Source organism: Methylobacterium jeotgali (genome assembly GCF_022179345.1).
GTDB lineage: Bacteria > Pseudomonadota > Alphaproteobacteria > Rhizobiales > Beijerinckiaceae > Methylobacterium > Methylobacterium jeotgali.
The window spans coordinates 1-43,983 of record NZ_BPQR01000053.1; the positions used below are offsets into that span (position 1 = coordinate 1).

40 protein-coding genes and 1 pseudogene are annotated in these 43,983 nt (G+C 71.1%); 23 read left to right on the forward strand and 18 right to left on the reverse strand.

Annotated features, from left to right (window positions below; all coding sequences use genetic code 11):
• Positions 1-125: pseudogene (locus tag MFF04_RS15505) on the forward strand (porin family protein); the annotation flags it as partial.
• 124 nt (positions 126-249) lie between these two features.
• On the opposite strand, the gene parE reads toward MFF04_RS15505, so the two are convergent.
• Positions 250-2,277: a DNA topoisomerase IV subunit B gene (gene parE, locus MFF04_RS15510; RefSeq protein ID WP_238277082.1), complete on the reverse strand. Its 2,028-nt coding sequence runs from the start codon at positions 2,275-2,277 to the stop codon at positions 250-252.
• A gap of 302 nt (positions 2,278-2,579) precedes the next feature.
• Between parE and MFF04_RS15515 the strand changes: the two genes are divergently transcribed.
• On the forward strand, positions 2,580-2,777 hold the full coding sequence (locus tag MFF04_RS15515) for a hypothetical protein (protein WP_238277083.1): 198 nt from the start codon (positions 2,580-2,582) through the stop codon (positions 2,775-2,777).
• 6 nt (positions 2,778-2,783) lie between these two features.
• On the opposite strand, the gene topA is transcribed toward MFF04_RS15515, so the two are convergent.
• The 3 genes from topA to MFF04_RS15530 form a co-directional block, all read right to left on the reverse strand.
• On the reverse strand, positions 2,784-5,549 hold the full coding sequence (gene topA, locus MFF04_RS15520; RefSeq protein WP_238277084.1) for a type I DNA topoisomerase: 2,766 nt from the start codon (positions 5,547-5,549) through the stop codon (positions 2,784-2,786).
• Positions 5,550-5,728: 179 nt separating this feature from the next.
• Positions 5,729-6,547: a molybdopterin-binding protein gene (locus MFF04_RS15525; protein ID WP_238277085.1), complete on the reverse strand. Its 819-nt coding sequence runs from the start codon at positions 6,545-6,547 to the stop codon at positions 5,729-5,731.
• Positions 6,544-7,398, reverse strand: a complete 855-nt coding sequence (locus tag MFF04_RS15530) for a cytochrome b/b6 domain-containing protein (protein ID WP_238277086.1) — start codon at positions 7,396-7,398, stop codon at positions 6,544-6,546. The genes MFF04_RS15525 and MFF04_RS15530 overlap by 4 nt, the downstream gene beginning before the upstream one ends.
• A 164-nt stretch (positions 7,399-7,562) precedes the next feature.
• Here MFF04_RS15530 and MFF04_RS15535 point away from each other — a divergent pair, with 164 nt between their 5' ends.
• From MFF04_RS15535 to dprA, 4 genes are read left to right on the forward strand one after another with little or no spacing between them, the layout of a single operon-like run.
• Positions 7,563-8,525: an aspartate carbamoyltransferase catalytic subunit gene (locus MFF04_RS15535; RefSeq protein WP_238277087.1), complete on the forward strand. Its 963-nt coding sequence runs from the start codon at positions 7,563-7,565 to the stop codon at positions 8,523-8,525.
• Positions 8,526-8,530: 5 nt separating this feature from the next.
• A complete protein-coding gene (locus tag MFF04_RS15540) occupies positions 8,531-9,853 on the forward strand; it encodes a dihydroorotase (protein WP_238277089.1) in 1,323 nt (440 codons plus the stop codon).
• A complete protein-coding gene (plsY, locus tag MFF04_RS15545; RefSeq protein ID WP_238277090.1) occupies positions 9,853-10,446 on the forward strand; it encodes a glycerol-3-phosphate 1-O-acyltransferase PlsY in 594 nt (197 codons plus the stop codon). The genes MFF04_RS15540 and plsY overlap by 1 nt, the downstream gene beginning before the upstream one ends.
• A 14-nt stretch (positions 10,447-10,460) precedes the next feature.
• Positions 10,461-11,624 (forward strand): DNA-processing protein DprA, encoded by a 1,164-nt coding sequence (dprA, locus tag MFF04_RS15550; protein ID WP_238277093.1) that lies wholly within the window; start codon positions 10,461-10,463, stop codon positions 11,622-11,624.
• Between the two features lie 4 nt (positions 11,625-11,628).
• Here the strand turns inward: dprA and ruvX are convergent, their stop codons facing one another.
• Positions 11,629-12,159: a Holliday junction resolvase RuvX gene (gene ruvX, locus MFF04_RS15555; protein ID WP_238277095.1), complete on the reverse strand. Its 531-nt coding sequence runs from the start codon at positions 12,157-12,159 to the stop codon at positions 11,629-11,631.
• 105 nt (positions 12,160-12,264) lie between these two features.
• Here ruvX and MFF04_RS15560 point away from each other — a divergent pair, with 105 nt between their 5' ends.
• The 5 genes from MFF04_RS15560 to gatB all read left to right on the forward strand — a co-directional run bounded on the left by MFF04_RS15560 (position 12,265) and on the right by gatB (position 16,602).
• On the forward strand, positions 12,265-12,441 hold the full coding sequence (locus MFF04_RS15560; RefSeq protein ID WP_238277097.1) for a hypothetical protein: 177 nt from the start codon (positions 12,265-12,267) through the stop codon (positions 12,439-12,441).
• Between the two features lie 113 nt (positions 12,442-12,554).
• Positions 12,555-12,842: an Asp-tRNA(Asn)/Glu-tRNA(Gln) amidotransferase subunit GatC gene (gene gatC, locus MFF04_RS15565; protein WP_238277099.1), complete on the forward strand. Its 288-nt coding sequence runs from the start codon at positions 12,555-12,557 to the stop codon at positions 12,840-12,842.
• Between the two features lie 59 nt (positions 12,843-12,901).
• A complete protein-coding gene (gene gatA / locus MFF04_RS15570) occupies positions 12,902-14,383 on the forward strand; it encodes an Asp-tRNA(Asn)/Glu-tRNA(Gln) amidotransferase subunit GatA (RefSeq protein WP_238277100.1) in 1,482 nt (493 codons plus the stop codon).
• Between the two features lie 377 nt (positions 14,384-14,760).
• Positions 14,761-15,060 (forward strand): hypothetical protein, encoded by a 300-nt coding sequence (locus MFF04_RS15575; protein WP_238277101.1) that lies wholly within the window; start codon positions 14,761-14,763, stop codon positions 15,058-15,060.
• A 69-nt stretch (positions 15,061-15,129) separates the two neighbouring features.
• Complete coding sequence (gene gatB / locus MFF04_RS15580; RefSeq protein WP_238277102.1) at positions 15,130-16,602, forward strand: Asp-tRNA(Asn)/Glu-tRNA(Gln) amidotransferase subunit GatB; 1,473 nt, start codon at positions 15,130-15,132, stop codon at positions 16,600-16,602.
• 825 nt (positions 16,603-17,427) lie between these two features.
• Here the strand turns inward: gatB and MFF04_RS15585 are convergent.
• Genes MFF04_RS15585 through MFF04_RS15605 form a run of 5 tightly spaced genes read right to left on the reverse strand, consistent with a single transcriptional unit; the run spans position 17,428 to position 21,297 of the window.
• Complete coding sequence (locus tag MFF04_RS15585) at positions 17,428-18,393, reverse strand: efflux RND transporter periplasmic adaptor subunit (RefSeq protein ID WP_238277103.1); 966 nt, start codon at positions 18,391-18,393, stop codon at positions 17,428-17,430.
• Positions 18,393-18,587, reverse strand: coding sequence for a DUF1656 domain-containing protein (locus tag MFF04_RS15590; protein WP_238277104.1), 195 nt, complete (start codon positions 18,585-18,587; stop codon positions 18,393-18,395). Before MFF04_RS15590 ends, MFF04_RS15585 begins: the two co-directional genes overlap by 1 nt.
• Positions 18,588-18,591: 4 nt before the next feature.
• The gene (locus tag MFF04_RS15595) at positions 18,592-20,598 is read right to left on the reverse strand and encodes an FUSC family protein (protein ID WP_238277105.1); all 2,007 of its coding nucleotides are present in this window, start codon (positions 20,596-20,598) and stop codon (positions 18,592-18,594) included.
• Complete coding sequence (locus MFF04_RS15600) at positions 20,591-21,028, reverse strand: DUF4345 domain-containing protein (protein WP_238277106.1); 438 nt, start codon at positions 21,026-21,028, stop codon at positions 20,591-20,593. Before MFF04_RS15600 ends, MFF04_RS15595 begins: the two co-directional genes overlap by 8 nt.
• Before the next feature lie 14 nt (positions 21,029-21,042).
• Positions 21,043-21,297: a hypothetical protein gene (locus MFF04_RS15605; protein WP_238277107.1), complete on the reverse strand. Its 255-nt coding sequence runs from the start codon at positions 21,295-21,297 to the stop codon at positions 21,043-21,045.
• A gap of 242 nt (positions 21,298-21,539) precedes the next feature.
• Between MFF04_RS15605 and MFF04_RS15610 the strand changes: the two genes are divergently transcribed.
• Positions 21,540-22,175, forward strand: coding sequence for a glutathione S-transferase N-terminal domain-containing protein (locus MFF04_RS15610; protein WP_238277109.1), 636 nt, complete (start codon positions 21,540-21,542; stop codon positions 22,173-22,175).
• 19 nt (positions 22,176-22,194) lie between these two features.
• On the opposite strand, the gene MFF04_RS15615 is transcribed toward MFF04_RS15610, so the two are convergent.
• The gene (locus MFF04_RS15615) at positions 22,195-22,746 is read right to left on the reverse strand and encodes a DUF2147 domain-containing protein (RefSeq protein ID WP_238277110.1); all 552 of its coding nucleotides are present in this window, start codon (positions 22,744-22,746) and stop codon (positions 22,195-22,197) included.
• 215 nt (positions 22,747-22,961) lie between these two features.
• Between MFF04_RS15615 and ndk the strand changes: the two genes are divergently transcribed.
• Together ndk and MFF04_RS15625 are read left to right on the forward strand one after the other, a co-directional pair.
• On the forward strand, positions 22,962-23,384 hold the full coding sequence (gene ndk / locus MFF04_RS15620; protein ID WP_238277111.1) for a nucleoside-diphosphate kinase: 423 nt from the start codon (positions 22,962-22,964) through the stop codon (positions 23,382-23,384).
• 160 nt (positions 23,385-23,544) lie between these two features.
• Positions 23,545-23,910: a hypothetical protein gene (locus tag MFF04_RS15625; protein ID WP_238277112.1), complete on the forward strand. Its 366-nt coding sequence runs from the start codon at positions 23,545-23,547 to the stop codon at positions 23,908-23,910.
• 240 nt (positions 23,911-24,150) lie between these two features.
• Here MFF04_RS15625 and purN read toward each other — a convergent pair whose 3' ends face one another.
• The gene (purN, locus tag MFF04_RS15630) at positions 24,151-24,798 is read right to left on the reverse strand and encodes a phosphoribosylglycinamide formyltransferase (protein ID WP_238277113.1); all 648 of its coding nucleotides are present in this window, start codon (positions 24,796-24,798) and stop codon (positions 24,151-24,153) included.
• Positions 24,795-25,865, reverse strand: a complete 1,071-nt coding sequence (gene purM / locus MFF04_RS15635) for a phosphoribosylformylglycinamidine cyclo-ligase (protein WP_238277114.1) — start codon at positions 25,863-25,865, stop codon at positions 24,795-24,797. The genes purN and purM overlap by 4 nt, the downstream gene beginning before the upstream one ends.
• A gap of 141 nt (positions 25,866-26,006) precedes the next feature.
• Between purM and MFF04_RS15640 the strand changes: the two genes are divergently transcribed.
• The 4 genes from MFF04_RS15640 (at position 26,007) to ppx (ending at position 32,089) form a co-directional block, all read left to right on the forward strand.
• Positions 26,007-27,110, forward strand: coding sequence for an AI-2E family transporter (locus MFF04_RS15640; RefSeq protein ID WP_238277115.1), 1,104 nt, complete (start codon positions 26,007-26,009; stop codon positions 27,108-27,110).
• Between the two features lie 60 nt (positions 27,111-27,170).
• Entirely contained in the window at positions 27,171-27,908 is a 738-nt protein-coding gene (locus MFF04_RS15645; RefSeq protein WP_238277116.1) for a P-loop NTPase family protein, read from the forward strand.
• Positions 27,909-28,015: 107 nt separating this feature from the next.
• A complete protein-coding gene (locus MFF04_RS15650) occupies positions 28,016-30,457 on the forward strand; it encodes an RNA degradosome polyphosphate kinase (protein WP_238277134.1) in 2,442 nt (813 codons plus the stop codon).
• A 111-nt stretch (positions 30,458-30,568) separates the two neighbouring features.
• Positions 30,569-32,089 carry an exopolyphosphatase gene (ppx, locus tag MFF04_RS15655; RefSeq protein WP_238277136.1) on the forward strand — a complete coding sequence of 507 codons (1,521 nt, stop codon included), beginning with the start codon at positions 30,569-30,571 and terminating at the stop codon, positions 32,087-32,089.
• An 89-nt stretch (positions 32,090-32,178) separates the two neighbouring features.
• Here ppx and MFF04_RS15660 read toward each other — a convergent pair whose 3' ends face one another.
• Positions 32,179-34,485 (reverse strand): NADP-dependent malic enzyme, encoded by a 2,307-nt coding sequence (locus MFF04_RS15660; protein WP_238277117.1) that lies wholly within the window; start codon positions 34,483-34,485, stop codon positions 32,179-32,181.
• Positions 34,486-34,566: 81 nt separating this feature from the next.
• Here MFF04_RS15660 and MFF04_RS15665 point away from each other — a divergent pair, with 81 nt between their 5' ends.
• A complete protein-coding gene (locus MFF04_RS15665) occupies positions 34,567-35,181 on the forward strand; it encodes a CatB-related O-acetyltransferase (protein ID WP_238277119.1) in 615 nt (204 codons plus the stop codon).
• 39 nt (positions 35,182-35,220) lie between these two features.
• Positions 35,221-35,493 carry a DUF3297 family protein gene (locus MFF04_RS15670; RefSeq protein ID WP_238277121.1) on the forward strand — a complete coding sequence of 91 codons (273 nt, stop codon included), beginning with the start codon at positions 35,221-35,223 and terminating at the stop codon, positions 35,491-35,493.
• On the opposite strand, the gene MFF04_RS15675 is transcribed toward MFF04_RS15670, so the two are convergent.
• From MFF04_RS15675 to aspS, 4 genes are all read right to left on the reverse strand, one after another.
• Positions 35,466-35,801, reverse strand: coding sequence for a hypothetical protein (locus tag MFF04_RS15675; protein ID WP_238277123.1), 336 nt, complete (start codon positions 35,799-35,801; stop codon positions 35,466-35,468). The genes MFF04_RS15670 and MFF04_RS15675 overlap by 28 nt on opposite strands.
• Entirely contained in the window at positions 35,798-36,847 is a 1,050-nt protein-coding gene (locus MFF04_RS15680) for an acyltransferase family protein (RefSeq protein WP_238277138.1), read from the reverse strand. The genes MFF04_RS15675 and MFF04_RS15680 overlap by 4 nt, the downstream gene beginning before the upstream one ends.
• Positions 36,848-36,891: 44 nt before the next feature.
• Positions 36,892-37,785, reverse strand: a complete 894-nt coding sequence (locus MFF04_RS15685) for a glycosyltransferase family 2 protein (RefSeq protein WP_238277125.1) — start codon at positions 37,783-37,785, stop codon at positions 36,892-36,894.
• 162 nt (positions 37,786-37,947) lie between these two features.
• A complete protein-coding gene (gene aspS / locus MFF04_RS15690; protein WP_238277126.1) occupies positions 37,948-39,804 on the reverse strand; it encodes an aspartate--tRNA ligase in 1,857 nt (618 codons plus the stop codon).
• Positions 39,805-39,964: 160 nt separating this feature from the next.
• Here aspS and rnd point away from each other — a divergent pair, with 160 nt between their 5' ends.
• The 3 genes from rnd (at position 39,965) to xoxF1 (ending at position 43,926) form a co-directional block, all read left to right on the forward strand.
• Positions 39,965-41,119 (forward strand): ribonuclease D, encoded by a 1,155-nt coding sequence (gene rnd / locus MFF04_RS15695; RefSeq protein ID WP_238277128.1) that lies wholly within the window; start codon positions 39,965-39,967, stop codon positions 41,117-41,119.
• 105 nt (positions 41,120-41,224) lie between these two features.
• The gene (locus tag MFF04_RS15700; RefSeq protein ID WP_238277130.1) at positions 41,225-41,509 is read left to right on the forward strand and encodes a hypothetical protein; all 285 of its coding nucleotides are present in this window, start codon (positions 41,225-41,227) and stop codon (positions 41,507-41,509) included.
• A 614-nt stretch (positions 41,510-42,123) separates the two neighbouring features.
• On the forward strand, positions 42,124-43,926 hold the full coding sequence (gene xoxF1 / locus MFF04_RS15705; RefSeq protein ID WP_238277133.1) for a lanthanide-dependent methanol dehydrogenase XoxF1: 1,803 nt from the start codon (positions 42,124-42,126) through the stop codon (positions 43,924-43,926).
• Positions 43,927-43,983: the final 57 nt, after the last annotated feature.

The following is a 43,983-nucleotide window of genomic DNA, read 5'->3' on the forward strand; positions in this document are numbered from 1 at the left end:
CCGGTGGGGCCGTCGCGCTCGGCCAGCCCGGCGTCGTCCAGATCGCCGGTCCCGCCAACCGCCGCAACGAGACCGAGTTCGCCGTCGTCCGCGCCGGCATCAACTACAAGTTCGGATCCTACTAAGAACGGACCCTAGGATCGAGCGCAGACCAGCGCGCTCGATCCAAAGCTGAAGAAGACCCGGCCCGCTTCACGGCGGGCCGGGTCTTCTTGCTCTCCGTACAGCACAAGACGGGCGCGACCGCCCTCAGATGTCGAGATCGGCCTCGTGGGCGAAGGCCGCGCGCTCGGAGATGAAGGCGAAGCGCGCCTCGGGCTTGTTGCCCATCAGGCGCTCCACGGTGTCGCCGGTCGATTCCCGCGCCTCGTCGAGGACCGCGACCCGCAGGAGCGTGCGCTTCCTCGGATCCATGGTGGTCTCCTTGAGCTGGGCCGGCATCATCTCACCGAGGCCCTTGAAGCGGCCGATCTCGACCTTGCCGCTCTTGAACACGGTCCGGATGATCCGGTCCTTGTCGGCGTCGTCGCGGGCGTAGGCGGTCTTGGTGCCCTGCTGGAGCCGGTAGAGGGGCGGGATCGCGAGATAAAGGTGGCCCTTGTCCACGAGGCGGGGCATCTGCCGGTAGAAGAAGGTGATCAGCAGCGAGGCGATGTGGGCGCCGTCGACGTCGGCGTCCGTCATAATGATGACCTTCTCGTAGCGAAGGTCCTCCTCGCGATAGTGGCTGCCGGTGCCGCAGCCGAGGGCCTGGGTCAGGTCGGCGATGAGCTGGTTGGCACCGAGCTTGTCGCGACTGGCGGACGCGACGTTGAGGATCTTGCCCCTGAGCGGCAGGATCGCCTGGGTCGCGCGATCCCGCGCCTGCTTGGCGGAGCCGCCGGCGGAATCGCCCTCGACGATGAAGATCTCCGAGCCCGCGGTGCCGGCCGCCGAGCAGTCGGCGAGCTTGCCCGGCAGGCGCAGCTTTCGCGTCGCGGTCTTGCGGGCGACCTCCTTCTCCTGACGCCGGCGCAGGCGCTCCTCGGCCCGGTCGATGACCCAGTCGAGGAGCTTGGCGGCTTGGGCCGGCGAGGCGGCGAGCCAGTGGTCGAAGGCGTCGCGGATCGCCGTCTCGACGATGCGGGAGGCCTCGACCGTGGCGAGCTTGTCCTTGGTCTGGCCCTGGAACTCGGGCTCGCGGATGAAGACCGAGAGCATGGAGGCGCAGGTCGCCATGACGTCGTCGGTGGTGACGGCGCCCATGCGCTTTCCCTGGTTCACCCGTTCGGCGTGCTCGCGCAGGCCCCGGAGCAGGGCGACCCGAAGGCCCGCCTCGTGGGTGCCGCCCTCCGGCGTCGGGATCGTGTTGCAGTAGGACGAGGACACGCCGTCGTCCTGCACCATCCAGGCGACGGCCCATTCCAGCGAGCCGTGAGAGCCGGGCTTCGTGATCTTGCCGGAAAAGATCGCCTCGGTGACGAGCTCCTTGCCCTCGATGTCGCGGGCGAGATAGTCGCGCAGGCCCGCGGGGAAGCGGTGGACGGCCTCGGCCGGCACGTCCGTGCCCTCGATCAGCGCGGGCGCGCAACGCCAGCGGATCTCGACGCCGCCGAACAGGTAGGCCTTCGAGCGGGCCATCTTGAACAGGCGGCGCGGATCGAACTTCAGCGACCCGAAGATCTCCGCGTCCGGATGGAAGCGCGTGCGCGTGCCGCGCCGGTTCTGGACGCGGCCGACCTCGGCGAGGGGATCCTGCGCGTGGCCGCGGGAAAAGGTCTGCCGGTAGAGGGTCTGGTTGCGGGCGACCTCGACCTCGAGGAGGTCGGAGAGCGCGTTCACCACGGAGATGCCCACGCCGTGCAGGCCGCCGGAGGTCTCGTAGACCTTCGAGTCGAACTTTCCGCCCGCATGGAGCGTGGTCATGATCACTTCGAGGGCGGACTTGCCCGGAAACTTCGGGTGCGGGTCGACGGGGATGCCGCGGCCGTTGTCGGTGACGACGAGGGTGCCGGATTCCTCCAGCTCCACCTCGATGAAGGTGGCGTGCCCCGCCACCGCCTCGTCCATGGAGTTGTCGATCACCTCCGCGAAGAGGTGGTGGAGCGCCCGCTCGTCGGTGCCCCCGATATACATGCCGGGCCGGCGCCGCACGGGCTCCAGCCCCTCAAGCACCTCGATGGCCGAGGCGTCGTAGCCGGCCTCGGCCGGGGCCACGGGGGCGAGAGCGGGGGCATGGGTCATACGCCGCCGCTCGGGCTTGCCTCCGGCGAAGAGGTCGCGCGCGGGGTCGCTCACCGGACCGGCTCCGTGATGGGGGGCGCGTCGCGCAGCAGCATTCCGTCTCATCCCGGCAGGGTACACGAACAAAACACGAACGGACAGGGAGTCGTCGGCCCGTCCGCCGTGTCCGAGCATCGCATGCGAAACCGTGACCAAGCCAGCGCGACGGCATAGGCGCGCACGATGGCGGACTCGTGCCGTGGCGCGTGGGGCACAGGGGCGCCTCCGTCAAGCGCGGCGGGAACCGTTCGCCGGATCGCGCGGTTCAGCCTCCGACGACGCCCCGTCGCGGATCGCGAGACCCGGAGACAGACGCCATGACCCGAGCCGTCCTCAACGCGCTTCCCGAGGAGCGCAGCCTGATCCTGGCGCGGATCGAGCGGGCGGCGGGCGAGGCGTTCGGGCACGCCGACGAGACGGTCTCGACCCGCGCCGCCGCCTTCGTGAACGGCGCGGCGCTCGCTGCCGCCGGTTTCGCCACGGCGGCCGCCGCGACGATCACCTACCTGATCTGACCCGGCTCAGCGCGCGGCCTTCTTCGCCGCAGCCTTCTTCGCCGTAGCCGCCTCGGGTGCCGCAGACTTCGCGGGCGCCTTCGCCGCCGTCGACTTGGCGGCAGCCGACTTGGCCGGGGCCTTGCGCGCCGCGGTCTTCGCAGGTCCCGCCTCGCCGTCCGCGGCCTTGGCCGTGCGGGGCTTCAGCACCTTCTTCGGTCCCTTGCGGGACGCGGACTTTCCGCCCCCGGAGGCGCGCTTGGCATTCACGAGGCCGATGGCCTCCTCGAGCGTCAGCGCGTCGGCGCTCATCGACTTCGGCAGGGTCGCGTTGACCTCGCCGTCGGTGACGTAGGGCCCGAAGCGGCCCGCCTTGACCACGAGATCGCGGCCGGAGGCCTCGTCCTTGCCGATGGCGCGGCCGGGATCGGAGGCCGGGCGGCCGGGGCGGCCGCCACCCTGTTCCTTGGCGACGATCAGGTCGATCGCCCGATTGCCGCCGATCTCCAGCACGTCGTCCTCGTTGCCGAGATTGGCGTAGGTCCGCCCGTGCTGGACGTAGGGCCCGTAGCGTCCGATGCCCGCGAGGATCGGATCGCCTGAGACCGGGTGCCGGGCGACCTCGCGGGGCAGGGACAGCAGGCGCAAGGCCAGCGCCAGGTCGACGGAGCCCGGCGTCACGCCCTTCGGCAGCGAGGAGCGCTTCGGCTTCTCCGCGCCCTTCTCGGAGGACGCCTCGCCGAGCTGGATGAAGGGGCCGAAGCGGCCGTCCCGCACGGTCACGGACTGGCCCGTCTCCGGGTCCTCGCCGAGCACCCGGGTGCCGGGCTGGCCACCGTCAGCCGAGGAGCCGTCGCCCTCGCCCTCGACGCCGGTGGCGGCGAGCTGGCGGGTGTACTTGCACTCGGGATAGTTCGAGCAGCCGACGAAGGCGCCGAACTTGCCGAGCTTCAGCGAGAGGCGGCCCGAGCCGCAGGTCGGACAGGCGCGGGGGTCGGCGCCGTCCGCCCGCGCCGGGAAGATGTGGGCGCCGAGCAATTCGTTCAGCGCGTCGAGCACGTCGGCGACGCGCAGCTCCTTGGTGCCGCCGACCGCGGCGGAGAAGTCGCGCCAGAAGTCGCGCAGCACCTGCCGCCAGTCGATCTCGGCGTTGGAGACCCGGTCGAGCTGGCCCTCCAGCGCGGCGGTGAAGTCGTACTCGACGTAGCGCTTGAAGAAGCTCTCCAGGAAGCCGGTGACGAGCCGGCCCTTGTCCTCGGGCACGAGGCGCTTCTTCTCGATCTTCACGTATTCGCGGTCGCGCAGCGTCTGGAGGATCGCCGCGTAGGTCGAGGGCCGGCCGATGCCGAGCTCCTCCATGCGCTTGACGAGGCTCGCCTCCGAGTAGCGCGGCGGCGGCTCGGTGAAGTGCTGGGTCGAGGCGATGCGCTCGCGGGTGAGCGGATCGCCCGCCCGCATCGGCGGCAGGCGGCGGCTCTCCTCGTCCTCCTCGTCGTCCTTGCCCTCCTGGTAGAGGGCGAGGAAGCCGTCGAAGGTCACGACCTGACCGGTGGCGCGCAGCTCCAGGCGGCGGGGGCCGACCTGGGCGGTGACGTCGACGGTGGTGCGCTCGAACTCGGCCGATTCCATCTGGCTCGCCAGGGTGCGCGTCCAGATCAGCTCGTAGAGGCGGGCGTGCTCGGGATCGAGGACGCGGGCGACCTGCTTGGGCAGCAGGCCCATGTCGGTGGGTCGCACGGCCTCGTGGGCTTCCTGGGCGTTCTTGGCCTTGACCTGGTACTTGCGCGGCGCTCCGGGCACGTAGCGGTCGCCGTACTCGCGGCCGATCACCCGGCGGGCGTCGGCCACGGCCTCGGGCGCCATGTCGACGCCGTCGGTCCGCATGTAGGTGATGATGCCGAGGGTCTCGCCGCCGATGTCGACACCCTCGTAGAGGCGCTGGGCGACGCGCATGGTCTGGGCCGGGGCCATCCCGAGCTTGCGCGAGGCTTCCTGCTGGAGCGTCGAGGTCGTGAAGGGCGGCTGCGGATGTCGCTTGGCGGGCTTCGCCTCGACGGAGCCGACCGTGAAGGTGGCGAGCTCCAGGTCCCGCTTGAAGGCCGCCGCCTCCTCGCCGGAGCCGACGTCGAGGCGCTGGATGCGCTTGCCGTCGGCGCCCGAGAGTCGCGCCTCGAAGGTCGCGCCGGTCTCGGTGGCGAGGGTCGCGACGATCGACCAGTACTCGCGCGGCTTGAAGGTCTCGATCTCGTACTCGCGCTCGGTGACGAGGCGGAGCGCCACCGACTGCACGCGGCCCGCCGAGCGCGCCCCGGGGAGCTTGCGCCACAGCACCGGCGAGAGATTGAAGCCGACGAGGTAGTCGAGCGCCCGGCGGGCGAGATAGGCGTCCACCAGCGCCTGATCGATCTGGCGCGGCTGGCGCATCGCCGTCTCGACGGAGGCCTTGGTGATGGCGTTGAAGGTCACCCGCTCGACCGGGATGCCCTTGAGCGCCTTGCGGGCGGTCAACGCCTCCAGGACGTGCCAGGAGATCGCCTCGCCCTCCCGGTCCGGGTCGGTGGCGAGGATCAGCTTCTCGGCGCCCTTGACCGCACGCGCGATCTCCGAGACCCGCTTGGAGCCGCGGTCCTCCAGCTCCCAGACCATCTCGAAGTCCCGCTCCGGATCGACGGAGCCGTCCTTGGCGGGCAGGTCGCGGATATGGCCGAAGGAGGCGATGACCTCGTAGTCGCGGCCGAGATACTTGTTGATCGTCTTGGCTTTGGCCGGCGACTCGACGACGACGACTTTCATGAAAGGGTCAGCCTCTCGCGGGGGGCCACCGGTGCGGCCTCGCCCTGAGAACGCGCGGCGAGGCCCGGCAATCCCGGCTTTCGGGCCCGTGAAGGGCGCCCGGCCGAGTCCCGATGGTCGAGCCCAAGTGGTTCATGGCCCCGGCGATGTCAAATGCCGACGGCGCGGGGGGAGGGGCGTCAGATGCCCGCGTACCACTCGTAGCCCCGGTCCTCCCAGTAGCCGCCCTTGCCCTCGCCGAGGTGGCCCAGCCCGTCCACGACCTCGACCCGGCGGATGTATTTCGCCTGCTTGTAGCCGAGCTGGCGCTCGACCCGCAGGCGCAGCGGCGCGCCGTGGGCGACGGGCAGCGCCTGGCCGTTCATGGCGTAGGCGAGGATCGTCTGCGGGTGGAAGGCGTCCACGAGATCGATGCTCTCGTAGTAGCGGATCGGCCGTCCCTGCGGAGCCTCGCCGGCCGCGTCGCCGCCCTCCAGGCCGCCGCCGGCGAACTCCATCGTGTCGAAGCAGTGGAACACGACGTAGCGCGCCTCCGGTCTCATCCGGGCCTTCTTGAGGAGGTCGGCAAGCGGCACGCCGGTCCACTGGCCGATGGAGCTCCAGCCCTCGACGCAATCGTGGCGGGTGATCTGGGTGCGCGACGGCATCGCGCGGAGCGCATCGAGCGAGAGGCGCTGCGGCGCCTCCACGAGCCCGTCGAGGGTGAGCGCGAAGCCGGAGAACGCCTGACCGGCGAGGCTCAGGTAGTCGGTGTCCTGCGGGGCGATGGTGCCGTTGGGGCGAAAGTCCGGCGAGATCGCCGAGGCCGGGAACTCCCTCGCCAGGGAGGCCGGCGTCAGCAGCAGCCGCTGCACGAACAGGTTGGCGTCCTCGCCGAGTTGCAGGGTGCGGCGTCCGAAGGCGGTCCCGGCGAGCCGGTCGCAGCCGCCGAGCGCTGCGGCCGTGGCGAGCCCGGCGCCCGAGAGCAGCAGCCGGCGGCGATCGAGTCCTCGCGTCATCGGACGGTCTCCCCAGGATGCCGGTCGTCGCGGATGGCGAACCAGCCGGTCAGCATGCCGCGCAGGTTGTTGGCGACGCCGGAAACCAGAACCAGCACGACGTGGACGAGCGTGAACAGCACCAGGAGGTTCGCCACGATGAAGTGGATGCTGCGGGCCGACTGGCGCCCGCCGAAGGCGTCGGCGAGCCAGGGCACCATGGCGTCGATGCCCGGCGACATGGCGAGCCCCGCGAGCACCATGATCGGCAGCAGCACGGCCACCACGATCAGGTAGGTGAGCTTCTGGATGACGTTGTAGCGGCGCGCCTCCTCGCCTTCGGGAAAGCGCAGCATCAGGTGCTCGCGCACCGAGCCGCCGAAGTCGCGGATCTGGTCGCCGTCGGGGACGAGGCGTCGCCGGAGCTGGCCGCTGCCGATCCCGTAGATCAGGTAGACGAGCCCGTTGAGGACGAAGGCCCAGGCGAACAGGAAGTGCCAGCGCCGGCCGGTGGCGAGGTCCTGGCCCGCCGGCAGGGTCGCCCAGGCGGGGAAGGCGCGCTCGACGCTCTGTCCGTCGAGATTCGAGACGCCGAGGATTCCGGTGGTGTCGAGGCGGCGCCCGCCGACCTGGACGAGGCCCCGCACGCGCCCCTCCGCGGTGTCCTCGCTGGTGATGGCGAAGGCGGGATCGGCGAAGGTCGAGACATGGCCCCAGTACAGCGCCGGATGGGCGTTGAAGATCTGCAAACCGCTCATCAGCAGGACGAGCAGGCAGGCGACGTTCACCCAGTGGGCGAGCCGGATCGTCAGCGGGTGCCGGTAGATGAGGCGCCATCCGCGCGCCGAGGATGCAGGCTGCTTTCCGGCCAAGATCGAACGCTCCGCCCCTGATTCCGGTCTGTCTTCGCCCGGCCGGGCGGCACTGTTACTCCAGCATATCGCATTGCGCGCGATTTGGTTTCACGATCGCGTTCGGGAGCCTTCGCAGACCGCCTTGCCCGCCTCGCGGGCGCGACCTATAGCCGGGCCCCAGCATGAGCGAGCCCGCCCCCCCGCCCGCCCCGGCGTCGAGCTTCCCGCACCGGCACCTGCTCGGCATCGAAGGGCTGTCGCGGCCGGAGATCGAGCACCTGCTCGACCGGGCGGACGCCGCCGTCGACATCTCCCGGCAGGTCGAGAAGAAGCGCTCGACGCTGCGCGGGCGCACGCAGATCAACCTGTTCTTCGAGCCCTCGACGCGCACGCAATCCTCGTTCGAGCTCGCCGGCAAGCGGCTCGGCGCCGACGTGATGAACATGTCGGTCGCCTCCTCCTCGGTGAAGAAGGGCGAGACCCTCATCGACACCGCGGCGACGCTGAACGCCATGCGTCCCGACATCATCGTCGTGCGCCACCATGCGGCGGGCGCCGTCCATCTCCTCGCCCGCAAGGTCGACTGCGCCGTCGTCAACGCGGGCGACGGCGCCCACGAGCACCCGACCCAGGCGCTCCTCGACGCGCTCACCATCCGCCGCAACAAGGGCCGCATCGAGGGCCTGCGGGTGGCGATCTGCGGAGACGTGCTTCACTCCCGCGTCGCCCGCTCGAACATCATCCTGCTCCAGGCGCTCGGCGCCCGGGTCCGGGTGATCGGCCCCTCGACGCTGATCCCCGCCGGGATCGCCCGCTTCGGCGTCGAGGTCTTCACCGACATGCGCGCGGGACTCGACGGCTGCGACATCGTGATGATGCTGCGCCTCCAGCGCGAGCGCATGAACGGCTCCTTCGTGCCCTCGGTGAAGGAGTATTTCCGCTACTTCGGCCTCGACGGCGACAAGCTCGCCCGCGCCGCCCCTGACGCCCTGGTGATGCATCCCGGCCCCATGAACCGGGGCGTCGAGATCGCCTCGGACGTGGCCGACGGCGCGCAGTCCCTCATCCGCGAGCAGGTCGAGATGGGCGTCGCCGTGCGCATGGCGGTCCTCGACGTCCTCGCCTCGCACCTGCCGAACGCGTGACCGCCATGGGTGAGCCACTCCTCCTTGCCGACGCCCATCTCGTCGACCCCGCTACGGGCCGCGAGGGCCGGGGCTCCGTTCTGGTCCGCGACGGCCGCATCGCCGATGTCGCCTGGGGCGCCACGCCCGGCACGCCCGAGGGCGCGCGGCGGATCGATTGCGCCGGGCTCACTCTGGCGCCGGGGCTCGTCGACCTGCGCGCCTTCGTCGGCGAGCCCGGTGCCGAGCACCGGGAGACCCTGGCCTCGGCGAGCGCCGCCGCGGCGGCGGGGGGCGTCACCACGCTGGTCTGCATGCCCGACACCAACCCCGTCATCGACGGGGCGCCGATCGTGGACTTCGTGCTGCGCCGCGCCCGCGACACGGCCTGCGTCAACGTGCTGCCGGCCGCCGCCATCACCAAGGGCCTGGAAGGCCGGGAGATGACCGAGTTCGGGCTCCTCCAGGAGGCCGGTGCCGTCGCCTTCACGGATGGCTTGAAGGCGGTGACGAACGCCCAGGTGATGCGCCGGGCGCTCACCTACGCCCGCGACTTCGGCGCGCTCCTCATGCAGCATGTCGAGGAGCCGGATCTCGTCGGCGAAGGTGTCATGAACGAGGGCGAGATGGCCTCGCGGCTCGGGCTCGCCGGCATCCCGCGCGAGGCCGAGACAGTGATGCTGGAGCGCGACATCCGACTCGTGCGCCTCACCCGCGCCCGCTACCACGCGGCGATGATCTCCTGCCCGGATTCCATCGAGATCGTGCGGCAGGCCAAGCACGACGGCCTGCCCGTGACCTGCGGGATCTCGATCAACAACCTCATCCTGAACGAGGGCGACATCGGCGGGTACCGGACCTTCTGCAAGCTGTCGCCGCCGCTGCGCACCGAGGAGGACCGCCTCGCCATGGTCCAGGCGCTGGCGGACGGCGTCATCGACGTGATCGTCTCCGACCACAACCCGCAGGACGTGGAGACGAAGCGCCTGCCCTTCGCCGAGGCCGCCGACGGGGCGCTCGGCATCGAGACCCTGCTCGGCGCGGGGCTCCGGCTCGTCCATGACGGATCGCTGACGCTGCCCCGGCTGCTCGCGGCGCTGACCTCGGGCCCCGCCGGGCTGCTCCGCCGCGAGGCCGGGCGGCTGGCGCCGGGCGCGCCGGCCGACCTCATCCTGATCGATCCCGAGTTGCCCTACGTCCTCGACAAGACGAAGCTGAAGTCCCGCTCCAAGAACTCGCCCTTCGACGAGGCCCGCCTCCAGGGCGCGGCGGTGCTGACGCTGGTGGCCGGCCGCGAGGTCTTCCGGCACGACGCCTTCACACAAGATGCCTCGGCGGGGACCGCCTGATGGACGCCCTCGTCCTCACCCTGGCGCTGGCCGGCGGCTACCTCGCCGGCTCGATCCCCTTCGGCCTGATCCTGACGCGATACGCCGGCCTCGGCGACGTGCGCGCGATCGGCTCGGGCAACATCGGCGCGACGAACGTGCTGCGCACCGGCCGCAAGGGCCTCGCCGCCGCGACGCTCCTCGGGGACGCGCTGAAAGGCACCGCCGCGGTGCTCGTCGCCGGACGGCTCGGGGGTGAGGATGCGGCGCTCGCCGCCGGCCTCGGCGCCTTCCTGGGGCATCTCTTCCCGGTCTGGCTCGGCTTCAAGGGCGGCAAGGGCGTCGCGACCTTCATCGGCGTGCTCCTCGCCCTGAGCCCCCTTGCGACCCTCGTCTTCGCCGCGATCTGGATCGGGCTCGCCTTCGCGATGCGCTACTCCTCGCTCTCGGCGCTCTCGGCCTCGGCGGCGACGCCGCCGGTGCTGTGGGCGCTCGGACAGCCCCGGGCGGCCGTGCTCTTCCTCGTGCTCGGGCTGCTGCTCTGGTGGAAGCACGCTCCCAACATCCGCCGCCTCCTGGCGGGCACCGAGGGCCGCATCGGCCAGAAGGGCTGAGCGGGGCCGAGACCATGCGCCTCAGCGACGGCCAGAGGATCGAGTGGCTGCGGCTGATCCGCTGCGAGGGCGTCGGCCCGCGCACCTTCCGCAGCCTCGTCAACCGCTTCGGGGGTGCCGGCGCCGCGCTCGCCGCGCTTCCGGCCCTCTCGAAGGCGCGGGGCCGCCCGATCGTCCCGCCGAGCCGGGCGCAGGCCGAGGACGAGATCGCCGCCGCCGCCCGCATCGGCGCCCGCTACGTCGCCACGGGCGAGCCCGATTATCCCGCCTGCCTCCAGGCGGCCGACGCCGCCCCGCCGCTCCTCGCCATCCGGGGCGGATGCGAGGTGCTGCGGCGGCCGGCGGTGGCGATGGTCGGCTCCCGCAACGCCTCCGCCGCCGGGCTCGCCTTCACGGCCCGCCTCGCGGAGGGTTTCGGGCAGGCCGGGCTCGTGGTCGTCTCGGGGCTGGCGCGCGGCATCGACGCCCGCGCCCACAAGAGCGCGCTCGGCACCGGCACGATCGCGGTGCTCGCCGGCGGCCACGACCGGGTCTATCCGGCGAACCACCTACCCCTCGTGGACGCGATCCTGGAGGCCGGCGGAGCCGTCGTCGCCGAGATGCCCATGGGCTGGGAGCCGCGGGGCCGCGACTTCCCGAGACGCAACCGCATCATCTCGGGGCTGTCGCTCGGAACCGTCGTGGTCGAGGCGGCGCGGCGCTCCGGCTCGCTCATCACCGCCCGCTACGCCCTGGAGCAGGGCCGGGACGTCTTCGCCGTGCCGGGCTCGCCCCTCGATCCCCGTGCCGAGGGCACCAACGACCTGATCCGCCAGGGCGCGACGCTGGTGGCCGAGGCCGACCACGTGATCGACGCCCTGGCGCCGCTGATCGAGCGCGGGCCCTCCGCGCTACCGGTCGCCGCGCCGGCGGGGCAGGGCGCCTTCTGGGACGAGACCGATCTCGACGCGCCCGAGCCGCCTCCGACGGACGATGCCGAGCCCTTGCCCGAGCCGGAGGAGCCGGCCGACGAGCGTGCCCGCCTCGTCGCGGCGCTGAGCCCGACCCCGGTGAGCACCGACGCCCTGGCCCGCGCCGCGGGCTTGAGCGCCCGCGTCGTCCAGACGTTGCTTCTCGAGCTGGAGCTCGACGGCCGCATCGAGCGCCACGGCAGCGGCGCCGTCTCGCTGATCCGCTGAGGGCTCACGAGAACGGGAAGCGGTCGCCCTTCGGGACCTCGTCCGGGGCGTCCCCGGAAAGCTCCGCCATCACGTCGAGGCAGCCCTGCAGGATGTAGGTGGCGGCGAGCTTGTCCACGAGCTCGCCCCGGCGCGCCCGGGAGGCGTCGGCCTCGATCAGCGCCCGCGTGACCACCGCCGTCGAGAGCCGCTCGTCGAAGAACACCGAGGGCAAGTCGAGGAGCCCCTTGAGGTTCCTCATGAAGGCGCGGCTCGACTGGGCGCGGGGCCCCTCGCTGCCGTCCATGTTGAGCGGCAGGCCCATGACGAGGCCGCCGACCCCGTGCTGCTCGCACAGGGCCTTCAGCCGCTGCGCATCCGGCGTGAACTTCACCCGGCGGATGGTCTCGAGCGGCGAGGCGATGCTGCGGCCGACATCGGAGAGGGCGAGCCCGATGGTCTTAGTGCCGAGATCGATGCCGATCAGCCGCGGCAGGCCACGGGCGGCTTGAGCGGAAACGGTCTCGGCGAAGGCGCGCAGGGCGTCGTGATCCACGGGGTTGTCCACCGGCGTTAACCATGCCGCGCGATGGCGCTCGCGCGGCGGCAGCGTTCGGCCATACATCACGTTAACGCTTCGTTAACCCTGCCCGAGCCGCCCGTGCCCGCAGCCGACCCCGCCCGCTCCATGCCGAGGCCCATGCCGCGCCGGCACAAGCTGATGCTGCTCGCCGCCTTCGAGCTTCTGGTGATCGGCTTCTGCCAGGCGAGCGAGCATCCCAACAGGCGGGGCGTCGCCGTGGAGCTGCCGGCGAACCCTCGCCACGTCGTGACCTGACGCGCGCCCGCGTTGCGGCTTCGGAAGACCGGGTGCTATAGCCCCGGCGACGGCCGGCGGACCGGCAGCGATGCCGGCGCCGGCGATCTTCGAAGCCGTGGATCCGGGGCCCCATGTCCGTCGACGCACAGACCGTGAGGCGCATCGCCCACCTCGCCCGCATCGCGGTGAGCGAGGAGGAGGTGGCGCCGCTCCAGGGCGAGCTCAACGCCATCCTCGCCTTCGTCGAGCAGCTCGGCGCCGTGGACGTGACCGGGGTCGAGCCGATGACCTCCGTGACGCCGATGCGGATGAAGCGCCGCGAGGACGCCATCACCGAGGGCGACCGGGCGGCCGACATCGTCGCCAACGCGCCGGAGACCGAGGACGGCTACTTCCTCGTCCCGAAGGTGGTCGAGTAACGCTCGCCGGCTCGGCCGACGCTTCGACTGACTTGGGACCACGAGAGACGACGGGACACGTGAGCGCACTCAACGAACTCACCCTCGCCGAGGCCCGCGACGGCCTCAAGGCGCGCAGCTTCTCCGCCCGCGAGCTGACGCAGGCCCATGTCGACGCGATCGCCGAGGCGCGGGCGCTGAACGCCTACCTCGTCGAGACGCCCGAGCGGGCGCTGGCGATGGCCGACGCCTCCGACGCCAGGCTCGCCGCCGGCGAGGGCGGCCCGCTGGAGGGCCTGCCGCTCGGCATCAAGGACCTGTTCTGCACCGAGGGCGTCGCCACCACCGCGGCCTCGAGGATCCTCGAGGGCTTCACGCCGCACTACGAGTCTCGCGTCTCGGAAAACCTCTGGCGCGACGGCGCCGTGATGCTCGGCAAGCTCAACCTCGACGAGTTCGCCATGGGCTCCTCGAACGAGACCAGCGCCTACGGCGACGTCATCTCGCCCTGGCGCCGCAACGGTTCCGACGCGGCGATCGTGCCCGGCGGCTCCTCGGGCGGCTCGGCGGCGGCGGTGGCCGCCCGCCTCTGCCTCGGCGCGACCGCCACCGACACCGGCGGCTCGATCCGCCAGCCCGCCGCCTTCACCGGCACGGTCGGCATCAAGCCGACCTACGGGCGCTGCTCCCGCTGGGGGATCGTGGCCTTCGCCTCCTCCCTCGACCAGGCGGGGCCGATCGCCCGCACCGTGCGCGACTCGGCGATCCTGCTCGGCTCCATGGCCGGCCACGACCCCCGCGACACCACGAGCGTCGACATCGCCGTGCCGGACTTCGAGGCCGCCGTCTCGCGGGGCGTGAAGGGGCTGACCATCGGCATCCCGCGCGAGTACCGGGTCGAGGGCATGCCTGCCGAGATCCAGGCCCTCTGGGACCGGGGCGCGGAGTGGCTGAAGGCGGCCGGCGCGACGATCCGGGAGATCTCGCTGCCGCACACCAAGCTCGCGCTGCCGGCCTACTACATCGTCGCCCCGGCCGAGGCCTCCTCGAACCTCGCCCGCTACGACGGCGTCCGCTACGGGCTGCGCGTGCCGGGTAAGGACATCGTCTCGATGTACGAGAACACCCGCGCCGCCGGCTTCGGCCGCGAGGTGAAGCGGCGCATCATGATCGGCACCTACGTGCTCTCAGCGGGCTACTACGACGCCTACTACGTGCGCGCGCAGAAGATCCGCACGCTGATCAAGCGCGACTTCGAGACCGCCTATGCCGAGGGCGTCGATGCGATCCTGACCCCCGCCACCCCGTCCGCCGCCTTCGGGATCGGCGAGAAGGCGAGCGCGGACCCCGTGGAGATGTACCTCAACGACGTCTTCACGGTGACGGTGAACATGGCGGGCCTGCCCGGCATCGCGATGCCCGCGGGGCTCGACGCGCAAGGGCTGCCGCTCGGCCTCCAGCTCATCGGCCGGCCCTTCGACGAGGAGACGCTCTTCGCCGCCGGCCAGGTCATCGAGGAGGCCGCCGGGGTGCTCGCGCGGCCGAAGGTGTGGTGGGCGTGAAGCCGTGATACCCCAGAACACGTCGGAATGGCTTGCTTGGGGAGGGGTAGCAGTTCCCCTCATAACTCTCGCCTTGTCCGCAATTGTATTTGTAGCGGGCTACTGGCGAAAAGGCTCTATATCAGAGCACGCGAGATTCTTTGAATTAATGACATATTTGGATGATCCGCACAGACCAATCGCAAGCAAGATGGCTGCCCTATACGAGTTACGCCGCTTCAAAAAGAAATCTGATTTCATTGTTCGATTCTGCGACCTCTTTCCTACACTCGTGAGCGGGACTTCAGCGACTCCTCTAATCAATGAGGCCCGCCACACAGCAGATCATCTCCGAAAGCACGCTCGATGAAGCGGTGGGTAGATAAGGCCGAAATTTAGTGACCGTTCCCGTCTACCCCTGGACCGTCTGGATCGTCGCCGCCCTCGATCCGATCCTGATCGGGCTCGCCCTCTACCTCGGCTACACGGCGAGCCAGTTCGGCAAGGTCTTCATCGCCGCGATCATCGCGCTCGCCGTCTCGGTGCTGGCCTCCTGGGCGATCACGGCGGTGGGCATCCCCTGGCCCGCCCCGATCAGCCACGACGGGCCGACCTTCTTCCCCGTCCGGCTCGTCGGCGCCTTTCTCTGGGCGCTCGTCGGCTACGGCGCCCGGCGGGTCCTCGCCCGCCGCGCTTGACCCTCGCTCCGGTCCCCACCTAACTCGGTCCGGACAACCGGCCGGACTCCAGGCGATCCCCAGGCGACCATGACCGCACCCGTGAACCCCAAGAAGCTCATCAAGGGCGGCCTGCACGACTGGGAGGTCGTGATCGGCATGGAGATCCACGCCCAGGTCACGAGCCGATCGAAGCTGTTCTCCGGCGCCGCCACCGCCTTCGGGGCCGAGCCCAACGCCCACGTCTCCCTCGTCGACGCGGCGATGCCCGGCATGCTGCCGGTCATCAACGAGGAGTGCGTCGCCCAGGCCGTGCGCACCGGCCTCGGGCTGAAGGCGCGGATCAACCTGCGCTCGGTGTTCGACCGGAAGAACTACTTCTACCCGGACCTGCCCCAGGGCTACCAGATCAGCCAGTACAAGGACCCGATCGTCGGCGAGGGCGAGGTGCTGGTCGACCTCCCCGAGGGCGAGAGCATCACGGTCGGCATCGAGCGCCTGCACCTCGAGCAGGACGCCGGCAAGTCGCTCCACGACCAGAGCCCGACCCAGAGCTTCGTCGACCTCAACCGCTCGGGCGTCGCGCTGATGGAGATCGTCTCGCGGCCGGATCTCCGCTCCTCGGAGGAGGCGCGGGCCTACGTGACGAAGCTGCGCACCATCCTGCGCTACCTCGGCACCTGCGACGGCGACATGGAGAAGGGGAACCTGCGCGCCGACGTCAACGTCTCCGTGCGCCGCCCGGGCGAACCGCTCGGCACCCGCTGCGAGATCAAGAACGTCAACTCGATCCGCTTCATCGGCCAGGCCATCGAGACCGAGGCGCGCCGCCAGATCGCGATCCTCGAGGATGGCGGCCGGATCGGCCAGGAGACGCGCCTGTTCGATCCGGGCAAGGGCGAGACCCGCTCCATGCGCTCCAAGGAGGAGGCGCACGACTACCGCTACTTCCCCGATCCGGACCTGCTGCCGCTGGAGTTCGATCAGGCCTTCGTGGACGGCCTCGCCGCCGGCCTGCCGGAGCTGCCCGACGCCAAGAAGGCCCGCTTCGTTTCCGATTTCGGCCTCTCGCCCTACGACGCGGGCGTGCTCGTCGCCGAGCGCGCCTCCGCCGACTACTACGAGGCGGTGGCCAAGGGACGCGACGGCAAGCTCGCCGCGAACTGGGTGATCAACGAGCTGTTCGGCCGCCTCAACAAGGAGGGCAAGGGCATCGAGGAGACCCCGGTCTCCGCGGCCCAGCTCGGCGCCATCGTCGACCTCATCGTCGAGGGCACCATCTCCGGCAAGATCGCCAAGGACCTCTTCGAGATCGTCTGGAGCGAAGGCGGCGACCCACGCGCCGTCGTCGAAGAGCGGGGGATGAAGCAGGTCACCGACACCGGCGCCATCGAGGCCGCCGTGGACGCGATCATCGCCGGCAATCCGGACAAGGTCGCCCAGGCGAAGGAGAAGCCGACCCTGCTCGGCTGGTTCGTCGGCCAGACCATGAAAGCCACCGGCGGCAAGGCCAACCCGGCCGCCGTCAACGCGCTCCTGAAGGCCAAGCTCGGCATCGAGTGAGGCCGGGCTCAGAGTCTCTCTATACCGGCTGATCCCCGTCGGCGCGGGCGGGAACCTCTCTCCTCGCTTGCGGGAGAGGGCCGCGCCTTCTCCCTCACCGCCGCTGCGGCTTCGCCTCCGCTTCCATAGGCACGATGAGGTGAAGTCAGGCCTCTCCCCGTGCGACGGGGAGAGGAGATCGCGCCGCGCGGCCCGATCCGATCAGCCGAAGACCGTGTGTGATGGCTGCACCGGCAAGCGTGCATGCGAGAGGGGCGCCCCCGGCCTCGAGCCGTGCACCTGCGGGTGAGGATCGCGATGTCTCGAGCCTCGCCAGGGCTTCTTCGCCCCGGCGGGACCGGGTTCGGACGCGGTTGAGGTGGGGCCTTCAGCGTGTTCGAAGGCGTGCCGTGTGATCGGCCGCTTCTGCGCCCCTGGAGCCGCTTCCGTCCGGTCGTCCGTCTGTGCGCCGCTGGGATCCGGGCCGAACCGTGCCGGGTCCGTCTATGCGGCCTTCCGCTCCGGTGGAGTCATTCCTGTCTCCTCCTGATGCATCGACGTGATGGGCGACAGCATTCGCTCTCGTCCTGCCGTTCTGTGCTTGCTCTCGCGAAGCACACCGAGAGACTGCGACCGTATTCGCGAGCCGTCAACAGGAAATTTTCCGTCTCGCTTGCCGAACGATGATTTCGAGCGCCCTTGGCGCGGCGCAAAACAATCATTCCAACGAGTTGGCGGCCCTTTCGCCGCGCCGCGAGATTTTCGCGGCGGCCTTTCAGGGGGCTTCCCGCTCCAGGATCTCGGTCTTCCCGAGGGGGCAGATGCCGTAACCGAACGGCTCGCCCCTTAACGAGCCGCGGACGCTCCCGCGAGTCGCTCGCGGAGCGAGGCGAGCCAGCCGCGGCCGCCCGCGCCCGAGGCGCCGACCGAGACCGTGCAGGTCATGCCCGCCACCAGGGTGACGCCCTCGGGCACCCGCTCGATGCGCACCCGCACCGGCACCCGCTGGGCGAGGCGCACCCAGGTGTAGACGGGATCGACCGAGGGCAGGCCCTGGGTGCTCGGGGTCGCGTTGGCGGTGGAGATGCCGAGCGTGATGCTCTCGACCCGGCCGCGAAGGGGGGCGGAGTAGCCCATCAGCGCCGCCTCGACCTCGGCGCCGACCTGAACATGGCCGAGCTTCGTCTCCTCGAAGTAGCCATCGATCCAGAAGGAATCCGTGTCGATGATCGCGATGTTGACGCTGCCCTTCGCGGCGTAGTCGCCGACCCGCAGGAGCAGATTCGTGACCCGTCCGTTCACGGGCGCCCGCACGGTCGCCCGGTCGAGATCGACCCTGGCCTGGCGCAGCCGCGCCTGGGCACTCTCCAGCGCGGCCTCGGCGATCCTGGCGGTGCCGGCGAACTGCTGCTTCTCCTCGATCGAGGTCGAGAGGGTGGTGAGCTGCTCGCGCCGCGCGGCCTGCGCCTGCTTCACCTGGAGATCGGCCTCGCGGTTCTTCACCTCCGCCTCGGCCAGGGCGACGGCGACCTCGTAGTCGACCGGATCGATCGCGTAGAGCAGATCGCCCTTCGCGACCTGCTGGTTGTCGCGCACGTTGAGCGTGACGATGCGGCCGGAGACCTCCGGGGCGATGCCCGCGACCTGCGCCCGCACCCGCCCGTCCCGCGTCCAGGGGGCGTGCACGTAGAAATCCCAGACGAAGGCCGCCGCCGCGAAGGCGAGCACGAGGATCGCCAGCGTCGCGAGGAGCCGGAGCAGGCGGCCGGCGCGGCGCTTGGCGCGAGGGTCGTTCGCAGTCTCGGAGGGCATCAGGTGAGGGCGATCACGAGGGCGAGGAGGCAGACGAACAGGCTCGCCTCGACGAGCGGCGGGTTCGCCACGTAGCGGGCGAGCGGCATCCGCGCGAACAGCATCCGCAGCAGCACCAGCCCCGCGAAGGCGAGGGCGGCGTAGGCCACGAAGGGCGAGAGCAGGACGCCGTCGATGTCGATGTCGCGGTGCATGTCCTCAGGCCGGCCTCGCGGCGAAGCGGCGCAGGAAGCGCCCGTGACGGCTGATAACACGCCCGGCGGCCGCGAGATCGGTCGCCGCCGTCGCGAGATCGAGGGCAGGGCCGGGCTCCGCCTCCCGCGCCCGGCGCAGGAGGCCGGCGGAGGCCTCGGCCATCGCCCCGGGGGAGGCCACGGCGAGGGCGGCCCGCGCCCGGTCCGCGGCGTCGCCGAAGCCGGCGGGGAGGCGGTCGAGGGCGGCATGGGTCCGGGTGGCGCAGGCTTCGAGATGCGCGAGCGCGAAGGCGAGCTCCAGGCGCCGGGCCTGCGCCGGGGCGCGGCCGGTGTTCCACTGGGCGAACTGGGCGAGACGGTCGCTGTTGAGGCTGGTGCGCGTCGTCGCGTCGCCGCCCTCCCCGGCGAGCGCCGAGCGCAGCGAGCCCCGCGCCGAGCCGAAGGCGAAGGCCCGCGCCTGGTGCGGCGTCACCGGCAGGACGAGGCGCACGGTGATCGCCAGGATCAGCGCCGCCACGATCACGAGCAGCGCGTTCGAGAGGAAGGCCTGAAGGTCGTAGCTCTGCGGGTTCGAGGGCCCGAGCAGCACGGGGAAGAACACGAGCAGGATGAACCCGACCCCGAAGGTCGGCGGGTGCAGGCTCAGGAAGCAGGCCAGGAACACCACCGGCGCGATGGCGATGGCGAGCAGCGGAAAGCCCTGCGCGCCGGCGAGCACCACGAACAGCACGAACCCGGCGCAGGCGGCGGAAAGGCTCATGCCGATGAGCACGCCGACGGCGAAGCGCTTCGGATCGGGGTTCAGGGCGGAGAGGGCGCCGGTCGCCGCCACCTGCACCAGGGCGAAGGTCGTCGCCGGCCAGCCCGTCGCCACGAAGAACGCGGCGCTGAGGCCGAAGGCGAGGGCGATCCGCGCGGCGGCCCGCAGCGCCACGGGGAAGTCGCGGTGCGTCGGGAGCCGGGCATCGCGGACCGGACGACGCCCGGTGGCCAGCGCGCGGGCCCCGTCCCGCACGTGGAAGGCGGCTGTCGCGAGGTCGAGGGCGCGGCGCAGGGCGAGCACCTCCGCGGGGTCGGGATCGGAGGCGTGGGTGGCGGCGTCGAAGAGCACACGCAGGCGGGCGAGACCGGGCTCGAACGCCTCCGGCTCGGCCGTGGGCACGAGGCGTGCGCAGATCGCGCGGGCCTCGGCGACCCGCTCGGAGCCGGGGGGCACGGCGGCGGCCGCGGCCGGAAAGGTCCGTGCCGCCGCGATCATCGCGTAGAGCCCGGCGAGGGCGCTGCGGGCGCCGGCCGCCCGCTGCGGCCCATCGTCGAGCTCCCCGGCGATGGCGGAGGCGTCCGCGCGCATCGGCGCGACGAGGCGGATCATGGCGAGCGCCCGGACCGGGCCGGGATCGCCCCGCTCCACCGCCTCGACGGCGAAGGCGGAGACCGTCGCGACCGCCTCGTCGAGCGTCCGCCGCAGGGCCTGCCAGGTGCTCGGCGAGGCGAGCGCGTCGTTGATGAAGGTGATCGCCGCGATGCCGACCGTGATCGCCGCGACGCGGGCGAGCGCGGCGTCGAAGGCCTGCTGCGGCGCGTCGAGATGGGCGATGGCAATGATCGCGACCGTGTAGCCCGAGAGCATCGCGCCATAGGCGCGGGTGTCCTGAAGGTAGTTCGCGGCGAACACGCACAGGCTCAGCCAGGCGGTGAAGCCGACGAGCATCAGCACCCGGTCCTGCCCGAAGGCCGCCACGAGGACGATCGAGACGGCGCCGCCGATCAGCGTGCCGAGGAAGCGGTAGAGCGCCTTCGAGAGCGCCTGCCCGCGCTTGGGCTGGGCGAGGATCGCCACGCAGACCATCGCCGAGCCGGCGCTGTCGAGCTGGAGCCAGAACGCCGCGTAGAGGGCCAGCACCATCGCGAGCCAGATGCGCGCCGCGAAGGCCCAGGCCGAGGGCGGCGGCACCACCCGCTCGGCGAGGTCGAGGGCGCGGTCGAGCCGCGTCCCGACGGCCTCAGACATCGCCGGTGGGACGGGTGGCCGGATCGAGGGCCTGCGCCGCGTCGCGCGCCCTGCCGGCGACCCGCGCCTGCCAGAGGCAGAGCAGGGGCGTGACCACGAGCTCCATGCCGAGGGCGGCAAGCATCGTCGCGGAGGGCAGGCCCGTCAGCCACAGGCCGAGGAGCCGGGCGAGGCCGCCGAGCACCACGACGAGGGTGAGGAACCGGAACAGGCGCGCCTTGGTCTCAATCCCCGGCACGCAGGACCAGAACAACAGGCCGATGCCGGTGAGCAGCCCCGAGAGGTAGCGGAAATGGCTGTCGGCGGAGACGTCGGCGACGCCGGCCGAGAGGCCGTTGGCGCCGAACAGCACCCCGTAGAGCCCGGCCAGCACCGGCACCAGCCCGGCCACCGCCACCACCCGCTGCAGCAGGCGGCGCTCGCCCTCCATGGCGGCCGGCGCGCTCAGGCCCGTTGCTCCTTCAGGCGCTTCACGCACTTGCTCATGTATTGCGGCCAGCGCGGCCCCTGGGCGGTCTTCTCCGCGGCGGAAAGCGCCCGCCACTCGACCCCGCACTTCTTCTGCCGCTCGCGGCCGGCGAGCTGCCCGACCGTCGGCTCCTTGGCGCCCGCGCCTTGCGCGGCGGCCGGAAGCGGCAGGGCGACGGCGAGCGCCAGGAAGGCCGCCGAGATGGCCGCCGGGACGATGCGTGCGGGCATGTAAGAATCCGGTCGCGTGGTTCACCCGATGAGCCGGGCCCCCCATCTCAGCGGCAAGGCGGTTCCGCGGCAAGGGGTTGCGAGCCCCGCCCGCACGCTACCCACGGCTTCCGCACGGGAACCAAGCTTGAGCGGAGAGGGTAAAACGGCTTAGCTGGCAGCCGCGCCGACGACAGCCCGAAGGGCGGCGCGGCCGATCCGGCAGGAGCCAGACCCCCGGGAACGGGACAGAGGAGCGGGACATGGCGGCCGTCACCGGCAAACCGATCGACGTCCACACCTGGAGCACGCCGAACGGCTGGAAGGTGCCGATCATGCTGGAGGAGTGCGGCATCCCCTACCGCATCGTGCCGGTCAACATCGGCCGGGGCGACCAGATGGCGTCGGACTTCCTCAAGATCTCGCCGAACAACAAGATCCCCGCCATCGTCGACTACGACGGGCCGGGTGGCGCGCCGATCAGCGTCTTCGAATCGGGGGCGATCCTGCAGTATCTCGGCCGCAAGAGCGGCTGCCACTACCCGAGCGAGGAGCGCGCCCGCACTCTCGTCGACCAGTGGCTGTTCTGGCAGGTCGGGGGCCTTGGGCCGATGCTCGGGCAGGCCCACCATTTCCGCATCTACGCGCAGGAGAAGATCCCCTACGCGATCGAGCGCTTCACCACGGAGGCGGACCGCCTCTACCGGGTGCTCGACACAAGGCTCGGCGAGGCGGAGTACCTGGCCGGCGACTACTCCATCGCCGACATGGCCTGCGTGACCTGGGCGAAGTTCCACGAGAAGCAGGGCATCGACCTCGCCGCCCTGCCGAACGTCGCCCGCTGGCTGAAGGCGGTGCTCGCCCGCCCCGCTGTGCAGCGGGGCCTCGCCGCGATCTGAGAGCCTGCTCCTCGGCGGCCTACTCTTCGGCGGCCTTGACGGGCTTGCCCGCGACCTTCGGCTTCGCCGCGTCCTTGGCGGCCTCCGGGGCCGCCGCCGCCTGCTGGTTCACGTCGGGCACGCGGGTCCAGGTCTGCGAGCCGCACAGCACCTTGAGCAGGCAGCCTGACACGGACAGCTCCGAGGCGCTCTCGCGCTCCAGGCTGACCTGATAGATCTTGCCTTCCTCGATGTTGTAGATGTCGCCGGAGAACTTCTGCTCGTCCGGCTTCAACCCCTCGATGAGCGGCAGGCCCATCACCGGGCGGGTGCGCTTCTTCGGGTCGGGGTTCTTGATGTCGGTGCGCGGGGCACCGGCATCGGTGTTGGGCACCTTCAGCCACACCACCTTGCCGCAGACATGGGCCTGGGAGGGCCCGCAGCGGTCGATGCGGATCTTGGCGCGGCCGTCCTCCGTGAGCCAGGTGCCGGACGGATCCTTGCCGACCTCGGCAAGAGCCGCGGGGACATGGGCGGCGGTGGCGAGGCCGGCAAGCGCGAGCGCGGCGAGAAGCGGGCGGGACGCGGGCATGGACAGATCTCCGTGGTGGCGGGGTCGTCTGCCCTGGAGTGAAGTGTCGCATTCGGGCGATTTTTCGGCGGTGTTGCGCCGGAGCCATGGCCACGCTTCCCGCCGATGGCCGGAGAAGTCGGGTTGAGGGGCGGTGAGGGCAGGGCTATAAGCCCGGCGCCGTTGCGGAAATCCCGCCCGCGACACCACCATCACAGACGGAAACCGGACGGACCATGGCCACCGAGCGCACCTTCTCCATCCTCAAGCCCGACGCCACGAAGCGGAACCTCACCGGCGCGGTGAACGCCGTGATCGAGGAGGCGGGCCTGCGCATCGTCGGCCAGCGCCGCATCCAGATGAGCCGCGCCCAGGCGGAAAAGTTCTACGAGGTCCACAAGGAGCGCCCCTTCTTCGGCGAGCTCGTGGAGTTCATGACCTCCGGCCCCGTGGTCGTGCAGGTGCTCGAGGGCGAGAACGCCGTGGCGAAGTACCGCGAGGTGATGGGCGCCACCAACCCGGCCCAGGCCGCCGAGGGCACGATCCGCAAGCGCTTCGCCCAGTCGGTCGGCGAGAACACCGTGCACGGCTCCGACTCCGCCGAGAACGCCGCGATCGAGATCGCCCAGTTCTTCGGCGAGGGCGACATCGCCGGCTGATCCCGGGTGGCGCGCGGGGCACACCCGCGCGCCGTCTTTCTCGGTACTCTCCCGCAAACCCTCGCTGTGGCGGAGGCGCCCTTGACGGAGCGCTCTCGGGAGGAGTCCAACGGCCCCCGGTCCATCGGGACCTCACGCCACCGGACTCGAACACCCCGCCATGACGACGCGCCGCCTCCCCACGCTGATCGCCGCCGGCCTCCTCGCCCTCGGCGCGACCGCCGCCCTCGCCGCCGGCTCCTCCGCGCCCTTCGAGCAATACCAGCCCGACCCGGCGCTGCGCACCGCGCCGAAGGCGAACCTCGAGAGCCGCGTCCGCCACGCCTGCACGGTCATCCAGGCCCGCATGACCAGCGCTCCCGAGGCCTCCCTTGAGCGGCCCTGCGGCTGCTACGCCAGGCAGACCCTGCGCAGCCTCGACGAGAGCGAGATCGAGGCCTACCGCACCACCGGCTACTTCAACGACTCCGCCCGCGCCAAGGCGCTCTCGGCGCTCGATTCCTGCAAGCTCCAGCGCCCGGTCTGAGGCAGACCGCATCGATCGGCGAGAGCGCCCCGGCCCGGTGGAGACCGCGCCGGGGCGCTCTCGTTTCATGCCGCTTCCGTACGGGAGCGGGTGGTGCAAAGGGTTGCTGTCCCCGACCGCGTGACTGGGTTCATGCATTGGCCGGGACGCGCGCCTCCCTCCACCCTCTGCGGGGGAGGGTCCCTCGCGTAGGCGAGGGTGGAGGGAGCCCGCGACTCCCGCGACATCCCGAAAACCGTTTCAGAGGCTGAGCAGGGCGCCGCCCGCGTCGCGTGCCGCCTCCGCGAGGATCACCCGGCCGCCCTCGAGGCGGGCCCGGCCGGAGGCGATCATCGCCAGCGCCGCCGGGTAGAGCCGGTGCTCCTGCACCAGCACCCGGGCGGCGAGCGCGTCGGCGTCGTCGCCGGGCAGCACGGGCACCGCCGCCTGGGCGACGATCGGCCCGGCATCGAGCTCCGGCACCACGTAGTGGACGCTGCACCCGTGCACGCGCACGCCCGCGGCGAGCGCCTGCTCGTGGGTGTGCGTGCCCCGGAACAGGGGCAGCAGGGAGGGATGGATGTTGATCATCCGCCCGGCCCAGGCCTCCACGAAGCCCGGCGTCAGGATGCGCATGAAGCCCGCGAGCACCACGAGCTCGATGCCGGCCTCCCGCAGAGCGCCGTCGAGGGCGGCGTCGAAGGAGCCACGGTCCGGGTAGGCCCGGTGGTCGAGGGCGAGCGTCGGGATGCGCTGCCCGGCGGCGTAGGCGAGGCCCGCGGCCTCCGGACGGTTCGAGAGCACCAGGGCGATCTCGGCGGGATAGTCCGCAGCCTTGGCCGCCTCGACCAGGACGGTCATGTTCGAGCCGCGGCCCGAGATCAGGACCGCGGTGCGGGTCCGGCTCATGCGAGCGCGAGGCGGCCGGAGAAGGTCACGGGCTCGGGGCCCCGCTCGGTGACGCGGCCGATGGCGACCGGCCGCTCGCCGGCTTTCTCGAGAGCCGCGCGCACGGCGTCGGCCCGGTCGGCGGCGGCGATCACGACCATGCCGATGCCGCAGTTGAAGGTGCGCAGCATCTCGCGCTCGGCGACCCCGCCCGTCGCCGCGAGCCAGCCGAACACCGGCGGCGGCGCCACGGCGTCGAGGTCCATGGCGATGCCGAGATGCCCCGGCAGCACGCGGGGCAGGTTGTCGGGAAAGCCGCCGCCGGTGATGTGCGCGAGCGCCCTTATGCCGTCGGTCTCCTTCAGCGCAGCGAGCAGCGGCTTCACGTAGATGCGGGTCGGCTCGAGCAGCGCCTCGCCGAGGCTGCTTCCAGGCGCGAAGGGGGCGGGCGCGTCGTAGGGGAGCCCGCTGGCAACGACGATGCGGCGGACCAGCGAGTAGCCGTTCGAGTGGACGCCGGAGGAGGGGAGCCCGAGCACCACATCGCCCGCGGCCAGCTCCTCGCGGGGCAGCAGCGTGCCGCGCTCGGCGGCGCCCACCGCGAAACCCGCGAGGTCGTAATCCTCGCCCGAGTAGAGGCCGGGCATCTCGGCGGTCTCACCGCCGATCAGCGCGCAGCCGGCCCGGCGGCAGCCCTCGGCGATGCCGCGCACGATGTCGGCGCCGATGCCCGGCACGAGGCGGCCGGTGGCGAGGTAGTCGAGGAAGAACAGGGGCTCGGCGCCCTGGACGATGATGTCGTTCACGCACATCGCCACGAGATCGATGCCGATGGTGTCGTGGCGGCCGGTGTCGATGGCGATCTTCACCTTGGTGCCGACGCCGTCGTTGGCGGCCACCAGGATCGGGTCTGAGAAGCCCGCGGCCTTGAGATCGAACAGGCCGCCGAAGCCGCCGATCTCCGCGTCGGCGCCGGGGCGGCGGGTGGCGCGCACCAGCGGCTTGATCGCCTCGACCATGGCGTTGCCGGCGTCGATGTCGACGCCCGCCCCCGCGTAGGTCATGCCCTTGTCGTTCTCGGCCGCCATGCCCGCAAACCTGTCCCGTCTCGTTCGGCCGGTCTCTATCGGCTTCGGAGCGCCAGCGCGAGTCGGGCACGGGCGGCGCGCCCTTGATCGGGCGGGGCTTCGCACCCAAGGTCGCGCCCGATCGAAGCGGGGGCGGCGCGGATGCGGGGCAGGGTGATCATCGGGACCGGGGCGCTGGTGCTGTTCGTGGCGCTCCTCTACCTGCTGCGCGACGTGCTGATGCCGTTCATCGCCGGCTTCATCCTCGCCTATCTCCTCGACCCGCTCGCCGACCGGCTGGAGCGCCTCGGCCTCGGGCGGCTGGCGGCGAGCCTGGTGATCCTGGCGCTCGCCGTGGCGGTGCTGGTGGTGACGCTGCTGATCCTGGCCCCCGTCGCCGTCAAGCAGATCGCGGGGCTCGCCGCGGCGCTTCCGGGAACCGTCCAGCGGCTCCAGGCCATCCTCGCCGAGCACGCCGGCCCGCTCCTCCAGAAGGTCGGCGGCGCCGACGTGCTCTCCGACCTGCAATCCTCGGTCGGCACCCTCGCCGCGCAGGGCGGCTCCTGGCTGATGACCTTCCTGGCCTCGCTCTGGACCGGCAGCCAGGCGCTGGTCTCGATCGTCTCGCTCCTCGTGGTGACGCCGGTGGTGGCCTTTTACATCCTCGTCGACTGGGACCGGATGATCGCCAAGCTCGACGGCTGGACGCCACCCCGGCACCGCCCGGTGGTGCGCCGCCTCGGCCACGAGATCGACGGCGCGGTGACGGGCTTCATCCGGGGCCAGACCCTGGTCTGCCTGATCCTCGGCACCTTCTACGCCGTGGGCCTGTGGGCGGTGGGGCTGAACTTCGGCGTGCTGATCGGCATGATCGCGGGGCTGCTCACCTTCATCCCCTATGTCGGCACGCTCACCGGCTTCCTACTCTCGGTCGGCGTCGCCGTGGTGCAGTTCTGGCCGGGCTCCGACTGGCTGCATATCGGGCTCACGGTCGGGGTGTTTCTGGTCGGGCAGTTCTTCGAGGGCAACATTCTCTCCCCGAAGCTCGTCGGCGACTCGGTCGGCCTGCACCCGGTCTGGCTGATGTTCGCGCTGCTCGCGGCGGGCTCGCTGTTCGGCTTCGCGGGGCTCTTGCTCGCCGTGCCGGTGGCCGCCTCCCTCGGGGTCGTCGCCCGCTTCGGCATCGAGCGCTACCTGAGCAGCCGGCTCTACCACGACGGCCAGCCCGTGCTGCTGCCCGAGGAGGTGCGGCGCATCGAGCCCTGATAGACCCTCGACCGATCGACCCTTGACCCGCGGCGCGCAGCCGGATTCTGTCTGCGCCCCATGCTGCCCCCGACGCGCGACACCATCCCTCGACAGCTCGCCTTCGAGCTGCCCCTCGACCCCCGCTACGGCCGCGAGGACTTCCTCGTCAGCCCGGCGAACGAGGCGGCCTACGCGCTCGTGGAATCCTGGCCGCGCTGGCCCGACACTGTGACCGTGCTCACCGGGCCGCCCGGCAGCGGCAAGAGCCATCTCGCCTCGATCTGGGCGAGCCGGGCCCACGCCTGGACAGTCTCGGCCAGCGAGATCGGTAAAGGGCAGGTGCCCCATCTGATCTCGAACGGCGCCCTGGTGGTCGAGGACGTCGACCGGCCCGAGGGGCGCGACGAGGCCGCCCTGTTCCACCTTCTCAACCTCGCCCGCGAGCGCCGCTGCCCGGTGCTGGTGACGAGCGGGCGCCCGGTCGACGCCATCGGGCTCACGACGCCGGATCTGCGCTCGCGCCTGCGCCTCGCCCCCGGCGCCGCCATCGAGCCGCCGGACGAGGCCCTGCTGCGGGCGGTGCTCGTGAAGCTGTTCGTGGACCGCCAGCTCGTCGTGGATCTGCGGGTCGTCGACGCCCTGGCGCTGCGCATCGACCGCTCCATCGGCCGGGCCCGCGAGATCGTGACCGCCCTCGATCGCGACGCCCTCAGCCGGGGCCGGCGCATCACCAAGCCCCTCGTCCTCGAGGTGCTCGCGCGGCTCGGCCTCGCCGGCGACGAGGACGAGAGCGAGGACGGGCCGGGGAACAGCTGAGCCCCGCCGACCGTCATCAAACTGTCAAACGCCGAGGTCGGGTGTCATGGTAAGGGCCGCCCGAACGGCGGCTTCGAGACGGGCGAGGGAGCAGAATCTTGGCGGAGATGGACACGGCCGGCCACGATCGCGAGCATGCCGGGACGACGGAGCGCGCCGAGGAGGCCGCGGCCGAGACGCCCCCCGCCCGCGCCGCCGCCCCGGCGGGTCGCGCTCCGGCCAAGCGCCGCACCGTTCGCCGCCCGGCCGCCCGCCCGGTGCGGACCGCCGCCCGCGAGGCCGCGACCCGGAACGCGCCGGAGGTCGACCCCACGGTGGCCGAAGCCGCGGGCGACGAGTGGCCGCCGGCCTCCGAGCCGCACCCGGCGGAGGCTCATGAGGAGGCCTCCCGCAACAGCGTGCTGGAGGCGGGCCGAGCGCTCCGCCACTCCCCCGAGCGCTTCGTGAACCGCGAGCTGTCCTGGCTCCAGTTCAACCGCCGGGTGATGGAGGAGGCGGAGAACGCGCGACATCCGCTCCTGGAGCGCCTGCGTTTCCTCTCGATCTCGGCCAACAATCTCGACGAGTTCTTCATGGTCCGCGTCGCGGGCCTGCACGACCAGGTCAGGGCCGGGCTGACGCTGCCCTCTCAGGACGGGCTCAGCCCCACCGAGCAGCTCGCGCGGATCGGCGCCGAGGTCTCGCGTCTCGCCGAGGACCAGCAGGCCCGCTGGCGGGCCCTGCGGGAGGAGTTGCACGGGGTCGACATCGATCTCGTGGAGCCCGGCGAGCTCGCCCCGGAGCATTCGGCCTGGCTGGAGGAGTACTTCCTCTCCAACGTGCTGCCGGTGCTGACGCCGCTCGCCATCGACCCGGCCCATCCGTTCCCCTTCATCCCCAACCTCGGCACCACGATCGCCCTGATGCTGGTGCGCCCCCGCGACGGGCGGGTGCTGCGCGCCCTGATCCGCCTGCCGGCGATCATCGATCGCTTCGTGCGCCTGCCGGATCTCGCCGGCGATCCGGTGGCGCGCTTCATCGCCATCGAGCAGGTCATCGTCGCCTTCACCGGGCGGCTGTTTCCCGGCTACCTCGTGAAGGGGCAGGGCGCCTTCCGGGTCATCCGCGACTCCGACCTCGAGATCGAGGAGGAGGCGGAAGACCTCGTCCTGCACTTCGAGACGGCGCTCAAGCAGCGCCGCCGGGGCATCGTGATCCGCCTGGAGATCGAGGCCGGCACGCCGGAGGACCTGCGCGCCTTCGTCGCCGACGAGCTGGAGATCGGCGCCGACGCGGTGTTCCTCGTCGAGGGCATGCTGGCGCTGAACGAACTCTCGCAGATCGTCGGGATCGACCGGCCCGACCTCAAGTTCAAGCCCTACAACCCGCGCTTCCCCGAGCGCATCCGCGAGAGCGGCGGCGACGTCTTCGCGGCGATCCGGCAGAAGGACTTCATCGTCCACCACCCCTACGAGTCCTTCGACTCGGTGGTGCAGTTCCTCGCCCAGGCCGCCCGCGACCCGAACGTGGTGGCGATCAAGCAGACCCTCTACCGCACCTCCTCGAACTCGCCGATCGTCGCGGCGCTGGCCGAGGCCGCGGAGGCGGGCAAGTCCGTGACCGCGCTCGTCGAGCTGAAGGCCCGCTTCGACGAGGAGGCCAACATCCGCTGGGCGCGCAACCTCGAGAAGGCCGGCGCCCAGGTGGTGTTCGGCTTCGTCGAGCTGAAGACCCACGCCAAGCTGTCGATGGTGGTGCGGCGCGAGGGCGAGCGGCTCGTCACCTACTGCCATATCGGCACCGGCAACTATCACCCGATCACCGCGCGCATCTACACGGACCTGTCCTTCTTCACCGCCGACCCGGCGGTCGGGCGGGACGTGAGCCGCATCTTCAACTTCATCACCGGCTACGCCGAGCCCGCCGAGCTGGAGCGCATGGCGGTCTCGCCGCTGACCCTCAAGCCGAAGCTCCTCGAGCACATCGAGGCCGAGGCCGCCCACGCCAAGGCGGGGCGTCCGGCGGCGATCTGGATCAAGTGCAACTCCCTCGTCGACGCGCAGATCATCGACGCGCTCTACGACGCCTCCCAGGCCGGGGTGCAGATCGACTGCGTGGTGCGCGGCATCTGCTGCCTGCGGCCCGGCATCCCCGGTCTCTCCGAGACGATCCGGGTGAAGTCGATCGTCGGCCGCTTCCTGGAGCACGGGCGCATCTACGCCTTCGGCAACGGCGTCGGTCTGCCGCACCCGCGCTCGATCGTCTACATCTCCTCGGCCGACCTCATGCAGCGCAACCTCGACCGGCGCGTCGAGGCGCTGCTGCCCATCGTCAATCCGACTGTGCACCAGCAGGTGCTCGACCAGATCATGCTGGCGAACCTCCTCGACAACCGGCAGAGCTGGCGTGTACTCGCTTCCGGCGCGAGCGAGCGGATCCACCCCGCCGAGGGCGAGGAGCCGTTCAACGCGCACAAGTACTTCATGACGAACCCGAGCCTCTCGGGCCGGGGCAAGTCGTCGAAGAAGTCGAGTCCGCGCGCCCTCAGCCGCCGGGCGCAGCGTCCGTGAGCGGACGCCCCCGGCGCAAGGCGCGGGCCCGGCCCACGCCCCCTCCCGCCCGGCTCCGGTGCCGGGCGCGTCCGACGCAAGGAAGCGCCCTTGGCACCCCATAGCGCCAGCCTGACGCTCGCCCATTCTGCGGACAGCCCCCGGCGCGGCCGGCCGGCCCCCGTCGCGATCATCGACATCGGCTCGAACTCGGTCCGCCTCGTCGCCTACGACTCCCTCTCGCGGGCGCCGACGCCGGTCTACAACGAGAAGGTCCTGTGCGGGCTCGGCCGCAACGTGCTGAGCACGGGCCGGCTCGCCGAGGAGGCGGTACGCAAGGCGCTCGCCGCGCTCACGCGCTTCCGGGTGCTGTGCGGGATCATGAACGTCTCGCGCCTGACCGTGCTCGCCACGGCGGCCGCGCGGGACGCCGAGAACGGGCCGGCCTTCATCGCCGCGGCCGAGGAGGCCTGCGGCACGCGCATCGAGCTGCTGTCGGGCCGGCGGGAGGCCGAGCTCTCGGCGATGGGCGTCGTGTCCGGCTTCCATGCCCCGGACGGGGTGGTGGGCGACCTCGGCGGCGGCTCCCTGGAGCTCGTCGACGTGCGCGGCGCGGTGATCGGCCAGGGCGTGACCATGCCGCTCGGCGGCCTCGCCCTGCAGGACCTCTCCGGCGGCTCCGTCAAGAAGGCCGTCAAGATCGCCCGCGAGAACCTCAAGAAGGCCGAGCCGCAGCTCGAGACCCTGCGCGGGCGGACCTTCTACGCCGTCGGGGGCACCTGGCGGGCCATCGCCCGGCTGCACCAGGCCGCGCGCAACTACCCGATCCACGTCATGCACGGCTACAGCGTCGAGCCGAGCGACGAGCTGAACTTCCTCAACGTCGTCGAGACCGTCGACGCCGCGCTCCTGCAGGACGTCGAGGCGGTCTCCGAGGCGCGCCGGCCGCTGCTCGCCTACGGGGCCGTGGTGCTGGAGGAGATCATCCGGCTCGGCCGCCCGCGGGAGGTGGCGATCTCGGCCTCCGGGGTGCGCGAGGGCCTGCTCTTCGAGCTGCTCGACCGGGAGACCCGCGCCCTCGACCCGCTGATCGTCGCGGCGGGCGAGCTCAACACGCTGCGCGCCCGCTCACCGGGCCACGCGACGGAGCTGATCGACTGGACGGACCGGTTCGTGGCGAGCCTCGACGGGCCGGAGACCGCCGACGAGCGCCGCCTGCGCCACGCCGCCTGCCTGCTCTCCGACATCGGCTGGCGGGCGCATCCGGACTACCGGGGCGACCAGAGCGTCAACATCATCACCAACGCGGCCTTCGTCGGCGTCGACCATCCGGGCCGGGCCTATCTCGCGCTCGCCGTGTACTTCCGCCACGAGGGCGTGGCGCCGGAGAAGGCGAGCCCGATGCTGCGGAGCCTCGCGGGACCGCGCCTGTTCGAGCGGGCGCGCCTCCTCGGCGCGCTCCTGCGCGTCGCCTATCCCGTCTCGGCGGGCATGGCCGGCACCCTGGAGCGGATGCCGGTGCTGGCCGGCGACGGCAAGGTCGTGCTGCGGGTGCCCCCCGAGTGGCAGGGGCTCGCAGGGGACCGCCTGCTCGGGCGCGTGCGCGGCCTCGGCCGGGTCATCGGCCTCGACGGGCGCGTCGAGATCGCCTGAGGCCCGGGCGGCTTCCCGCTAAAGGATCGATCAGCGGTGCGACCCTCTCCCGCGGGACGGGAGAGGGGACAAGTCCGCGTCCGACGCGCTCAGGCGCTGCCGAGCTCCGGCAGCGCCTGGCAGGACTGCGCCTCCACCACCGCCGCGGCGGTGACGTTGACGATGCCGCGGGCCGTGACCGAGGGCGTCAGGATGTGTGCGGGCCGCGCCGGGCCGATCAGCAGCGGTCCGACCGGCAGCGCGTCGGCCAGCACCTTGGCGAACTGGAAGGCGATGTTGGCCGCGTCGAGGTTCGGGAAGACCAGCACGTTCGCCGCCCCCTTCAGGCGCGAGCCCGGCAGCACCCGGTCGCGCACCAGCTCCACCAGGGCGGTGTCGGCCTGCATCTCGCCGTCGACCTGAAGCTCCGGCGCGCGGGCCGCGATCAGCTCCAGCGCCGAGCGCATCTTGCGCGCCGAGGCCGAATCCGACTGCCCGAAATCCGAGTGGCTGAGGAGCGCGATCTTCGGGGTCAGCCCGAAGCGGGTGACGTGCTCGGCGCAGGCCACCGCCACGTCGGCGATCTCGGCGGCCGTGGGATCCTGGCGGACATGGGTGTCGGCGAGGAAGAAGGCGCCCTTCTTGGTGACGATCAGGCTCATCGCGGCGCACTCGCCGACGCCCGGCGCCAGCCCGATCACGTCGCGGATGATGCGCAGGCGCGTCTCGAAGCGCCCCTCCAGGCCGCAGACCAGGGCGTCGGCCTCGCCCCGGCGCACGGCGAGCGCGCCGATCACGGTGCTGTTGGTGCGCACCAGCGTGCGCGCGGCCTCCGGCGTGATGCCCCGGCGCCCGGCGACCTCGAGATAGGTCTGGACGTAGGCGCGGTAGCGCGGATCGTCCTCGGGATCGATCAGGTCGAAATCCTGGCCCATGCGCAGCGACAGGCCGAAGCGCTTCAAGCGCACCTCGACGACGCGGGGGCGACCGACCAGGATCGGCCGGGCGACGCCCTCCTCGACCACGACCTGCGCGGCGCGCAGCACGCGCTCGTCCTCGCCCTCGGCGTAGATGACCCGCTTCGGGTTCTCCTTGGCCTTGGTGAAGAGCGGCTTCATGACGAAGCCGGAACGGTGGACGAAGCGGTCGAGGCTCTCGGCGTAGGCCTCTATGTCGGGCACCGGGCGGCCGGCGACGCCGGACTCCATGGCGGCCTTGGCCACCGCCGGGGCGATCCGCAGGATCAGGCGCGGGTCGAAGGGGCTCGGGATCAGGGAGTTCGGGCCGAAGGGCCGGGCCTCGCCGCCATAGGCGCGGGCGACCACGTCGGAGGGCGTTTCGCGGGCGAGCGCAGCGATGGCCTTCACCGCCGCGATCTTCATCGCCTCGTTGATCGAGGTGGCGCCGACGTCGAGCGCGCCGCGGAAGATGTAGGGGAAGCAGAGGACGTTGTTGACCTGGTTGGGGAAGTCTGAGCGGCCGGTGCAGATCATCGCGTCCGGACGCTTCGCCTGCGCGAGGTCGGGCATGATCTCGGGATAGGGGTTGGCGAGCGCCATGATCAGCGGCTTGTCGGCCATCGTCTCGAGGTACTCGGGCTTGAGCACCCCGCCCGCCGAGAGGCCGATGAACACGTCGGCGCCGGGGATGACCTCGGCGAGCGTGCGGGCCTGCGTCTCCTGCGCGTAGACCGACTTCCAGCGGTCCATCAGCTCCGTGCGGCCGGCATAGACCACACCCTTGATGTCGGTGACGGTGATGTTCTCCCGCCGAGCGCCGAGCGAGACGAGGATGTTGAGGCAGGCGATCGCCGCCGCGCCCGCGCCCGAGGTGACGATCCGCGCATCCGCCAGCGCCTTGCCGGCGAGCTCGAGCCCGTTCAGGACGGCGGCGGCGACGATGATCGCGGTGCCGTGCTGGTCGTCGTGAAAGACGGGGATGTTCATCCGCGCCCGGCACTGCTCCTCGACCTCGAAGCACTCCGGCGCCTTAATGTCCTCGAGGTTGATGCCGCCGAAGGTCGGCTCGAGCGCGCAGACCACGTCGACGAGGCGCGCCACGTCGTGCTCGGCCACCTCGACGTCGAACACGTCGATGCCGGCGAACTTCTTGAAGAGGACCGCCTTGCCCTCCATCACGGGCTTGGCCGCGAGCGGGCCGATGTCGCCGAGGCCGAGCACGGCGGTGCCGTTGGTGAGCACGGCGACGAGGTTCTGGCGGATGGTGAGGGTGGCGGCCTCCTGCGGGTCGTCGTGGATCGCCATGCAGGCGGCGGCGACGCCCGGGGAGTAGGCGAGGGCCAGGTCGCGCTGGTTGCCGAGCGGCTTGGTGGCCTGGATCTCCAGCTTTCCGGGCTTGGGCAGCCGGTGATAGACGAGGGCGCCGGACTTGAGATCCTCGGACATGTTGTCGGCCATGGCCTCTCCCTTTCCCGGCTGCTCTCGCGCCGCCCGGCGCGCGCCCATCCTGTGCCCGCGCCCGCTGCGGGAGGGCGCTCGATGAGGGCTCTGTTGCACCGGCTTCGGAGCGGGCGCAACCCGCACAACGAGACCCGGATTCACCTCGAAAAGCTCGTCCGGCGATACGGATTCTCCATCGGCGCCTACTCCTACGGGCGCCCGAAGGTCCGCTTTCCCGATTCCGGGAGGCGGCTGACGATCGGCCGCTATTGTTCCATCGCCGACAAGGTCGAGATCCTGCTCGGCGGCGACCATCGGCTCGACTGGGTGTCGACCTACCCCTTCGCGGCCATGCGCGGGCTCTGGCCCGAGGCCGAGGCGCCGGCCGACTACCACGCGAGCCGAGGGGACGTGGCGATCGGGCACGATGTCTGGCTCGGCTCGGGCTGCATGATCCTGTCGGGCGTCACGGTGGGCCACGGCGCGGTCGTCGCCGCCCGCGCCGTCGTCACCCGCGACGTGCCGCCCTATGCGGTCGTGGCCGGCAATCCTGCCCGGATCGTGCGCCACCGCTTCGAGCCGGCGCAGGTCGAGCGGCTGCTGGCCTGCGCCTGGTGGGACCTGCCCCACGCGGAGGTCGCCCGGCTGGTGCCGCTCCTCCAGAGCGGGCAGGTGGAGGCGCTGGCCGAGCGCGCCGTTGCGGCGCGGGCCTGAATCCCCTACGGCCCCGGGAACGATCGAAGGTTCGAGCCCATGACCGACCCCCTTGCGACGACCACCGCCGACACGCCGCCGGACCGCCTCGCGGTGAACCCGTCGAGCCCCTACTACGACGAGCGGGCGCTGGAGCGCGGCGTCGGCGTGCGCTTCAAGGGCGTCGAGAAGACCAATGTCGAGGAGTACTGCGTCAGCGAGGGCTGGGTGCGGCTCTCCGCCGGCAAGACCCTCGACCGGGCCGGCAACCCCATGACCGTGAAGCTGAAGGGCACCGTGGAGCCCTATTTCCGCGACCTCTCCGGCACCTGATCCGGAGAGGGCCCTCGGGCCTCCGCCGCCGCGAGGTCGCGGAGCGCACCCCGTACCAGCGCGGCGATCCCCGCCCGGCCGCGGGAGCCGTCGATGACGAGGCTGGTGCCGACTTCCGGATGCGTGCGCCGCTGGCGCGGGCGGCGGGCATGGTTCGAGAGCCGCAGGGTCCGCGCCCCGCCCGGGCGCCTCAGGTAGAGGCTGTCGCCGCGCTCGTTGATCGCGGTCACGCCGAGCCCTTCCGCCTCCAGCAGGGCGCGGGCCAGGGCGAGCGCCTCGCGCGGGGGGAGGGGGCCCGCTTCCGTCACGGCCCTGCGGGCTCGATGGTGCGGAGCGTCCGCCGGCCGAGCGTGCGCGCCTTGAGGCGGAGCGCCGGCCGCTCGACGGCGTACCAGGACAGGGCCGCGACCATCAGCGCCAGAACCAGCGAGGGCGCCAGCAGCGCGGCGCCGGACGTGCCTGGGTAGAGCGCGTGCAGGCTCTGCTGGATCGGCCATCCGTAGAGATAGACCCCGTAGGAGAGATCGGCCTTCGGGTCGAGGAGCGGCCGGGCCAGCGCCGGGGCGAAGCCGAGCGCCACCCCGCCGTAGGCCTCCGCCGCGAAGAGCCCGGTGCGGTAGAGCGGCGTCCCGTGCAGGAGCGCGCAGAGGGCGATGAGCCCCGCGGCCAGCGGCAGCGACAGGCGCACCTGGGACCGGTTGAGGTAGAACGCGGCGCCGATCGCGAAGATCAGCGGCAGGCGCAGGGCCGTCTCCAGGCCCTTCGGCAGGTCGGCGCGCGTGGCATCGAGCGCCAGCAAGGCCAGGGCGAGGACGAGCGCGAGACCCGCGACGGCGCGCGGCCGGCGCAACAATCCGAGAAAGCCCGCCGCCAGAACGCCGAGATAGCAGAGCACCTCGTATTTCAGGGTCCAGACCGTCCCGAGCGGGCTCGGATAGGGGTTCTGCGCGAAGACGCCGGGCAAGCTGGCGTTGCTCTTGAAGGTGGTCAGCGTGTTGAGCACGAACCGCCAGGTGCCGGGCTCGCTCACGTAGGTTCCGGCCGGCAGCGCCGTCATCGCGGTGCCGAGGCCGAAGGTGACGAGGAGGGTGGCCGCCGCCAGCCCCGGCAGGATGCGCAGCGTGCGCGCGACGACGTAGTCGCGGGCGCCGCGCCGGTCGAGGCTCATGGTCACGAGGAAGCCGGAGACGGCGAAGAAGCCGTTCACCGCGTGCTCGCCGAGGGTGAAGCCGGTCGCCCGCGTCAGGGGCTCGTCGAGGAGGCCGCCCGTCGCGACGCTGAAGGCGTGGGAGACGACTACCATCACGGCGAGGACGAGGCGCAGGCCGGTGAAGGCGTTGCGCGGACGCGCCATCGCGTCCGCGACGGTCTCGCCGCGAAGGAAGGCGGGCAGGGCGATCACGGGGCCGGGGTCTCCGCCAATCCCTCGCGGGCCAGCGCGCTGAGGCCCCGCAAGGCCGCCAACGCACCCATCGCCGAGCCGCCGTAGCGCTCGAGACCGGCGCGCCGCAGCACCAGCGCCGAGAGCGCCGCCTTGGCGGCGTTGGCGGCGAGCCCCGGCCACGGGTTCTCGGTGATCCCGTACTTGCGGCCGACATAGGCCCGCGACCAGGCGAGATGCCAGCGGGCCCGGAACACCCGGCCCGGCTCCGGCGCCGAGGAGCGGCCGCGCCCGTGCAGCGCCTGCGCCCCGTGGACGTGGACGAGGCTGCGCCCGGCCTCGATCACCCGCCGGCAGAGGTCGTCGTCCTCGTAGAACAGGAAGATTTTTTCGTCGAAGCCGCCGAGCGCCAGGAAGAGATCGCGGGGCGCCAGCAGGCACGCGCCGGAGAGGAAGGGCGCGCAGGCGTCGCCCTCGGGCAGGTCCCGCCGGCCGAGCCTGTTGTGGAGGTAGGGCGCGAGCAGCGAGCGCGGCTGATAGAAGAAGCGCCCGTCCGGTTCCGTGATGCGCGGGGCGAGCAGGCCCGCGTCCGGGTAGGCTCGCACCGCCGCCGTCAGCGCCGCAACGGCGCCGGGCCGCAGGGTCACGTCGGGATTGAGGATCAGGACGTGGCTGGCCTCGGTGGCCGCGCGCACGCCGATGTTGTTGGCCCGCCCGTAGCCCTCGTTGCGGGGGTTTCGGATCACCCGTGCTCCGGCCGCCTCAGCCACGGCGGCGGAGGCGTCGCGGCTGGCGTTGTCGACGACGATCGCCGGAACACCCTCGTCGGCGAGCGCCGCGAGGCAGGCGGGGAGGGCGCCCGCGCTGTCATGGGCGACGACGACGGCGGTGAGGGAAAGGGTCGACGGCATCGGCTCCCGCGCGGCGTCCCTCCCCCCTCTGTGGGGGAGGGTGGCCCCCGAAGGGGGTCGGGAGAGGGGAGCGCCGTCTCCGGAAAGACCTGAGCCGGCCCCTCTCCCGCCCTGCATGCGCAGGGCACCCTCCCCCGCCAAGGGGAGAGGGTTATCTCGCGCTCACCCCTTCTTCTCGGGGAGGTTGAGGCGGATGTGCAGCTCCCGGAGCTGCTTCGGGGTGGCCTCGGCGGGGGCGCCCATCATCAGGTCCTCGGCGCGCTGGTTCATCGGGAACAGCACCACCTCGCGGATGTTAGGCTCCTCGCAGAGCAGCATCACGATGCGGTCGACGCCGGGTGCGATGCCGCCGTGGGGCGGGGCCCCGAGGCGCAGTGCGTTGAGCATGCCGCCGAACTTCTCCTCCAGCACCTCGCGGCCGTAGCCGGCGATCGCGAAGGCCTTCTCCATCACGTCGGGGCGATGGTTGCGGATGGCGCCGGACGACAGCTCGATGCCGTTGCAGACGATGTCGTACTGGAAGGCCTTGATGCCGAGAATCTTCTTCGAGACCTCGCCGTCAGGGCCGGCGCCCGCGCGCTCCGCTTCAGTCGCCGCGACGTCGAGGGCCAGAAAGTCCTCGCGCTCGAAGTTCGGCATCGAGAACGGGTTGTGGGAGAAGTCGATGCGCTTCTCCTCCTCGTTCCACTCGTACATCGGGAAGTCAGTGATCCAGCAGAAGGCGAACTGGTCCTTATCCGACAAGTTCAGCTCGTCGCCGATGCGGATGCGCGCCTTGCCGGCAAGCGCCGCCGCCTTGGCCTCGGTGCCGGCCGCGAAGAACACCGCGTCGCCGGCCTTCGCGCCGGCCTTCTCGGCGATGCGCGCCTGCACGGCGGCGGGGATGAACTTGGCGATCGGGCCGCGGCCGGTGAGCGTGCCGCCCTCCTCCTCGAACACGATGTAGCCGAGGCCCGGCGCGCCCTCGGAGCGGGCCCAGTCGTTGAGCTTGTCGAAGAAGGAGCGGGGCTGGCCGGCCGCGCCGGTCGCCGGGATGGCGCGCACGACGCCGCCGGACTTCAGCACGCCCTTGAACGCCTTGAACTCGACCTCGTCGCGGCCGAACTCTTCCGACACGTCGGCGATGATCAGGGGATTGCGCAGGTCCGGCTTGTCGACGCCGTACTTCAGCATCGCGTCGGCGTAGGTGATGCGCGGAAACTCGGCCGTCACGCGCTTGCCGTCCGCGAACTCCTCGAACACGCCGCGCAGCACCGGCTCGACCGCCTGGAACACGTCCTCCTGGGTGACGAAGCTCATCTCGATGTCGAGCTGATAGAACTCGCCAGGGCTACGGTCGGCCCGCGCATCCTCGTCGCGGAAGCAGGGGGCGATCTGGAAGTAGCGGTCGAAGCCCGCGATCATCGTGAGCTGCTTGAACTGCTGCGGCGCCTGCGGCAGCGCATAGAACTTTCCGGGATGCACGCGAGAGGGCACGAGGTAGTCGCGGGCACCCTCGGGGCTGGACGCCGTCAGGATCGGCGTCTGGAACTCGAAGAAGCCGCCCTCGCGCATCCGGCGGCGCAGGCTGTCGATAATCGCCCCGCGCTTCATGATGTTGGCGTGGAGCTTCTCCCGGCGGAGATCGAGGAAGCGGTAGCGCAGCCGCGTCTCCTCCGGGTACTCCTGGTCGCCGAACACCGGCAGCGGCAGCTCGGCAGCGGGGCCGAGCACCTCGAGATCGTCGATGTAGACCTCGACCGAGCCGGTCGGCAGCTCCGGGTTCTCTGTGCCGGCGGGCCGGGTGCGCACGCGGCCGTCGATACGGATCACCCACTCCGAACGCGCGGTCTCGGCGGCCTTGAACGCCTTGGAGTCGGAATCGATCACGCACTGCGTCAGGCCGTAATGGTCGCGCAGGTCGATGAAGAGCACGCCGCCATGGTCGCGGATGCGGTGGCACCAGCCGGAGAGGCGGACCTCGCCCCCGACATCGGACGGGCGGAGCGCCCCGCAGGTATGGGTACGGTAACGGTGCATGGCGGTCTTCTGTGGATGAAGGCCGGCACCATTCACGGGGGAGGGGCCAAGTCAAGCGGAGGAGGGGCAAGCAGGAGGGACTACCGGGGGCCTACGGCTGTCCCCTGTCGTCGCGGGGCGCTCGCTCCCCTTTCCCGACCAGCCGCGATATAGCCGGACCATGAACCTGATCGACACCACCTCCGCCCTGGCGGAGGCCTGCGAGCGCCTCGGAGCGCAGCCCTTCGTCACCGTCGACACGGAGTTCATGCGCGAGACCACCTATTACCCGAAGCTCTGCCTGATCCAGATGGCGGGGCCGGACGGGGAGGGCGTCCTCGTCGATCCCCTGGCGCCGGGCCTCGACCTCAAGCCCTTCCTCGACCTGATGGCGCGGGAGGACACGGTGAAGGTGTTCCACTCGGCCCGCCAGGATCTCGAGATCATCTACCTGCTCGGTGGGGAGCTGCCGCACCCGTTCTTCGACACGCAGGTCGCGGCCATGGTCTGCGGCTACGGGGACTCGGTCTCCTACGAGCAGCTCGTCAACGACCTCGCGCGCGCGAAGATCGACAAGTCTTCCCGCTTCACCGACTGGTCCCGCCGGCCGCTCTCGGACGCCCAGCTCGCCTACGCGCTCTCCGACGTCACCCATCTCGTGAAGGTCTATGAGGCGCTGGCCTCCGAGCTCCTGGAGACCGACCGGGGCGCCTGGCTCGACGAGGAGATGGGCGTGCTGATCTCGCCGGAGACCTACCGCGCCGACCCGGCCCAAGCCTGGCGGCGTCTCTCGGGGCGCATGCGCAAGCCCCGCGAGATCGCGGTGCTGATGGAGGTCGCCGCCTGGCGGGAGCGGGAGGCGCAAGGCCGCAACGTGCCCCGCGGGCGCATCCTCAAGGACGAGGCGGTGATCGACGTCGCCACCAGCTGCCCCCGCAGCGTCGAGGCGCTCGGGCGCCTGCGCTCGATCCCTTCCGGCTTCGAGCGCTCGCGCACCGGGGCCGACATCCTCGCGGCCGTCGAGCGGGGCGCGACCCGCGACACCGCCGGCATTCCCCTCCCCGAGCGCGGCCGGGCGCGCAGCGGCGGCAACGGAGCCCTGGTCGAGCTTCTCAAGGTGCTGCTCAAGGCGGTGTGCGAGAACGAGCGGGTGGCGCCGAAGATCGTGGCCACCGTCGACGACCTCGAGGCTCTGGCCGACGACGACGCGGCGGACGTGCCGGTGCTCTCGGGCTGGCGCCGGGCGCTGTTCGGCGAGAAGGCGCTCGCGCTGAAGCACGGCCGCATGGCGCTGTCGGCCGAGGGCGGCCGGGTTGTGGTCCGCACCCTGTCGTAACCACGCGATATAGAGAAAGACGCCCGGATCGGGTGACAGGCAGGACGGACGGGACTATGTGGCAACTCAGTTGCCTAAAAATCCCAGGCTTTGTTCCCCGTCCCGATGCACGAGTCGAATGCCGTCCTTCAGACGCTGACCGGCCAGGGGCATGTGTCCGCCGAAGGATGCGCCACGGTCCGGGTCCGCTACCGCGTCACCGTCGAGCGCCGTGACGGCCTGATCGTCGCCCACGGCACCCTTGTCGGCAAGCCCGCAGGCCTGCATCCGATCTGGCTGCAGCCCGACGCGGTGCTGCGCCTCCGCTCAGGGCGCCGCCTCGACATCTCCGTCACGGACCTGATCGGCGACACCGCCGAGTTCGAGAGCACGGGGCCGGTCGCCGACTGAGTCGGGCGATTCGGGGCCCTGCGCCCGCTCGTCGGCCGCCGCCGCGATGCGGCAGGAGCGCGCAGCACGGCCTGCGCATTCTTCCACAGACGCTCCGAAGCTCAGCCGGTTTCGCCGAAGCAGTTTGCCGGATCATCCCGCAGCGCATTCCCAAAAGAACGATGCCGCGGTGCGAGAAGCCGCGCCCTGCCCGTTCCCGACGCATGAGAGCCGCACCCGACCATCGAGAGGCTGCATGGGGCGCATGGGGTGCCAAAAGTCAAAGCAAGTTCTTTTGCAGCCGCAAAATCGTCTTTGTGCATCGCACTGTAAACTGTTTGCTGACGAAGACGCGCCTTTGTCTCCTCCGCTGGCCCCTCGACTGCGGCCTGCGCTGTCGAGAGCCGCACGGCCATGTTGACGGCCCCGGTTTTTTTCTTAGAGTTCGTTCAAGCTTCGGTTTCGAGGAGGCGGCCAAAAAAGGGATGGCCACCTCTGGCTCGGAAAACTTTTCGGTGAAGCGATACCATCGCCCGCTACCGAAGCTCGATGATCCCTGTCTCAATCAGCAGGCCAGGCCTCTGGCGGCACGGTCTCGTGCACGCTCGCGGCGTCAAGGCCTGTCGGAGGAATCCATGAGAGCAGTCCACCTCCTCGCGCTGGGCGCCGGTATCGCCGCGGCGAGCCCGGCCTTCGCCAACGACGACGTGCTGAAGCGCAGCCAGGACCCGAACCAGCAGGTGCTGCAGACGGTCGACTACGCCAACACCCGCTACTCGAAGCTCGACCAGATCAACGCCTCGAACGTGAAGAGCCTCCAGGTCGCCTGGACCTTCTCGACGGGCGTCCTGCGCGGCCACGAGGGCTCGCCGCTCGTCGTCGGCAACGTCATGTACGTGCACACGCCGTTCCCGAACATCGTGTACGCGCTCGACCTCGACCACGAGGCCAAGATCCTCTGGAAGTACGAGCCGAAGCAGGATCCGTCCGTGATCCCGGTGATGTGCTGCGACACGGTCAACCGCGGCCTCGCCTACGCCGACGGCGCCATCATCCTGCACCAGGCCGACACCACGGTCGTCTCGCTCGACGCCAAGACCGGCAAGGTCAACTGGTCGGTCGTGAACGGCGACCCGAAGAAGGGCGAGACCAACACCGCCACCGTGCTCCCGGTGAAGGACAAGGTCATCGTCGGCATCTCCGGCGGCGAGTTCGGCGTGCAGTGCCACGTCACCGCCTACGACCTGAAGTCCGGCAAGAAGGTTTGGCGCGGCTACTCCATGGGCCCGGACGATCAGCTGATCGTCGACCCGGAGAAGACCACCGCGCTCGGCAAGCCGATCGGCAAGGACTCCTCGCTGAAGACCTGGGAAGGCGATCAGTGGAAGACCGGCGGCGGCTGCACCTGGGGCTGGTTCTCGTACGACCCCAAGCTCGACCTGATGTACTACGGCTCGGGCAACCCCTCGACCTGGAACCCCAAGCAGCGTCCGGGCGACAACAAGTGGTCCATGACGATCTGGGCGCGTAACCCCGACACCGGCATGACCAAGTGGGTCTACCAGATGACGCCCCACGACGAGTGGGACTTCGACGGCATCAACGAGATGATCCTCACCGACCAGAAGGTCGACGGGAAGGACCGTCCGCTGCTGACCCACTTCGACCGCAACGGCTTCGGCTACACCCTCGATCGCGCTACCGGCGAGCTCCTCGTCGCCGAGAAGTTCGATCCGGTCGTGAACTGGGCCACCAAGGTCGACATGGACAAGGGTTCCAAGACCTACGGCCGCCCGCTCGTCGTGTCCAAGTACTCGACCGAGCAGAACGGCGAGGACGTGAACTCGAAGGGCATCTGCCCGGCCGCCCTCGGCACGAAGGACCAGCAGCCCGCTGCCTACTCGCCGAAGACGAGCCTGTTCTACGTGCCGACCAACCACGTCTGCATGGACTACGAGCCCTTCAAGGTGACCTACACCCCGGGCCAGCCGTATGTCGGTGCGACCCTGTCGATGTACCCCGCGCCGAACAGCCATGGCGGCATGGGTAACTTCATCGCCTGGGACGGCGTGAACGGTAAGATCAAGTGGTCGCTGCCCGAGCAGTTCTCGGTGTGGTCGGGCGCTCTTGCCACCGCCGGCGACGTGGTCTTCTACGGCACCCTTGAGGGCTACCTGAAGGCCGTGGACTCCAAGACGGGCAAGGAACTCTACAAGTTCAAGACCCCGTCGGGCATCATCGGCAACGTGATGACCTACTCCCACAAGGGCAAGCAGTACGTGGGCGTCCTGTCGGGCGTCGGCGGCTGGGCCGGCATCGGCCTCGCGGCCGGCCTGACCGACCCGAACGCCGGTCTCGGCGCGGTGGGCGGCTACGCGGCCCTCTCCAACTACACGAACCTCGGCGGTCAGCTCACCGTCTTCACGCTGCCGAACTAATCGGTCGCAGGTTCGCAGAAATGTGAGGTGCCGGCACGGGAAGCCGTGCCGGCACCT

What these genes read in the sequence shown, in the direction of transcription:
- MFF04_RS15515 (WP_238277083.1), top strand. Translation starts at nt 2,580, where the DNA reads ATGACCCGAGCCGTCCTCAACGCGCTTCCCGAGGAGCGCAGCCTGATC.
- topA (WP_238277084.1), bottom strand. Translation starts at nt 5,549, where the DNA reads ATGAAAGTCGTCGTCGTCGAGTCGCCGGCCAAAGCCAAGACGATCAAC.
- MFF04_RS15525 (WP_238277085.1), bottom strand. Translation starts at nt 6,547, where the DNA reads ATGACGCGAGGACTCGATCGCCGCCGGCTGCTGCTCTCGGGCGCCGGG.
- MFF04_RS15535 (WP_238277087.1), top strand. Translation starts at nt 7,563, where the DNA reads ATGAGCGAGCCCGCCCCCCCGCCCGCCCCGGCGTCGAGCTTCCCGCAC.
- MFF04_RS15540 (WP_238277089.1), top strand. Translation starts at nt 8,531, where the DNA reads ATGGGTGAGCCACTCCTCCTTGCCGACGCCCATCTCGTCGACCCCGCT.
- plsY (WP_238277090.1), top strand. Translation starts at nt 9,853, where the DNA reads ATGGACGCCCTCGTCCTCACCCTGGCGCTGGCCGGCGGCTACCTCGCC.
- dprA (WP_238277093.1), top strand. Translation starts at nt 10,461, where the DNA reads ATGCGCCTCAGCGACGGCCAGAGGATCGAGTGGCTGCGGCTGATCCGC.
- gatC (WP_238277099.1), top strand. Translation starts at nt 12,555, where the DNA reads ATGTCCGTCGACGCACAGACCGTGAGGCGCATCGCCCACCTCGCCCGC.
- gatB (WP_238277102.1), top strand. Translation starts at nt 15,130, where the DNA reads ATGACCGCACCCGTGAACCCCAAGAAGCTCATCAAGGGCGGCCTGCAC.
- MFF04_RS15585 (WP_238277103.1), bottom strand. Translation starts at nt 18,393, where the DNA reads ATGCCCTCCGAGACTGCGAACGACCCTCGCGCCAAGCGCCGCGCCGGC.
- MFF04_RS15590 (WP_238277104.1), bottom strand. Translation starts at nt 18,587, where the DNA reads ATGCACCGCGACATCGACATCGACGGCGTCCTGCTCTCGCCCTTCGTG.
- MFF04_RS15595 (WP_238277105.1), bottom strand. Translation starts at nt 20,598, where the DNA reads ATGTCTGAGGCCGTCGGGACGCGGCTCGACCGCGCCCTCGACCTCGCC.
- MFF04_RS15600 (WP_238277106.1), bottom strand. Translation starts at nt 21,028, where the DNA reads ATGGAGGGCGAGCGCCGCCTGCTGCAGCGGGTGGTGGCGGTGGCCGGG.
- MFF04_RS15605 (WP_238277107.1), bottom strand. Translation starts at nt 21,297, where the DNA reads ATGCCCGCACGCATCGTCCCGGCGGCCATCTCGGCGGCCTTCCTGGCG.
- MFF04_RS15610 (WP_238277109.1), top strand. Translation starts at nt 21,540, where the DNA reads ATGGCGGCCGTCACCGGCAAACCGATCGACGTCCACACCTGGAGCACG.
- MFF04_RS15615 (WP_238277110.1), bottom strand. Translation starts at nt 22,746, where the DNA reads ATGCCCGCGTCCCGCCCGCTTCTCGCCGCGCTCGCGCTTGCCGGCCTC.
- ndk (WP_238277111.1), top strand. Translation starts at nt 22,962, where the DNA reads ATGGCCACCGAGCGCACCTTCTCCATCCTCAAGCCCGACGCCACGAAG.
- MFF04_RS15625 (WP_238277112.1), top strand. Translation starts at nt 23,545, where the DNA reads ATGACGACGCGCCGCCTCCCCACGCTGATCGCCGCCGGCCTCCTCGCC.
- purN (WP_238277113.1), bottom strand. Translation starts at nt 24,798, where the DNA reads ATGAGCCGGACCCGCACCGCGGTCCTGATCTCGGGCCGCGGCTCGAAC.
- purM (WP_238277114.1), bottom strand. Translation starts at nt 25,865, where the DNA reads ATGGCGGCCGAGAACGACAAGGGCATGACCTACGCGGGGGCGGGCGTC.
- MFF04_RS15640 (WP_238277115.1), top strand. Translation starts at nt 26,007, where the DNA reads ATGCGGGGCAGGGTGATCATCGGGACCGGGGCGCTGGTGCTGTTCGTG.
- MFF04_RS15645 (WP_238277116.1), top strand. Translation starts at nt 27,171, where the DNA reads ATGCTGCCCCCGACGCGCGACACCATCCCTCGACAGCTCGCCTTCGAG.
- MFF04_RS15650 (WP_238277134.1), top strand. Translation starts at nt 28,016, where the DNA reads ATGGACACGGCCGGCCACGATCGCGAGCATGCCGGGACGACGGAGCGC.
- MFF04_RS15660 (WP_238277117.1), bottom strand. Translation starts at nt 34,485, where the DNA reads ATGGCCGACAACATGTCCGAGGATCTCAAGTCCGGCGCCCTCGTCTAT.
- MFF04_RS15665 (WP_238277119.1), top strand. Translation starts at nt 34,567, where the DNA reads ATGAGGGCTCTGTTGCACCGGCTTCGGAGCGGGCGCAACCCGCACAAC.
- MFF04_RS15670 (WP_238277121.1), top strand. Translation starts at nt 35,221, where the DNA reads ATGACCGACCCCCTTGCGACGACCACCGCCGACACGCCGCCGGACCGC.
- MFF04_RS15680 (WP_238277138.1), bottom strand. Translation starts at nt 36,847, where the DNA reads ATGGCGCGTCCGCGCAACGCCTTCACCGGCCTGCGCCTCGTCCTCGCC.
- MFF04_RS15685 (WP_238277125.1), bottom strand. Translation starts at nt 37,785, where the DNA reads ATGCCGTCGACCCTTTCCCTCACCGCCGTCGTCGTCGCCCATGACAGC.
- aspS (WP_238277126.1), bottom strand. Translation starts at nt 39,804, where the DNA reads ATGCACCGTTACCGTACCCATACCTGCGGGGCGCTCCGCCCGTCCGAT.
- rnd (WP_238277128.1), top strand. Translation starts at nt 39,965, where the DNA reads ATGAACCTGATCGACACCACCTCCGCCCTGGCGGAGGCCTGCGAGCGC.
- MFF04_RS15700 (WP_238277130.1), top strand. Translation starts at nt 41,225, where the DNA reads ATGCACGAGTCGAATGCCGTCCTTCAGACGCTGACCGGCCAGGGGCAT.
- xoxF1 (WP_238277133.1), top strand. Translation starts at nt 42,124, where the DNA reads ATGAGAGCAGTCCACCTCCTCGCGCTGGGCGCCGGTATCGCCGCGGCG.